Annotated in this window: 52 protein-coding genes and 1 pseudogene (1 of these 53 running past the window's edge); 12 read left to right on the forward strand and 41 right to left on the reverse strand. The window is 37.9% G+C overall.

Features of this window, described 5'->3' with window-relative positions; genetic code table 11:
• Positions 1–210 precede the first annotated feature (210 nt).
• Together AC13EX_RS06125 and AC13EX_RS06130 are read left to right on the forward strand one after the other, a co-directional pair.
• On the forward strand, positions 211–582 hold the full coding sequence (locus AC13EX_RS06125; RefSeq protein ID WP_339715213.1) for a UDP-glucuronosyltransferase: 372 nt from the start codon (positions 211–213) through the stop codon (positions 580–582).
• A 157-nt stretch (positions 583–739) separates the two neighbouring features.
• A complete protein-coding gene (locus AC13EX_RS06130) occupies positions 740–1663 on the forward strand; it encodes an AEC family transporter (protein WP_339715216.1) in 924 nt (307 codons plus the stop codon).
• 215 nt (positions 1664–1878) lie between these two features.
• Here the strand turns inward: AC13EX_RS06130 and AC13EX_RS06135 are convergent, their stop codons facing one another.
• The 13 genes from AC13EX_RS06135 to AC13EX_RS06195 all read right to left on the reverse strand — a co-directional run bounded on the left by AC13EX_RS06135 (position 1879) and on the right by AC13EX_RS06195 (position 16281).
• Positions 1879–4881 carry an AsmA-like C-terminal region-containing protein gene (locus AC13EX_RS06135; RefSeq protein ID WP_482891989.1) on the reverse strand — a complete coding sequence of 1001 codons (3003 nt, stop codon included), beginning with the start codon at positions 4879–4881 and terminating at the stop codon, positions 1879–1881.
• A 295-nt stretch (positions 4882–5176) separates the two neighbouring features.
• Positions 5177–5785: an NADPH-dependent F420 reductase gene (locus tag AC13EX_RS06140; protein ID WP_048640907.1), complete on the reverse strand. Its 609-nt coding sequence runs from the start codon at positions 5783–5785 to the stop codon at positions 5177–5179.
• Between the two features lie 227 nt (positions 5786–6012).
• Complete coding sequence (locus AC13EX_RS06145; protein ID WP_048640908.1) at positions 6013–6807, reverse strand: inositol monophosphatase family protein; 795 nt, start codon at positions 6805–6807, stop codon at positions 6013–6015.
• Between the two features lies 1 nt (position 6808).
• A complete protein-coding gene (gene rsmI, locus AC13EX_RS06150) occupies positions 6809–7495 on the reverse strand; it encodes a 16S rRNA (cytidine(1402)-2'-O)-methyltransferase (RefSeq protein WP_048640909.1) in 687 nt (228 codons plus the stop codon).
• A 1-nt stretch (position 7496) separates the two neighbouring features.
• On the reverse strand, positions 7497–7727 hold the full coding sequence (locus tag AC13EX_RS06155) for a 4a-hydroxytetrahydrobiopterin dehydratase (RefSeq protein WP_048640910.1): 231 nt from the start codon (positions 7725–7727) through the stop codon (positions 7497–7499).
• Between the two features lie 12 nt (positions 7728–7739).
• Positions 7740–8006, reverse strand: coding sequence for a DUF493 family protein (locus AC13EX_RS06160; RefSeq protein WP_339715226.1), 267 nt, complete (start codon positions 8004–8006; stop codon positions 7740–7742).
• 96 nt (positions 8007–8102) lie between these two features.
• Complete coding sequence (locus AC13EX_RS06165; RefSeq protein ID WP_339715229.1) at positions 8103–10217, reverse strand: SurA N-terminal domain-containing protein; 2115 nt, start codon at positions 10215–10217, stop codon at positions 8103–8105.
• Between the two features lie 94 nt (positions 10218–10311).
• Entirely contained in the window at positions 10312–11571 is a 1260-nt protein-coding gene (locus AC13EX_RS06170) for a hemolysin family protein (RefSeq protein WP_048640913.1), read from the reverse strand.
• The gene (locus AC13EX_RS06175) at positions 11571–11783 is read right to left on the reverse strand and encodes a hypothetical protein (protein WP_048640914.1); all 213 of its coding nucleotides are present in this window, start codon (positions 11781–11783) and stop codon (positions 11571–11573) included. The genes AC13EX_RS06170 and AC13EX_RS06175 overlap by 1 nt, the downstream gene beginning before the upstream one ends.
• A gap of 9 nt (positions 11784–11792) precedes the next feature.
• Positions 11793–12332, reverse strand: a complete 540-nt coding sequence (lptC, locus tag AC13EX_RS06180) for an LPS export ABC transporter periplasmic protein LptC (RefSeq protein ID WP_482892051.1) — start codon at positions 12330–12332, stop codon at positions 11793–11795.
• A gap of 625 nt (positions 12333–12957) precedes the next feature.
• Positions 12958–14262, reverse strand: a complete 1305-nt coding sequence (locus AC13EX_RS06185) for a hypothetical protein (protein WP_482891990.1) — start codon at positions 14260–14262, stop codon at positions 12958–12960.
• Between the two features lie 11 nt (positions 14263–14273).
• Positions 14274–15569: a BamG family beta-barrel-assembly machinery protein gene (gene bamG, locus AC13EX_RS06190; RefSeq protein ID WP_482891991.1), complete on the reverse strand. Its 1296-nt coding sequence runs from the start codon at positions 15567–15569 to the stop codon at positions 14274–14276.
• A complete protein-coding gene (locus AC13EX_RS06195) occupies positions 15556–16281 on the reverse strand; it encodes a type III pantothenate kinase (RefSeq protein WP_339715239.1) in 726 nt (241 codons plus the stop codon). The genes bamG and AC13EX_RS06195 overlap by 14 nt, the downstream gene beginning before the upstream one ends.
• A 104-nt stretch (positions 16282–16385) precedes the next feature.
• Here AC13EX_RS06195 and AC13EX_RS06200 point away from each other — a divergent pair, with 104 nt between their 5' ends.
• The 3 genes from AC13EX_RS06200 to AC13EX_RS06210 all read left to right on the forward strand — a co-directional run bounded on the left by AC13EX_RS06200 (position 16386) and on the right by AC13EX_RS06210 (position 20426).
• Positions 16386–17489, forward strand: coding sequence for an anhydro-N-acetylmuramic acid kinase (locus AC13EX_RS06200; protein ID WP_482891992.1), 1104 nt, complete (start codon positions 16386–16388; stop codon positions 17487–17489).
• 7 nt (positions 17490–17496) lie between these two features.
• On the forward strand, positions 17497–18723 hold the full coding sequence (locus AC13EX_RS06205; protein ID WP_048640917.1) for a Glu/Leu/Phe/Val dehydrogenase dimerization domain-containing protein: 1227 nt from the start codon (positions 17497–17499) through the stop codon (positions 18721–18723).
• Positions 18724–18902: 179 nt separating this feature from the next.
• A complete protein-coding gene (locus AC13EX_RS06210) occupies positions 18903–20426 on the forward strand; it encodes a sodium:proton antiporter (protein WP_048640918.1) in 1524 nt (507 codons plus the stop codon).
• Positions 20427–20659: 233 nt separating this feature from the next.
• Here the strand turns inward: AC13EX_RS06210 and AC13EX_RS06215 are convergent, their stop codons facing one another.
• Together AC13EX_RS06215 and gpmI are read right to left on the reverse strand one after the other, a co-directional pair.
• Positions 20660–21226 carry a hypothetical protein gene (locus tag AC13EX_RS06215; protein WP_482891994.1) on the reverse strand — a complete coding sequence of 189 codons (567 nt, stop codon included), beginning with the start codon at positions 21224–21226 and terminating at the stop codon, positions 20660–20662.
• 5 nt (positions 21227–21231) lie between these two features.
• Positions 21232–22761 carry a 2,3-bisphosphoglycerate-independent phosphoglycerate mutase gene (gpmI, locus tag AC13EX_RS06220; RefSeq protein ID WP_048640920.1) on the reverse strand — a complete coding sequence of 510 codons (1530 nt, stop codon included), beginning with the start codon at positions 22759–22761 and terminating at the stop codon, positions 21232–21234.
• A 310-nt stretch (positions 22762–23071) separates the two neighbouring features.
• On the opposite strand from gpmI, the gene AC13EX_RS06225 reads away from it, so the two are divergent.
• Together AC13EX_RS06225 and nadC are read left to right on the forward strand one after the other, a co-directional pair.
• Positions 23072–23413 carry a DUF4783 domain-containing protein gene (locus AC13EX_RS06225; protein WP_482891995.1) on the forward strand — a complete coding sequence of 114 codons (342 nt, stop codon included), beginning with the start codon at positions 23072–23074 and terminating at the stop codon, positions 23411–23413.
• 43 nt (positions 23414–23456) lie between these two features.
• The gene (gene nadC / locus AC13EX_RS06230; RefSeq protein ID WP_048640922.1) at positions 23457–24335 is read left to right on the forward strand and encodes a carboxylating nicotinate-nucleotide diphosphorylase; all 879 of its coding nucleotides are present in this window, start codon (positions 23457–23459) and stop codon (positions 24333–24335) included.
• Here nadC and AC13EX_RS06235 read toward each other — a convergent pair.
• From AC13EX_RS06235 to AC13EX_RS06270, 8 genes and pseudogenes are all read right to left on the reverse strand, one after another.
• Positions 24292–26103 (reverse strand): ABC transporter ATP-binding protein, encoded by a 1812-nt coding sequence (locus AC13EX_RS06235; protein WP_482891996.1) that lies wholly within the window; start codon positions 26101–26103, stop codon positions 24292–24294. The two genes, nadC and AC13EX_RS06235, sit on opposite strands and share 44 nt — an antisense overlap.
• 13 nt (positions 26104–26116) lie before the next feature.
• Positions 26117–26221 (reverse strand): hypothetical protein, encoded by a 105-nt coding sequence (locus AC13EX_RS06240; protein ID WP_394332060.1) that lies wholly within the window; start codon positions 26219–26221, stop codon positions 26117–26119.
• Positions 26172–26477: pseudogene (locus AC13EX_RS06245) on the reverse strand (DUF6787 family protein); the annotation flags it as partial. The gene AC13EX_RS06240 and the pseudogene AC13EX_RS06245, both read right to left, overlap by 50 nt.
• A gap of 2 nt (positions 26478–26479) precedes the next feature.
• A complete protein-coding gene (locus AC13EX_RS06250; RefSeq protein ID WP_482891997.1) occupies positions 26480–27805 on the reverse strand; it encodes an aspartate kinase in 1326 nt (441 codons plus the stop codon).
• A 41-nt stretch (positions 27806–27846) separates the two neighbouring features.
• Positions 27847–28323 (reverse strand): 6,7-dimethyl-8-ribityllumazine synthase, encoded by a 477-nt coding sequence (gene ribH / locus AC13EX_RS06255; protein WP_048640926.1) that lies wholly within the window; start codon positions 28321–28323, stop codon positions 27847–27849.
• A gap of 76 nt (positions 28324–28399) precedes the next feature.
• The gene (locus tag AC13EX_RS06260) at positions 28400–29119 is read right to left on the reverse strand and encodes a tetratricopeptide repeat protein (protein ID WP_482892052.1); all 720 of its coding nucleotides are present in this window, start codon (positions 29117–29119) and stop codon (positions 28400–28402) included.
• A 344-nt stretch (positions 29120–29463) separates the two neighbouring features.
• Positions 29464–30873, reverse strand: coding sequence for an alkaline phosphatase PhoX (locus AC13EX_RS06265; protein WP_482891998.1), 1410 nt, complete (start codon positions 30871–30873; stop codon positions 29464–29466).
• Between the two features lie 346 nt (positions 30874–31219).
• Complete coding sequence (locus tag AC13EX_RS06270; protein ID WP_482891999.1) at positions 31220–32086, reverse strand: endonuclease/exonuclease/phosphatase family protein; 867 nt, start codon at positions 32084–32086, stop codon at positions 31220–31222.
• Between the two features lie 582 nt (positions 32087–32668).
• Here AC13EX_RS06270 and AC13EX_RS06275 point away from each other — a divergent pair.
• Complete coding sequence (locus AC13EX_RS06275; protein ID WP_482892001.1) at positions 32669–33784, forward strand: hypothetical protein; 1116 nt, start codon at positions 32669–32671, stop codon at positions 33782–33784.
• Between the two features lie 50 nt (positions 33785–33834).
• Positions 33835–34767 carry an SGNH/GDSL hydrolase family protein gene (locus AC13EX_RS06280; RefSeq protein WP_482892002.1) on the forward strand — a complete coding sequence of 311 codons (933 nt, stop codon included), beginning with the start codon at positions 33835–33837 and terminating at the stop codon, positions 34765–34767.
• A gap of 115 nt (positions 34768–34882) precedes the next feature.
• Here the strand turns inward: AC13EX_RS06280 and selD are convergent, their stop codons facing one another.
• The 12 genes from selD to AC13EX_RS06340 form a co-directional block, all read right to left on the reverse strand.
• Entirely contained in the window at positions 34883–35932 is a 1050-nt protein-coding gene (selD, locus tag AC13EX_RS06285; protein ID WP_339715273.1) for a selenide, water dikinase SelD, read from the reverse strand.
• Between the two features lie 7 nt (positions 35933–35939).
• Positions 35940–36950, reverse strand: a complete 1011-nt coding sequence (mnmH, locus tag AC13EX_RS06290; protein WP_482892003.1) for a tRNA 2-selenouridine(34) synthase MnmH — start codon at positions 36948–36950, stop codon at positions 35940–35942.
• A 689-nt stretch (positions 36951–37639) separates the two neighbouring features.
• The gene (gene atpG / locus AC13EX_RS06295; protein ID WP_482892005.1) at positions 37640–38509 is read right to left on the reverse strand and encodes an ATP synthase F1 subunit gamma; all 870 of its coding nucleotides are present in this window, start codon (positions 38507–38509) and stop codon (positions 37640–37642) included.
• 49 nt (positions 38510–38558) lie between these two features.
• Positions 38559–40136 (reverse strand): F0F1 ATP synthase subunit alpha, encoded by a 1578-nt coding sequence (gene atpA, locus AC13EX_RS06300; RefSeq protein ID WP_048640933.1) that lies wholly within the window; start codon positions 40134–40136, stop codon positions 38559–38561.
• Positions 40137–40173: 37 nt separating this feature from the next.
• Positions 40174–40731 (reverse strand): ATP synthase F1 subunit delta, encoded by a 558-nt coding sequence (atpH, locus tag AC13EX_RS06305; protein WP_482892006.1) that lies wholly within the window; start codon positions 40729–40731, stop codon positions 40174–40176.
• Positions 40732–40740: 9 nt separating this feature from the next.
• Positions 40741–41235 (reverse strand): F0F1 ATP synthase subunit B, encoded by a 495-nt coding sequence (locus AC13EX_RS06310; RefSeq protein ID WP_048640935.1) that lies wholly within the window; start codon positions 41233–41235, stop codon positions 40741–40743.
• A gap of 82 nt (positions 41236–41317) precedes the next feature.
• The gene (gene atpE / locus AC13EX_RS06315) at positions 41318–41575 is read right to left on the reverse strand and encodes an ATP synthase F0 subunit C (RefSeq protein WP_010854327.1); all 258 of its coding nucleotides are present in this window, start codon (positions 41573–41575) and stop codon (positions 41318–41320) included.
• Positions 41576–41616: 41 nt separating this feature from the next.
• On the reverse strand, positions 41617–42639 hold the full coding sequence (gene atpB, locus AC13EX_RS06320; protein ID WP_339718090.1) for a F0F1 ATP synthase subunit A: 1023 nt from the start codon (positions 42637–42639) through the stop codon (positions 41617–41619).
• Positions 42640–42657: 18 nt separating this feature from the next.
• On the reverse strand, positions 42658–43047 hold the full coding sequence (locus tag AC13EX_RS06325) for a hypothetical protein (RefSeq protein ID WP_048640937.1): 390 nt from the start codon (positions 43045–43047) through the stop codon (positions 42658–42660).
• A gap of 46 nt (positions 43048–43093) precedes the next feature.
• Positions 43094–43327 carry an AtpZ/AtpI family protein gene (locus AC13EX_RS06330; protein WP_084011648.1) on the reverse strand — a complete coding sequence of 78 codons (234 nt, stop codon included), beginning with the start codon at positions 43325–43327 and terminating at the stop codon, positions 43094–43096.
• Positions 43293–43712: a bactofilin family protein gene (locus AC13EX_RS06335; protein ID WP_048640938.1), complete on the reverse strand. Its 420-nt coding sequence runs from the start codon at positions 43710–43712 to the stop codon at positions 43293–43295. The genes AC13EX_RS06330 and AC13EX_RS06335 overlap by 35 nt, the downstream gene beginning before the upstream one ends.
• A 2-nt stretch (positions 43713–43714) precedes the next feature.
• Positions 43715–44584, reverse strand: coding sequence for a M23 family metallopeptidase (locus AC13EX_RS06340; RefSeq protein ID WP_048640939.1), 870 nt, complete (start codon positions 44582–44584; stop codon positions 43715–43717).
• A gap of 110 nt (positions 44585–44694) precedes the next feature.
• Between AC13EX_RS06340 and porW the strand changes: the two genes are divergently transcribed.
• The 3 genes from porW to uvrC all read left to right on the forward strand — a co-directional run bounded on the left by porW (position 44695) and on the right by uvrC (position 51637).
• On the forward strand, positions 44695–47319 hold the full coding sequence (gene porW / locus AC13EX_RS06345; protein ID WP_482892008.1) for a type IX secretion system periplasmic lipoprotein PorW/SprE: 2625 nt from the start codon (positions 44695–44697) through the stop codon (positions 47317–47319).
• An 8-nt stretch (positions 47320–47327) separates the two neighbouring features.
• Positions 47328–49637 carry a penicillin-binding protein 1A gene (locus AC13EX_RS06350; RefSeq protein ID WP_048640940.1) on the forward strand — a complete coding sequence of 770 codons (2310 nt, stop codon included), beginning with the start codon at positions 47328–47330 and terminating at the stop codon, positions 49635–49637.
• 203 nt (positions 49638–49840) lie between these two features.
• Complete coding sequence (gene uvrC, locus AC13EX_RS06355; RefSeq protein WP_048644364.1) at positions 49841–51637, forward strand: excinuclease ABC subunit UvrC; 1797 nt, start codon at positions 49841–49843, stop codon at positions 51635–51637.
• Between the two features lie 56 nt (positions 51638–51693).
• Here uvrC and porN read toward each other — a convergent pair whose 3' ends face one another.
• From porN to AC13EX_RS06385, 6 genes are all read right to left on the reverse strand, one after another.
• Complete coding sequence (gene porN / locus AC13EX_RS06360; protein ID WP_048644365.1) at positions 51694–52518, reverse strand: type IX secretion system ring subunit PorN/GldN; 825 nt, start codon at positions 52516–52518, stop codon at positions 51694–51696.
• Between the two features lie 43 nt (positions 52519–52561).
• On the reverse strand, positions 52562–54163 hold the full coding sequence (gene porM / locus AC13EX_RS06365) for a type IX secretion system motor protein PorM/GldM (RefSeq protein ID WP_339716180.1): 1602 nt from the start codon (positions 54161–54163) through the stop codon (positions 52562–52564).
• Between the two features lie 57 nt (positions 54164–54220).
• Positions 54221–55027 carry a type IX secretion system motor protein PorL/GldL gene (porL, locus tag AC13EX_RS06370; RefSeq protein WP_048640942.1) on the reverse strand — a complete coding sequence of 269 codons (807 nt, stop codon included), beginning with the start codon at positions 55025–55027 and terminating at the stop codon, positions 54221–54223.
• Between the two features lie 63 nt (positions 55028–55090).
• A complete protein-coding gene (gene porK / locus AC13EX_RS06375) occupies positions 55091–56185 on the reverse strand; it encodes a T9SS ring complex lipoprotein PorK/GldK (RefSeq protein ID WP_048640943.1) in 1095 nt (364 codons plus the stop codon).
• Between the two features lie 114 nt (positions 56186–56299).
• Entirely contained in the window at positions 56300–57274 is a 975-nt protein-coding gene (locus AC13EX_RS06380) for a PorP/SprF family type IX secretion system membrane protein (RefSeq protein ID WP_048640944.1), read from the reverse strand.
• 77 nt (positions 57275–57351) lie between these two features.
• Positions 57352–57671, reverse strand: the final stretch of a protein-coding gene (locus AC13EX_RS06385) for a uroporphyrinogen-III synthase (RefSeq protein WP_048640945.1). It continues 454 nt past the right edge of the window; only the last 320 of its 774 coding nucleotides appear in the window; its start codon lies off the right edge, out of view; it ends in the stop codon at positions 57352–57354.

Here is a 57671-nt window from a genome sequence, read left to right on the forward strand (position 1 = left end):
CGTTGCTGTTTTCAATTTCACCATAGCGGTGCTATGCTAAAATCTCCAAACAGCCTGATTTTCTTGCGATTGCAACACTTCCCGTAAACACGGGACAGGCTTCACCCCTGACTATTGTCAGGACGGAGAAATTCTATTACATTATCCGGGTTTAACGGGAAAGGCATATAATTTCAATTTAGGGCTTAAATGACATATATTTGCCTGAATATGAATTTTGACTATCAACCAAAGACGTATTTCAATGGTACGGGTGCCAATGCTCTCCTAGTAAAACTAGCCTATCCTGAAAGTCAATGGGGAGAGGAGATTTGCATTTTCGCCAACTCGCTTGACGGATTTATCTATTATGAAATCGTTGATTTTTATGGAAATGAGTATTCCATAAAACCAAGTGAAAGTAGTCAGCCCCTTAAATTACAGGAATTGATTCTTTTGATAGAATCTATGGAAGTTGATAAGAAAGGTGAAATGGGGGCTATTAACCAAACCCTTTTGGGTATTCCTGTTGCAGAAAGCACGCTTTATCCACAATTGAAAGATTATTTCGATCAAAAGAGAAGTCATTTCGGCTTTGCTTAATATAGGCCAAAAAGTAGGTATGTTCACCTAACCTACCTTTGCCCAGAACTGAAAATAAATGCTTTAGATCGTTTATTGTAGGGATTTTTAAAAATACAGGCAATCAAATGCTTCAGTTCTATTCCTGTATTTAATTTAGTCCAAAGAATTTATCACCATGGCCAATATACTTATAGTAATTACCTCTATTCTAATAGGTATCGTTCTACAAAAAGTAAGGAACTTTCCTATTGAAGCTCCAAAGGCATTAAATGCCTATTTGATTTATGTGGTCTTGCCTGCGGTTTCACTTCTGCATATTTCAAAGTTAGATTTAGGCCCAGCTTTGCTGCTTCCTATTTCTGTAGGATGGATCATATTTACCATCACTTGGCTTCTCTTCGGTTATTTGGGCAAACGTTTTAGTTGGGACAAAAAAACCATTGGCTGTCTGATTATTTGTGGCGGTCTATCCAATACCGGTTTTATTGGCTATCCTGTCATTGAGGCAATTTATGGTGCAGAAGGTTTAAAAATTGCTGTGCTAATAGATCAGACAGGCTCATTCTTGGTAGTTAGCAGTCTTGCTATAATTGTGGCTTCATTGTATGGGTCAGAAAAATTGAGAAAAAGAGACATCTCAAAACAGATGTTGTTCTTTCCCCCGTTTATGTTTTTTATCCTTGCCTTATTACTCAATATTTTCAAAATAGAAATCAGTGGTGTGGCAGAAAAAGTTCTTGAAAGCTTTTCGGGAACCCTTACCCCTATTGCGCTAATAGCCGTAGGCCTGCAGATCAAAATAAAAATCTCAGATATAAAGGACAATTACCTTTGGTATGGGCTGGCACATAAACTCCTGCTTATTCCGCTATTGATCTATGCCATATATCAATGGATTCCAGAAGGGAACCCTGATCAAAACCTTATTTTTAAGGTAAGTGTGATGGAGGCAGCCATGGCACCTATGATTACCTCTTCCATAATTGCAACCAATTACAACCTGAGGCCTAAGCTGGCTTCCTTGCTCGTTGGGGTGGGTATTCCGCTTTCTGTCATTACACTGACAGGTTGGTATTACCTTTTAGAATACTTCCGTTAACATAAAACCCGAAATATGCAATAGACATTCTATTACATAATCCGGGTTAAAGACAGTAAATAAAAAGTTAATTTCAGGCTGCAATCAGTCGACAAAATATAGCGGTATCATTGCAAAGAAAGGCAAGAATACCGCTATTATATTTATCTGGCTTGACTCCAAAATGTTTTATTTATCCATTCCGTTAATTCATGGTAAATATTTGAAATTGAAGATTATTCAGGTTTAGGACTTTCGGTTTCCGTAGATTTTTTCCTATTTGTAAATCCTTTAAGCAGGTTTTTCACTTCTTCTACCGCTTTTTCCTTGGTCTGATCTACCAATTTTGAGGCTTCCTGAACTACACTGTCTTTGGCCACTTCAGATTTCTCTTTAAACGCTTGCTTAAGACTGTCTTCTTTTGCTTTAAAATCAGCCGTAATTTTTTCTTTCACATCCTCTTTCTGTCCAGAAACTTTGCTTTTAAGTGCATTGGAAATATAGGCCTCCAAACTTTCAGATGAAGCCATGGCCACATTAGGTCTTGCATAACTTCCACCAATATTGAATGCCAAAGGCACATTGGTATTGGAAAGATCAGAACCTACCAAACCTGAAACAAGGCCATTGATTTTTGTCCCGAATTTACTGGCAGGCACATCAATATTTACCAGGTAATTAATTCTTCCATCAAAGCCTGTACTTCCTTGAATCTTTGCGGGGTAATCCCACAATTTCAATTCAAAAGGAGGAATATTTAACATACCATCTTCAATTCTCGCTGTAATATTCATAGGTTTCAAGCTGATGGTTGAGGTATCTTCTAATTTAGTAAGACTGGTAATTCCTTTTACAAGGGGACTATCCTTTAGGGCTGTTTCCGCCAATCGAATCAAACCTGAACCATCCAAACTGGACAATACCGGCATCATGTCTTGACCCAATAAACCTGAAAAAGAAAATTTTGTAGAGAATACTCCCGTAACATGCTGTGCAATAGGAGCAAAAGTTTGCACTGTCACGAAGGACTTGAAGGCATCTTGCACTCCAAGCTTACTAATGTCCAATGTCATATCAAATGCAGGTTTGGTAATATCTTTGGCATTGTAGCTACCATCAAATACCAATGAACCTCCCAGCATGTCTGTTTTGAAACCTTCCAGTTTAAGTACAGCATCTTTTACCCACACTTTACCTTCTGCATTATTGAGGGTAAGGTTATCATAAAGAATCTTATCCGCTTTCACTGACATTGTGAAGTCAATATTCTCCGGCAATGCAATTACTTGTAGGGAAGTTGTGTCTTCAGTGACACTTTCTGCTTCTGTCATCCATTCATTGACGTCAAAATTACTTGAATACACGGACAAATTCCCTATAAGATTCGTGTCTTCTTCACTGAGAAGAAAGGCCATGTAATTGGTCAAAGTACCATTTGCTTGCACCGGACTTTTACCAAGTCTGGCATCCATTTTTGTCAGATTGATCGTTTTAGGACTGAAATTAGCCGAAGCTTCATTGATCCGTACACCTTGTGGGTAATCTTTATCAGCATAATAAAAATCATTTACCTGCAAATCTCCCTTGGTATCAAGCTGCCCAAATCGATTGGCTTCAATGGCTTCATAACTACCTTTTGCATCAATATCTGCTTTGATTTTACCCTCCAATATGATGTCTTCCATGGGCATTATCGCTGCTATTTTTCCCAAGTCCACAGCACCATGAACTGAAAAATCATAATTCATTGCCTTAAGATCATTTACTTTAAAAGCTCCAGTGATTTTTTCTCCCTCTAAATCAAACCCAAAATTGGGAACATTAATGGCGAAATCATTCATTTTACCAGTCTTGTTGTCTGCGACTGCCCGAACGTTGATATTGTCTATAGGAGCTGGATAGGCTGCACTTTTAACATGCCCATTTGCCAATTCTACTTTTGCATTGATTACAGGAATAATTTGGGCCACACTATCGTATCTACCTTTTGCTGTAGCATCTATAGAAAGCTGACCTTTCAATTCCATATCTTCGATTGGAAAAATAGAAGTCAATTCCAAAAGGTCAAGTTTACCTTTTAACTGACCATCCATTTCATAACTTACTAAGTCCTTGACCATAAACCTTCCAGAAACTGGTTGACTACCGAATTCAAGAGAAAAGGTTGAAAGATCAATGCTGGTGTAATCCAAATTTCCGGATTCATTGACAACCTTCAATTCTAGATTCACATGCTGTACAGGCCTTGGGAGATCTGGATATTGAAACATACCTTCTTTAATTGCTAGTCCAAACTGGAAAGAAGGAAAAGTATTTTCATTATAAACTCCTTTTAAGGCTCCAGAAAAATCCATTTCCCCTGAAGTTTTCAAATCATCAAAGGAGGCAGAATAAACTCCCGGAACTAAAGAAAGTGCACTTCTGAAATTATTGTCTTCTCCATAAAACTTCGCATCCATTTCTATGTCATCACCTGGCATTGCCAAATAGCCATCAATCCCAAAACCAAAATCATTCAACTTCAATGAGGCTCCATTAACCCCAAACTTCATGTTTTTTAAATCAACATTAATTTCTGAATCTATGGCCAGTGACTTACTTGTAAGGTATTCTATCCCCTCATAAGCGACATTGACAATATTGCCTTCTCCTTTAATTATAAGATCATAAACATCTAGCGTTAAATCACCACTTCCAACAAAATCCATTGCAGACATGACCATTAGAAAGTCAAGTGATCGATCGTCATAGATAAAATCAAGATTTTCAATTTCAATTGATTCTATACCCAATTGAAAATCTGAAGAAGTAGTATCAACAGGTTCTTCTACCTCACTTTCGTAGGCGATATCATAATTGGCCTGACCATCTTCCAGCACTTTCACATAAATCTGACCATCTTTTAAGCGAATCCCCTCTAAACTTGGCTTATCACTAAAAATAACGGACAAAATATTAAGATCAACCTGCAACTCTCCCACATGTACCAAGGTGTCATTTTGGAAAGGAGGATTACCTTTTACTCCAAAATCACCCAATCCTGCTGATAAACTTGGGAAATTACTGAATACACTTAAACTGACTTTATCGCGGTCATAATAGACAGTGGCATTAACAGATTTGGCAAGCTCCTGATCAAGCTTATCAAAGATCTTGTCCTTAAACAAATAGGGCACGGCCACCAATGCCAATAGGATCAATGCAAAAAAAGCAAAAATAATATAAGCGATTTTTTTCATATCGAATTTATTGAAGGAAAAATTTTAAATTTTTAAATAAAAACCTGGGTAAATTTACCAAATGCTGACTACATGGAATTTCAACGTTTTAACGAATCAATAGTTAATCAAATCGTAAATAAACTGTTTGAAAGCACCTAAGCCCTGAAATTAAAAACCATATCAGGACTAAAAAAAGCCAAAACTCAATCCTGATAAATTGAAGTTAGGCCGTCAAGTTAACTTCTTATCTACAAAAACAATACCGATAAAAATAGAATCGTAAAATATTACTGGTTAAAAAAAATAATAAAAATTATACAGACATTAATCTAAAATGGCAGTCCCCTGCCTTGGCTGTGGAGATTTCTTTGCTCAAGTGGTATACCGCTTCTAGCAAAGGTGCATTTTTTATTGTACCTGCATCTATGGCCTTGAATCCTATAAGCTCTATGAGTTTTTTCACCATTAATTTATCCTGATTATTGTCACCACAGAAATAAGTCTCCTTGATAAGCTCTAGTGGATCAGATTTTGGATAATCAAGACCAAGATTATTAAATGCTTTAAAAACACGCTGATGTCCGGTTTCCTGCGCTATTAACGTAGTATTACAGACAACATTTTCATCATTCACACCATTTGTGCTATCGATAAATAACATATCAGGTGAACTGAACTCTTTAAGGTATTTACACACTATAGGTAAAAACTCATTTTCACAACATATAATGATCACATCAGAATTACTTATGGCATCCGCATAATTTAATACATTGTGATTATGCATTTTAAGAATTTTCCACTCGACCTTCCTCGTACTGAACCCTTCTCTGACACCAAATACTACATCCATTCCCCTGGCAATAAATTTATTACCAAGATTAGTTGCCAAATTCGTACCTCCTAAAATTCCTATTTTCATTTTGTTCGAATTGTTAAATAGTAAACAGCCTCTTTCGGTATAATGCGCGATGCTCAACTACTGGTGAACGAGGGGTGATAAATCCGAAAAACAGGTTGTTTTATTAAATGATTGAAAGCTAATCAATTATAGCGAAAATACAAATTATTTTTTTACATATGAAATTAATTTTTTTGAATTATGTTTTTTGTAGTTAGTCACAATATGTAAGGAACAATTCTTTCTACTTAAAACACAAATTTCTCAGCAAGAGCTTTTTCAAATGTGTCGTGCAGCTTTGTATTGGATGCTAAAATCTGCCCTCCAAAAATAAAATTATTTCCTCCGCTAAAATCAGTAACCCTTCCGCCAGCCTGCTTGACTATCAATGTACCTGCAGCTACATCATAAGATTGCAAATTATACTCAATGTAACCTTCTACCCGTCCACAAGCCACATAGCAAAGATCTACAGCTGCGGAGCCAAGTCTTCGAAGCCCATGACTATTTTTAATGAAGTATTTTAAAAGCTGTAAATACTGCTCAAGTTTTCCTCCATCATCATAGGGAAAACCAGCTGCCACAAGACTTTGTGCCAATTCACTTGCGCCACTTACTTTAATAGGCTGCCCATTGCATGTCGAAGGAGCCCCTTCATAGGCTGCGAAACACTCGTCAAGATTAATTTCATAGACAACTCCTACAATGATCTCTTCGCCTCTTGCTAGGGCTATAGACACTGCATACATTGGAATACCATGAACGAAATTCGTTGTCCCATCCAAGGGATCCACGATCCATGTTAAATCCTTATTATTATCTGACCTTGTTCCCTCTTCAGTAATAAACCCAGCCTCAGGAACTATTTCCGCCAGTTCCTTGACAATTATCTCCTCAGCTCCCTTGTCAACATAAGATACGAGGTCATTAAATCCTTTTTGCTCTACTTTGGCAAGGTTAAAATTTTTGCTTTCCTCCCGAATAAATTGGCCAGCCTTTTTCGCAAGTTTTTCCACTTTACGGGTAATTTCCTGAAGTTCCATATTAATTTTTTCCTGCAACTGTTAGTACGATTTCACCTTTGAGGGTGTTTTCTGTATAATAATTTAAAAGCTCCAATAAGCTTCCTCTCACATTCTCCTCATGGAGCTTAGTCAATTCCCTGCTTACACAAGCAGTTCTTTCGGGACCAAAGACTTCAATAAACTGATTAAGTGTTTTAAGTAGCCTGTAAGGAGACTCGTAGAAGACCATGGTTCTCTTTTCCTCAGCCAAAGCCTCTATCCTCGTTTTCCTACCTTTTTTGTGAGGCAAAAACCCTTCGAACACAAATCTGTCATTCGGAAGTCCAGAGTTAACGAGCCCAGGAATGATAGCCGTAGCTCCAGGTAAACTGCAAATTTCAATATTTGCTGCTATGGCCTCTCTAACCAAAAGGAAACCGGGATCAGAGATCCCTGGAGTACCTGCATCAGTAATGAGAGCAAATACGGTTCCCTGTTCCATTCTCTCAACAAGCCTGATAATGCTTTTATGCTCATTATGGATATGGTAACTCTCTAGAGGGCGCTTGATTTCATAGTGCTTCAGAAGCTTTCCTGAAGTTCTGGTATCTTCTGCCAAAATCACATCTACTGCCTGCAAGGTTTCAAGGGCTCTTAGAGTAATGTCCTTAAGGTTACCAATGGGTGTAGGAATTAAATATAAGCTAATGCTTGTTGGGGTGGACATATTAAATTAAACGGTCTATGGCTGAAGCTAAATCACGGTCTTTCTCCGTCACGGTGTTTCCCTCGTCATGTGTGGTAAGGTCAATATGGACTTTGTTGTATTCATTGCTCCAGTTGGGGTGATGCTGCCGGGACTCCGCGAGTAAGGCTACCCGGGTCATAAAGGCAAAAGCTTCACTGAAATCTTTGAATTCAAAGGTTCTTGATAATTTATTGTCTGCTTCTTTCCACATATTTGGGGTATTTTAAAGTGCTATGACTCCTTTAATTTTTGATGCCTTATCATAAATATCGATGATGGACTGGCTGTCTGGCATCATCGCCTTGATGGTGGCACTAACGTACTTTCCTTGGGAGGAAGATTTTAGTGTCATCTCATTTTTCGGCAACAAGGCTCCAATCTCGTTTTCCTTGCCATTGGGAACGATAAATTTGAACATGTACAAAGCTGGGAAACTGGTCTCCAATTCCAGCTTTTCTTTGAAAGATGAATTACTATTTAATTTTTCCATTACCTAATTAACCATTTTTTTAAAAAATTAAATCCCTAGAAACCAAAAAAATCCCATTCCGAATAGGAATGGGATTTAATTTTTCTTCAAGTAATATTAAAAGAATTTATACCTGTAGTCTTTTACTCCAGCTAATTCTTCCATCGCCATCATGATCATATAGGCGGTTCTTTGTGAAGCGTTAGCTACAATTTCATTTTGATAACGTGTATAATCAGCAATTTCTGTTGCCGGGATAAGGCCGTTAAGCTTGGCAACAATTACTCCTATATCTTCTGTAATTGGAGCAGTCATATCTCCTGAATTTTGAAGTCCGAATATGGCTCCTATTGCCTTAGGCGCAAAACCTATTCCTGGCAATACACTCGCATTCATTTTCAAATCAGGTGTTGAACCGATTGAAGCATCAGGATAAATCTCTTTGATGGCTTCTAAGCTCTCAACTCCTTTAATTTTTTCTTTGATGATTTCTGCTTTCTTCTCGTTTCTTAAAGCGATGGTTGCCTGCGCCCTTACTTCAGGGTTTTCAATAGTGCCAACCCCTTCCTCCGTTTTGCTGGTCATTAGAGCCACCACATAAGCATCGTCCAATTCAAACACAGTAGAAACGTCTCCTACAGAAGCATCATTAAAGGCCCATCTTATCACTTCCCTAGCAGAAGTCATATTGTTTATCGTTCTAGCATTGGCACCCACATTGGCGGCTACAGTAACTTGGTAGTTCTCTGTTTTTGCATTTTCCTCAAAAGAGCTTGCGTTGTCTGAATTAGCGGCAAAGAAATCTGCATTTCTAAAAATGTCATTTCTAGTAGCATCACTTGCGATAAGTTCCAATTCCAGAACAGCTACTTTTTGAGTAGTAGTCTGAGCCAATTCCGTCACTTTAATGATATGGTAACCATATTCAGTTTCCACCAATTTATTGATTACACCAAGGGATTTAGCTGCAAATACAGCGTCAGCAAATTCAGTTACGAAATTCTCTTTGAAAAACCATCCTAGATCTCCACCACGCTGAGCTGTTCCGTCCTGACCATATTGAGCAGCGGCAACCTCGAAGTTTCCGGTTTCATTGACTTCGTCTAAAACTTCCTGCGCTCTGGCTTTTACCTGTGCTTTCCCAGCATCATCCATTCCTTCAGTACTCAAAAGGATATGACTAGCTCTCATCCTGGCATCACCTTCAAAGCTGTCTGTTATTTTATAAGTAACATAACTTGAGTTATTGCTTAAGAAAGGACCATAAACTACACCTACTTCAGGGTTTTCCACATTGTTTGTAAAATTCACTGGAAGTGGATCACCTGGATTAATGGTAATGAAAGGATTAGCAGCCTCTGAATTTCTGATAACAAAAGCAGAGTCTGCTTCTGTCTCTTTAAGTTCAATAGTTAAGTTTTTGATATTCTCCAAGGTATTGGCAGAATCTTCAGCGCTTGGTAGAAGTGGAAAGCGAACATATTTTAAACCTCTGCTTTCTTCTACTTTGTATTTGCCCTGGTTTTTACTGATGTAAGACTTTATTTCACCTTCAGTAAGTGAAACAGCTGAATCAGAAACGGCATAATAAGGCACTTGGACATGACTAACATCAGCAATTGTGTTCGCCATTTTATGCTGCATTTTTGCTTCAGCAGAATTGGCATACTCAGAAGTTGCCAACATATTGTCATACTTGATTCTTAATCTAGAATCAGCAAACAGTTTTTCTTGCTGCGCCCAAAACATTTGTTGTTGAGGATCTGCATTTTCCAAAGATTGAAGGAAAGTGATTAATTGAGACCGATCAAACTCGCCAGTCTCTGGATTGGTAAGTTGTCTTCTTAGTTCTCCAATGATATTTTTTCCTTGAACCATGTCGACAAGTTCATCATCAGAAACCTCTAATCCGAGTTCCTCATATTGTTGTGAAAATATTTTCTCCACGATTAAGGCCTGCCATGCTTGGTCCCTTATACTAGAAAGTTCATTTTCTGAAGGATTCCTACCAGTGTTTTGTTGAAAACTGAGCTTAGTTTGTTCGATTTTTTGAACATACTCTTCATAGGAAACATCTTCCCCTGCAATTTCGCCAACAGTCGTTCTGCTGGATCCCAATAACATGGAGTTTGGTCCTAAAAGGTCTCCTCCTACTAAAAAGAATATAAGTCCTACTGCGATAACTCCTATCGCAAGACCTGTTCTTTGTCTTATTTGTTTAATTAATGCCATTCTCCTATTTTTTGAAGTGTCGCAAAATAATTACATATAGTGGTAAATTCAAAATATTACCGCATCTATAAATCAAGTATTTCTGCAACGTCGGTTATTCAATCTTAATTTTCACTGTATCTATTCGGTGATCTTGCTTGGAAACTATGGTAAATGTAAAGGGTCCATAGCTTACAAACTCTCCTTTTTGAGGAATACTTTCCGTTAGGGAGAGGATAAATCCTGCCAGAGTTTCAAACTCTCCTTCAGGTAGGTTCCATTCATATTTTTCATTCAGGTAATCAATTTCATGTCTAGCACTGAGCAGATACTCTCCATCAGCTACTTTTTGGTCAATTAAATCATCATTGTCATATTCATCTTCAATCTCCCCAAAAATCTCCTCTATGATGTCTTCCATACTTACAATACCACTTGTTCCTCCAAACTCATCTACCACCAATGCCAAACTTTTGCGCTCTTTGATAAACTGCACCAAGAGCTCATTGGCAAGAGCTGATTCAGGTACAATGATGATTGGCGTTAAAATATCTTCAATCTCCTTTGGCTTTTTGAAAAGCTCAAGGTGATGACAATATCCAATAACATCATCTATGGTCTCTTTGTAAATAATGATCTTTGAATGTCCACTTTCCACGAACAGCTCTCTTAGATCAGAAATAGCGTCCTCAACTTCCATCGCAACGATGTCGGTCCGAGGCACCATGCATTCCCTGACTTTTACTTTCTTAAAGTCTACTGCATTGTCAAAAATTTTAGCATCTATATCTATGTCTTCCCCTTTGGTATCCATATAGTTTTGAATAAAACTATTGAGGTCTGTAATGGTATAGGCAGGTTTATCGTCATTGTATTCCAAGTTAAGTACTTTTACAATCACAAATTTCGAAAGCCCCACAACCACCCAAACAACTGGATACATTAGGTAATAGATCACGGCAAAAGGCAGCGCAAAAAAGGTGAGTAACCTGTTTGGGTTAAGTATAAAAATACTTTTAGGGATAAATTCTGCTGTTACCAATACAATAATCGTAGAAACCAAGGTTTGGACAACCATTACACCTGCTTGAGTATTGAGTGCTTCAGGCAATAGGTAGCTTACCGGTGGCTCTAATAAATAAGCCATAAATATCCCATACAACACCAAGCTAATGGTATTTCCCATAAGGGAAGTGCCAATAAACTGCCCTGGGTTTTGTATAAAATTTGCCAAGACTTTACCAGAAACCTTGCCTTGCTTACCTTGAAGCTCTATCTGCAAACGGTTAGCAGAAACAAAGGCAATCTCCATTCCGGAAAACAATGCCGAAAAAAACAGACTAATAAGCACTAAGAGTAAGTAATGACTATCCATTAATTCTTCTTACGTTTACTTTTATTCGATTTTTTTTCGTTCATTTCTTTTTCTTCCAATTTATTTTTACGGTACATGTGATAAAACAACAACACTACCGAGAACATAAACAGTGGATATGAAGCCACTATTCCTGCTTTTATCGTAATATGAGCTCCTATTACCACCAATGCTGCTGCAAGGGACAATAAGATTGCACTGCTTATTTTCATTGTACAATTTTAGAGAACATTATCTATTTCACCTGTTACCTTAGTGAATTTATATTCATTGAAACCTTCGTCCGCTTCCATTCCAGTACCCTTTATAATTCGGTCAGGTTCTTCCACAGTGACAAATTTTTCAGTGTAGATTTTCTTTTTGGTCTTGTCCCAAAACAACTCCTCCGAATTCAGCTTTTGCTCTTTAACGAGATTATGAACCTGAACGTCTCCTTCTCCTCTATAGATATTGCTTTTCCTATCGAAATAGCCTCTATCTGCACGAATCGTGGTACTCAATTCACCTTCTTTATCAAAGAAATGAATAACAATCCCTTCTGGAAATTCTGCATCACCATTCTTGAATTCAAGTTGCTTATCCGCCATTAATTTAGTTCTTACAATTGCCGAGTCACTGTGCAATAGTTCTATTTCAAAACTCGTACGGTAAGGACCTTCATAATAGGCTAACTGACTTTTGTCCACATCTTCCCTACAGCCAATACTTCCTACCAATAAAATAAGAAGCAATAATTGCTTGGTTGCCCTATAAGGAACAATCCTTGCACTATGCCCAAAGATTTGACTATAAAATTGTCGAACGCTCAAACTATTAATAAACTTTATCTACCTACAAAGGTAAGGACATTTTGGGAGGAATTTTATTTTTTTAAGCCCGATTATACAATTGGCTTGCTATCAATCATTATTATCCGTCATTCTTATCTGTAAAAATTACAATAAACCCATAAGATGAAAGCTTAAGACAATAAGAAGATCATCCGACAACTGCTCCTGCTAGAAAAAATTTAAGAAAAATGAAATAACAAACACCTGTATGACTTGGCTTGGTTAGCCCAGGATTTACGGAAAATTTTCTTTTACCCTATAAGCAAGGTCCCCCTTAAACGTTACTTCTATAAGAATTAGATATAAAAGAAGCGTAAGCATCATGGCTGTAGGTCAATTCCATACTAAAAATAAACCCATAGCAGAGTAAATAAAATACAACCTGAGTACTAGCCTAAGTAGGCTTAGGTTGTATACGGTCTTCGGACAGGGGTTAAACCAGATATTTAGTCGTGTTTATTACTAATCTTGCTTTGTTGCCAAGTATATCAAAAAAAAAAAGGCGGTATTGCTACCGCCTTTTAAAATATTATTTTATTTCTCCCTATGTTTCTTCTTAATCTCTTGTTGCTAGGGTCACAGTCTGACCTACCCAGCATCCAGTGTTGATAGTTTGTCCAACTTGGAAACCTTCAGTAAACAATTCTTCTTTAGAAGGGAACCTTGCTTTTGCATTGGCCATCCCCTTGCTGTCTCCAGCTACCGCATAAGCATTATAAGCTGCGATAAAGATAGAATAATCTTTCACTCTACTTTGACCACCTTTACAAGCGTTAGAAGAAGCCATGATCAAGCCACCGACAAATGAGTAGGCATCACTTTTTAATTCTTCATTTAGTTCAGCTGCTTTTAAAGCGGAGGATCTTGCTTGTCCTCTGCTTCCAAGATTGGCATGAACTTTAGCCAAATCCCAGTGAATTTCAGCTCTTTCTTCGTCTGTACTTGCTAGGCTCAAGGCTTTTTCGAAAAGCTCTCCTGCTTTAGCATAATCTTGGTTTTGCATGTAACGCATACCCCTTACCTGAGAGGTAGTGAATGTAGGGTTGTCGTTATCAATTGTTTCAAGAGCCTTAAGGAAAATCTCACTACTAGTACATTTTTCTTTTATGGCATATTGAAATATTTGTTTAGCCAGTTTGAGGTTAGTAGGATCTTCAGCCAATTTTGGCCCCATGTTATTTTCAATAAATTCACAATTAATGATATCCATTGCATTTAGCAATTGATCCAATGTGTTTCTAGAGGAAGCAACCTCTCCGCCTTTAGCTTCTTCTTCATCCAATTTCCCCATGATAAACTCATATTTGCTAATTACTTCATCAGGAGTATAAGCTTTATTATAGGCAAAGTTTCTATAAATGGCATCAAAGTAAGCCCTATACAATGTGAATGGAGCCAAAGTACCATCTATTTCTATTGTTTTCTCAAACAAGTCTGTAGCGATGCTAACTTTATCTTTATCACCTTTATAAAATTTATAAGCGTAATAAGCTTTATTGGCTATCCATTTTGGCTCATTGTCATAAAGTTTTTTCCTTAAATCATAAATTGTTAAAACAGAATCTTGATAGACACTAATTTCTGCTTTATCAGTAGCCTGATCAGCGGCTCCTTCATAAACCTTTACTCCGTTTATATAAAGTGCTTCATTTAAATCTGGCGCATTGTTTAACAACCAATTTAGAGGACCTTTAGCCTTAAGGAAATCTTCTGAATTTAGATAATCATTATAGGCAGCATTAAGCTCTCTCGCTTTTGCTTCCATTTCCTTATCTTCTGGCCAATTCCAGCCATCTTGCGCTTGAACCAGTCCAACCATGAGGAAGGACAAACATCCGATAATTGCAATTTTAATTTTCATGTTTGTCAACATCATTCAAATACTTTTTTGTAAAACCAACTGTTATCATTTATTGATAATCCTAGAGAAACTTTAATATAATTTTCTCTAACTAATCCATCATTTACTGTTCCTCTCGTTCCTGCCTTAACAGCCAAATTCAACAAGGATAGACTGTATATCGGAATTGAGGTACCAAAATTAATGCCAATGTCATCAACGTTATTTTGATTTACCATAAAAGGTAATCGCTCATATTCGATTCCTGCCCTTATTGTAGATCTGCTCAACAAGCTTTCAAGAGAGAAGGCATTGGGTATATATTGCCCTCCAAGGGAAAATTTAAAGGATTTTCCCATATTTTCGCTTGGTAAAGAAACGTTAAATGCTCTATAAGAAGAAAAATCTTGAAACTGCGCTTCTATACCTACGGCAAATTTATTAATTTTTTCATAAGTTACACCATACCCAAGCTTTGCTGGGATGAAAACATTTCCTGATACATTATCAGATATTACATCACCTGGGCTATTCGGGATGCTAGCTTGACCAGATTCTGCCACTTTAGCAAATTCTCTTCCATTAACATTCCCAAAAACCTGATAAATGGCGCCTATATTCAAGTATTGCTGATTGCCTAGAGACTGCGCATAATAAGCACCACCTTTCAATACCACATCACTAAAAGTAAGTCTCTCATAATATTCCGTAGAAATACCTACTGGTGCAAGATCCGCATCCAAAAGATTCAACTGGTTGTTTCTGATAGTAGAACCAAAAGTGTAAGCCCCTTCGATTCCCAAGCTAAAGTTTTTGTAGACTTGAAATCCACTTTGCAAATACACCTGGCTTAGGCCTCCTGTTCCAACGATTGTGTTTTTAGACACAAGGTCTGTATTGACTACAGGTGAATTAACGGTGATATTGTAATCCACACCTGTCAATTGATTTAAACCAAGCCCTACAGTGAATCTTCTTGGAATTACTGGAAAAGACATGGCGACATAACTCAATCCTCCGCCATCCAAATCCTCTGATGACAATTCCGTTGCTGCTGTTAATTTATTGTAATTAAAAGCAGATTGAAAAGCATAGGCTCCATTTTTTACCGAAATGGCTGGATTGACATGATTGACACTATAACTGTTGCCAAAACTAATCCCCATTCCACCCATGCCTTGGTTATGAGTAAGACCGGAATTATTGAATACACCAACTCCTAAGGAACTATAGGTAGATGATGAAAACTGACCGTAACTGATATTATGGATAGCAAAACATCCCACGAAAATAATCAGGGCTGCTACGTGTATTTTATTTTTCAACATTGTATATTAAGATTCTGTCCAATCCGTACAGGACCAAATTGGGGATTACAAATATGTGGTCTTTTATTAAGCTTTCAAAGATTTCAGCATCTCCACCACAAATAAAGACCTCAACTAGGCCAAAATCCTGCTGATATTTTCGAATAAACCCTTTGATTTCTTCAGCTATTCCGTGGTAGACGCCAGACTGCATGCATGTCTCTGTACTCGTCCCTAAGTAAGAAACTCCAGTTTTCCGCACATTTACCAAGGGTAATCTGGCAGTAAATTCATGCATTGCTTTTGCCCGCATGCTAAGCCCAGGAGAAATCGCTCCACCCAAATAATTATTTTTATTATCTAGAAAATCGTAAGTTATGCAGGTTCCCAGATCAACAACTAAAACCGCCCCATTCATCTTGTATGCCCTGGCACCAATCACTGCTGCTACCCTATCTAAACCCAATGTTTCAGGAGTACCATAGGAATTTGTGATTTCTAATGGGGTCTGATGATCAAAATACAAAAAAGGGAAAGAGAAAATTTCCCTTAACTCGTTTAAAGACAATCTAACAGAAGTAATCAACACCCTGTCTCCATCTTGCGGTTTTAAATAATCCGCACATTCTTTAAGTCCCGAAAAGGACATATCCTCTACCAGCCGGCCATTTTCAAAGGCGCCGGTTTTAATGCGAGTATTCCCAATATCGACAACCCAGTGCCTTTGTTTCATAATCTATTGATAAACTACTTCAAAATTAGTCATTTTACTTTGGAGGCTGGTCGGTGATATATTATTTTTAGGTCAGGATTTTCCTTTTTAACAAACTTTAACCCATGACAGTCTCAAGCAGATACATGATTTTAGGCCTAATGTCCGGCACTTCAGGTGATGGGCTGGACATTGCCTGCTGTGAATTTTCTAAGAATAATGCTTGGAACTTCAAGATCATTAGGGCCCAAACAGTACCTTTCCCCAATGAATTAGGGTATTCATTACAAAATGCTCATTTGAATGATGCTCAATCCTTGGAATGCCTTGATCTGGAATTCGGCAAGTGGATGGGTGAAGTTTCGCGAAAATTCTGTCTGGATCACCAACTTCAGCCAATGGCCATTGCTTCTCACGGTCATACTGTCTTTCATCGACCAGAACTCAATATGACCAAGCAAATAGGCAATGGATTTACCCTAAGTCATTATTCAGGTTTTCCGGTTATCAATGATTTCAGAAAATTAGATGTTATCCTAGGTGGTCAAGGGGCGCCGTTGGTTCCTATAGGAGATGCATTGCTATTTAATGATTTTGATTTTGCCTTGAACTTAGGAGGTATCGCTAATATTTCAATGGACAATAATGGACAAAGGCTGGCTTTTGACACTTGTCCTTTCAATTTACTATTCAATCACTTTGCCTTGCTATCAGGTAAAAGCTATGATGATAGCGGAAACCTGGCAAAATCCGGAACTGTAATCCCAGCTCTTTTGTCGGATTTAGAGGCTTTGCCCTTTTATCAGCAGAAAGGCGCTAAATCCCTCGGAAGAGAAAACATAAGCGAAGATTTCTTACCTGTTGTAAATAAAGCATCAAATTCATCAAATGACATTCTGGCTACACTATCTGAACATTTTTCAGATTGCATTGCTAAAACTATTCTAGACCATGTCGGCCCCAAGCTAACCAAATCCCAACTTTTGATAACTGGCGGTGGTGCCTACAATACCTTTTTTATTAATAAACTATCTAATAAAATTAGTCATAAAGTAAATGTAGTTCTTCCAGAAAAGCAGATCATTGATTTTAAAGAAGCTTTGGTATTTGCATTTCTTGCTGTCTTGCGCCTCCGTGAGGAGAACAATTGCTTAGCCTCAGTCACAGGGGCATCAAGAGACAACTGTGGCGGTACTATTTTTGGACTTTTTAATAAAAATAAAATTTAAAAAATAAATGAGAGAATTACTGAAAAAATTTGAAAACCAGCAGCCAGAGATTGTATTTGAGTGGAGCGATAGTGAAACAGAGGCCGAAGGTTGGTTGGTGATCGATAGCCTAAAAGGAGGAGCAGCAATTGGCGATACCAGGATGAAATTAGGGCTATCCAAAAATGAAGTGATTCAATTGGCTAAAAACACGGCTATAAAAAACACGGTTTCAGGGCCAGCAATCGGTGGTGCCAAGTCAGGGATCAATTTTGACCCGGCAGATCCTAGAAAGGCAGGTGTTCTCGAACGATGGTTTAAGGTAGTTTCTCCAATTTTAAAAAGCTACTACGGCACTAGTGCTGGAATTAATATAGATGAAAACACCGAATTAATCCCTATTACAGAGGATTTTGGACTTTGGCATCCTCAAGAAGGCGTGGTCAATGCCCACTATAAGGCCGGAGACACAAAGAAAATTAGAAAAATAGGTCAATTAAGGCAGGGCCTTTCTAAAATAGTTGAAAACCCAAAGTACCTTCCAAATTCCACAACCAAATACCAAATCAGTGACGTGATCACAGGTTATGGTCTTTCCGAATCCGTACAACATTTTTATAAGATTTGGGGAGGAAATGCTGCTGGAAAAAAAGCCATTATTCAAGGCTGGGGAAATGTAGGTGCTGCCGCTACCTATTTTTTGGCTAAAGAAGGTGTGCAAATCGTAGGTATTATATCCCTGGAGGGAGCCATTATCGATAAAAACGGAATAAACCCGGACGAGATTACTTCCCTATTTCTAAACAAAGAAAACAATCAACTTGTTAGTGACAAGTTAATCCCATTTGATATTGCCAAAGAACAACTCTGGGATATCCCTACAGACCTATTAATCCCAGCGGCAAAGGCTCGGTTAATCCAAAAAAATCATTTGAATAGGTTGATTAATGGTGGTTTGGAATTAATCGTTTGTGGGGCAAATTTCCCTTTTGTTGAAAATGATATTTTCCTTGGTCCTGTAACCAAATTGGCCGATGATAAAATTTCTCTTATCCCTGATTTCATATCCAATGCTGGTCTTGCAAGTATCACTGCTTACCTTATGTCTGACAAAACCCAAATCACAGATGAGGCCATGTTTCATCATGTGAGCAGGACCGTTTACAAAGCATTAAAAAAATGCCATACTTTCAACCCACAAAAGACAACAATTGCACAAACAGCATTAGAAATCGCCCTTCAAAAGATCCGTTAAAATTAAACATAAGCCTTCTGCGATCAAAAAATGAAGAATTTTCAACCGCTGCAAAAAAATTATTTGGTTACTAATAGACAAATTAGCTAGCTTAGTGAATTAAATTGCAACTAATCGTTCTTTCAACAAAGTTCGAAAATCCTAACTTTAAACTTTCTTTACACAATAAATACAAGTGAATGAAGAAATATTTAGCTTCATGGCTCCTATTCATTGGATTAATAAGCGTAAGTGTTCCCCAACACTTACAAGCCGAAAACTTAACTACTACTCAATATATCGCTCAGGCGGATAATCATGAAATAAATACTAATACTCAAGAACCAGTCGTGCAAGTTGATTCCTCCGTGGATCATGAGCCCGAACATCATCATCCACCGGGATGGCTGGTTATTCCTTTTGTAGCATTACTGCTTATGATTGCTACCGGGCCATTGTTTTACGAGAATTTTTGGCACCACAATTACCCAAAAATTGCTGTTGGTCTAGCTACCATGGTTGTCCTGTACTACCTTTTCGTACTAGGCAATGTCCATAATCCTGTCCATGCACTGGCCGAGTACATCCAATTTATTTCTTTATTGGCTTCCTTGTTCATTGCCTCAGGAGGGATATTAATAGAAGTGGATAAGAAGTCAACACCTATGGCAAATGTATTGCTTTTGATAATAGGTGCATTGATCTCCAATCTAATAGGTACTACAGGTGCTTCTATGTTATTGATTCGTCCTTTTATTCGACTGAATAAAAACAACATCCAAGCTTACCATATCATATTCTTCATATTTATGGTAAGTAATATTGGAGGTTCTTTAACACCTATAGGAGATCCACCATTGTTTCTTGGTTTCCTTAAAGGTGTACCCTTCTTCTGGACATTGGAACACAATTGGCCAGCTTGGATTATGGCTTTGACCATTTTGTCCATCCTGTTTTATTTTGTTGATCGAAAATATGGTACAAAAGGTGAAGGTGTTGTACTTAATGAACAAACCCAATACAGCAATAAAATATCATTAAAAGGAACGAAAAATTTCTTTTGGCTTTTGGTAATCATTATTTCTGTATTTCTCGACCCGAATGTACTTGATTGGGTTCCTGCGATTCATTACGATGGACAGAAATTCAGTTTTATAAGAGAGGCAATCATGCTCTCCGTGGCCTATTTCTCTTTTAAATTTGCCGATAAAAAAGCCCTAGCTGGAAATGAGTTTAATTTCGAGCCTATCCGGGAAGTTGCCTTTATCTTTATTGGTATTTTTGGAACCATGATGCCTGCCCTCGAATTGGTAGGTGGATTTGCCAAGTCAGCGGAAGGTGCTGCAATGATCACTCACAATACCTTGTATTGGGGCACGGGAATTCTTTCTGGATTCTTAGACAATGCACCAACCTACCTCAACTTTCTGGCTGCAGCCATGGCCTCTCAAGGAGCTGACATCAATACCATTCAACATGTAAAGGATTTTGCAATGGACAATTACTTTGATTCTGCCTTTGAACTAATGGCCATTTCCATTGCATCTGTGTTTTTTGGAGCCATGACCTATGTAGGTAATGGACCTAATTTTATGGTGAAATCTATAGCAGAGCAAAGTGGAATTAAAATGCCTTCCTTCTTTGGATACATTTTAAGGTTTTCCATTCCAATTTTACTTCCAATACTGTTTATTACTTGGTTGGTATTCTTTGCCTTTGTCTAATTAAAAATGGAATACCAAAAACTGGGCTATTGAGAAAATTCAGCACTCCACTTTGGGATCATGGAACAGGCCATGAAATCATTGGATTCAAAACCTACAGTAGATTTTAGGTCTAGGATCTAACCCCTAAACTAATCCACTCACAATCACGGTATCAATACAATTCATCAAATAGAAAAAACCAGTTAAGAAATCTTAACTGGCTTTTTTATGCGTTTTAATAAATGTAATTATTATTTCACTTTACCCTCAACAAAAAGCTTGGTGTTTGACAAAAACCAAACTTTCTGGTTTCCTGATAGTCGATAAGAACTTATTTCTTCATTGTCATTCATTTTAATCAGGCCTTCCACAGTTGAATTGTAAAACAGATTGTCAATCACAGAAAGAATCGAGATGGATGCAATCTTTCCGGATTGTTTACTGACCTTTATCTCTTTAATCGTCCCTTTTTCAGCAGGTTTTAGCCTATGTATTAAAAGTCCAGACTCTTCAATGCTTTCATAGGAAGAGGCCAGTGAGGCTTTGTTTATGTCTGCCTGAAAGAAAAAGTCAAGCTCCTGTCTCCAAACCAAACTATCCATCCTGAAATCAACAATTTCAGATTCCTCATTGAAACGAACTTCCTTCACCACTTCAGCATCTCCTACCTTATCAATACTTTTTTGCAAGAATTGAGTTAGCGGAAAATATTTATCAATCTGAGTTGGGTTTGCAAATGGTCCTTTTTCTTCCTTTTTACAAGAAGTCAGAATCCCCACCAACATTAGCAGGTAAATAAAATTATGGCACCTGCCCATCTATTCTATGCTTTTAAAAGGACGTTTCCCGTCATTTCAACGGGGCTTTCTATACCAATTAGTTTTAATATAGTTGGTGCAAGATCTCCTAATTTCCCATCGTTGACTTCAAGTCTATCATGCTTGTCCACCATGATGCACGGCACCAGATTCGTGGTGTGGGCCGTATTAGGTGATCCGTCAGGATTCATCATTACATCACTATTGCCGTGGTCTGCAATTACGATAATTGTATAATCATTATCCAAGGCTGTTTCGATTACGGAAGAAGCACATTCATCTACTGCTTCACAAGCTTTTACTGCAGCATCAAAAACCCCAGTATGTCCTACCATGTCTGCATTAGCGAAATTTAAGCAAATAAAATCAGCCTCCTTTTTGGGAAGTTCTTGGTTGATTTTTTTCGCAATCTCAAAAGCAGACATTTCAGGTTGCAAGTCATAGGTGGCCACTTTAGGGCTATTGCACAATATCCTATTCTCTCCTTCAAAAATCTTTTCTCTTCCTCCAGAAAAGAAAAATGTCACGTGTGGATATTTTTCAGTTTCAGCGATTCTGATCTGCTTCTTATGATTATGCTCCAACACTTCACCTAAAGTGTTTTTAAGATTGTCTTTTTCAAACACTACAGCAATGTCCTTGTACTTTTCATCATACCTACTAAAAGTAACGTAGTCAAGGTCAAGTTTTTTCATGTTGTAATCAGGAAAATCTTTCTGAGTCAACACTTCTGTAATTTCTCTTCCCCTATCCGTTCTAAAGTTAAAACAGATTACTGTATCTCCTTCTTCTATGGTTGCCAAAGGTTTCCCTTTTTCGTCCACCTGAATTATAGGGCGAATGAATTCGTCGGTAACCCCATTGGTATAAGATTTTCTAATGGACGAAAGCATGTCTTTTGACTTTTCACCTTCTCCATTGACCATCGCATCATAAGCTAGCTTAACTCTCTCCCAGCGATTGTCTCTATCCATTGCGTAGTATCTACCTACTATTGACGCTACCTTACCAGTTGAGCCTTCACAATGACTCTTAAGGTCTTCTAAAAATCTTAGCCCTCCTTTAGGATCAGTATCTCTTCCATCTGTAAAAGCGTGAATAAAAACATTATCATCCAACCCATTGGCTTTTGCTGCATCACAAAGACCTTTCAGGTGATAAATATGCGCGTGTACACCACCATCAGAAACCAAGCCAAGGAAATGCACTTTCTTACCATTTAATTTGGCATTAGAAAAAGCTTTCTTCAACACAGGGTGGTCATTAAGATCTCCCTCTTTTACCGCCTTATTAATTTTAACCAAATCCTGATAAACAACCCTACCGGCCCCTATATTCATATGACCTACTTCAGAATTACCCATTTGTCCTTCAGGTAGACCAACTGCCAAACCTGAGGCTTCTAATTTAGAGTGTGGATATTTCTCAAATAAACTGTCGATAAAAGGCGTTTTGGCTTTATCAATAGCAGAAACTTCAGGATTTGGGGCAATTCCCCATCCGTCTAGTATCATCAATAAAACTTTTTTATTCATGTCTTTTTCTATTGGTTTCTATCAATTAAAAATTTTCAGGAAAATGCTGTTTTAATCCCTAAAACTTTCGCGGGAAAAACATCCCAATTCATTATTCATTACCACGCAAATATAAGACAATAAAAGATAGAGGTCAGCAAATTGGAAAATATTCTACTCTACCAATTGCCAAATAGGAAACTCATATAATTTCATTTAATAAAAATTATTTTTTTTAATATATTGGTCTGGAATTTGATAGAGAGTAAAAATGTTTCGCTTAATTACTAAATTTCTTTTGGTTGCCACTTTTTTGTTAACGCATTCCTTAATGGGAAAAGGTCAGGACAAAGAATACCCCATTATTTTCGCATTACAACAAGGCTCAAGTAAGGCAATTTCATCCTACCTAGGAGAGATGGTAGAGATCCGTTTCGATAACGAAAGAAGAGATTTTTCTAAAAGTCAGGCAGAAATTGTCTTGGCAAATTTCTTTAAAGAAAACCCTATAAGCAGCTTTGAACTTAAGAAGGAACGAAAAATTGACAATGAAAACAGTTATCTCCTAGGCACATATACCTCCATAGACAATACCTTTAGTGTATTGATTAGAGGAAAAGAATTAAAAGATGGAAATTGGTTGGTCTACAGCCTGGATTTCGTCAAACAATAATTATACCTGCCGGAAAAAATTATTTTCTTACTTTTGGTTTATCATGAAAGACTATATAACAGAAGAGCGGTTAAACCAATTTATGAAATCAGCCTTCAATGAAGATATTGGTGAAGGCGACCATTCGACATTGGCATCCGTTCCTACCGATCAACAAGGAAAGGCAACTTTATTAATAAAAGAGGAAGGCATAATTGCTGGGCTTGAATTGGCTGAACGGATCTTCAACTTTTACGATCCTGACCTTAAAGTAGATTTATTAATAAATGATGGAGATACGGTGAAGTATGGAGATATAGGTCTCACGGTTGCAGGAAGTGCACAATCAATATTAAGTACTGAAAGACTGGTATTGAATTGCATGCAAAGAATGAGTGGAATAGCTACCAAAACCCACCATTTCAACTCCCTAATAAAACACACTTCAGCCAAATTACTGGACACTAGAAAGACAACTCCAAATTTCCGAATGATGGAAAAATGGGCTGTTGCAATAGGGGGAGGTCAAAACCATAGGTACGCTTTGTATGACATGGTTATGCTTAAAGACAACCATATCGATTTTGCCGGTGGAATAGCCGAAGCTATTAGCGCCACACACACCTACCTGAAAGAAAAAAAGCTGAATCTAAAAGTTGAAATCGAGACCAGAAATTTAAAAGAGGTACAAAAAGTCCTTGAAATTGGTGGAGTAGACATCATTATGCTAGACAATATGTCACCAGCCGATATGAAAGAAGCTGTAGCATTAATCAATAAACGATTTGTTACAGAAGCTTCCGGAGGTATTGACGAAACATCTATCGTAGCAGTAGCCGAATCGGGTGTAGATTTTATTTCCGTAGGTGCCTTAACTCATCAGGTTCAAAGCTTAGACATTAGTCTAAAGGCCGTAAAATATCATCAGCAAATTGCAGATTAACAAGGTGGGCATAATGGCCCCCTTCTTTACTTGACAAAGATTCATGGTTTCCTTCTTCAATGACTTGACCATCTTTTATCACATAGATTCTATCCACTTTTCTGATGGTAGACAACCTATGAGCAATAATAATGGTAGTTCTCCCTTTCATTAACTTATCCAAAGCTTCCTGAACCAAGGATTCCGTTTCAGCATCTAATGAGGAAGTCGCCTCATCAAGAATCAGGATTGCTGGATCCTTTAATATTGCCCTGGCAATGGCAATCCGCTGTCTTTGTCCACCAGATAGTTTAATTCCTCTTTCCCCTACTAAAGTATCAAGGCCTTCCGGGAATTTATCAATAAACTCTAAGGCATTGGCCTGTTTAGCAGCTTGCAAAAGTTCTTCATCACTAGCATCAGGCTTGGCATAACGAATATTTTCTCGAATAGACCCTCCAAATAGAAGCACCTCCTGAGGCACCATACCAATATTTTTCCTTAAACCCTGAGGATTCCAATCTGTAATGGATTTGTCATCCAACAAAATTGACCCACTTCCTACTTCATAAAACTTAAGCAGCAACTGAATTATGGTAGACTTACCGGCACCGCTGTGACCAGCTAGTGCTATTTTCTCTCCAGGCTCGGCATGCAATGACAATTCATTTAACACCCTGTATTCTGGTCTAGTAGGGTAATGGAACGAAACCTTGTCAAAACGTATTGATCCTTTCATACGACCTAAGAAGGCGGTACCTGTTTGCTTCTCTGTCGCTTCATTCAAAATTTCCAACACCCGTTCTGAAGAACCTATGGCTTTTTGTACCTGACCATAAATATCTCCTAAACCAGCAATAGATCCGCCAATAAAAGTAGTGTACAAAACAAAAGAAACAAGATCACCAACACTCATATCGCCAGCACTAACCAAAGTAGCACCATACCAGATAACGGCAACAATTCCTCCGAACAACGCGAAAATAATAAAGGAAATAAATGCCCCTCTGAATCCGGCTGCTTTTAAGGCTACCGCTACTACACTATTGAGTTTGTTTCGATAGCGATTAATCTCATAAGCCTCTCCAGTAAAAGATTTGACTGTTACTATAGATTGTAAAGTCTCTTCTACGACAACGTTGGCAGAAGCAAGATGGTCTTGGGTTTTCTTTGATAGTTTTCTTATAAATTTCCCGAAGATCATGGCAATCACCACAAGCACAGGAATAGTAATCAACATAAAAAGCGTGAGCCTCGGAGTGGTATAGAATAAGAAGATTATACCTGCAAACAAGGTAATGATCTGACGAAGTAACTCTGCAAGAGTAATGGAAAAGGTATCCTGAAGCATGGTCACATCAGAAGTAATTCTACTGATCAATTCACCTGTTCTTCGCTGATCAAAAAAAGTCATGGGCAATCGAACCAATCGCTCATACAAAGCCACTCTAATGTCTCGCATAGAGTTTTCACTCACCTTTGCAAATAACCAAACTCTAAAGAAGGAAAAGATACTTTGTATAAACAGAATTCCAATCAATACGAAAGCTATTCCATTGATATCATTAATAATCCAATCTTTTCCTGAGGCCGCGTCAATTAACTTCCCTGCAACATAGGGGAAAGTCAAGAGCATTAGACTCGAAAAAAACAGAAAAACCATCCCTATGATAAAAGGAACTTTGTAGGGCATGGCAAACTCGAAAATCCCAAAAAGCTTTTCAAAGTTCTTTTTATTCAATTTTCTTTTGTCACTTTCTTCTAAAGGTAAACCTCTTTGCTTCGCCATTTATAACTATTTTTTACCTGTCAATAATTTTAGTTTTACTTTTTATTACGGGAGAAAAATCCTGCCATCCGACGGAAAAATTGCTTTTCTTTTTCCCAAAAAAAAGCAAACTGCCCAAAAATAAAACCATATACCAAAAGAATCACCTGATATAAAGGCAATACCAGCAATAGGTAAAGTAACGTTTTAAAGAAACTACCTTTACTGGTATCCAAGCCCAAAAAATCGAAAATTGGTTGCTTAATAAATAGAATGGTAAAACCCGTACAAGCAAATACAACCAGAACCAATACAACCTGCCAGAGACTTTTCAGTTTCCATTTGGTTTGCAGTTTTTCCAAAAAGTTGGATTTATTTGTATCAGGTCCAGACATTATTAATTAAATTCAAACAATCCATTGTTCAAGCTTTTCAAGGCTTGATTTTTATGTTTGCCATCAATTAATAGAGACACATTGTGTTTGCTTCCACCATAAGAGACCATTCTAAGTGGAAAACCTTCCAAACTTGTGATAATTTTATTCAACACTTTTGGTTCTTCCATAATGGAATTACCAACGATGCAGATAATAGACAAGTAATGATCAACTTCTACTTTTCCTAGTTTCTCTAGTTCAGCAGTGATCTCTTTCAAATGACTGGTATCGTCTAAGGTCAAGGATATGGCTACCTCGGAGGTTGTGATCATATCAATCGAGGTTTTGTATTTTTCAAAAATCTCAAAAACCTTTCTCAAAAATCCATGTGCTAAAAGCATGCGGCTAGACTTGATTTTTACAGCAGTAATTCCATCTTTAGCTGCAATTGCTTTGACTCCGACGGTACCTTCTCCAGCACCTGTGATGGTCGTACCTGCGGCACTAGGCTCCATGGTATTAAGGAGCTTTACTGGAACATTATGTAACTGGGCAGGCCAGATAGAAGCAGGATGCAATATTTTAGCACCAAAATAAGCCAACTCAGCCGCCTCATCAAAAGACAATTGGGCTATAGGTCTGGTTTGGTCAACTATGCGTGGGTCATTGTTATGCATCCCATCAATATCCGTCCAAATTTCAACAACTGAAGCAGAGATAACAGATCCGATTAAAGACGCTGTATAATCACTTCCTCCCCTTTTAAGGTTATCCACTTCATTCAAGTGGTTTTTGCAAATATATCCTTGAGTTATAAATATGCTTTCTTCAGGATATCCAGACAATATGGATCCCAATTTTTCACCTATTTTCCCAAGGTTAGGCTCATTGTTTTCATCAATACACATGAATTCCAAGGCCGGCAAAAACACGGCTGGAATTCCCTGCTCTTGGAGCAAAGTATAAAAAAGCTTGGTAGACAACAATTCACCTTGAGCAAGAATATCTTTATTAATCGCTTCGTTGAAGGATATTTTAAGAATAATGGTCAAGAACTCAAAATGCTCATTGATAATCTGAAATGCTTTTGCTTTTCCTGCTTCTGAGCTCAGCAAATCCTGATAAAACTCAAGATAATGCGCATGCAAACTATCTATTTTATCCTTGGCTTCCTCTTTTTTACCAGCAGATAAGGCATCACCTATACCTACTAATGCATTGGTAGTCCCTGACAAAGCAGACAATACCACAATTTTCTTTTCATTATCTAATGTGATCAGATCCTTAACCTGATGCATTCTTTCCGGTCTTCCTACTGAAGTACCGCCAAATTTCATAATTTTCATTAGAATAACAGATTTATAATAATAAGTTGATTCGAATTGGTTTAAAAGCCCAACATTTTAATTGCCGTGATGGCTGCTTCATCTCCTTTGTTGCCATGTTTCCCACCCGCTCTATCCAGCGCTTGCTGCTGATTGTCTGGTGTTAACACACCAAAGATCACAGGTTTATCATATTTTAAACCTACCTGAGTAATACCATTGGCAACAGCATCACAGATAAAATCAAAATGACGTGTTTCTCCCTGGATAACACAACCTAAACAAATCACTGCATCGATCTCATCAAGTTTTGCCAACCATTGTGCACCTAGCGTGAGCTCGAAGGATCCAGGTACGTTTTTTCTGTAAATATTTTCCTTTTTCGCCCCGTAGCGCAAAAGCGTTTCGATAGCACCACTGTAAAGAGAAGAGGTGATTTCATCATTCCATTCAGCAACTACCAAAGCGAATTTTTTATCACTTATATCAGTAACATTTTCTTGGGTATGCTGACTTAGATTTTTTAATGATGTAGCCATAAGTTTAATATTAATTCACAAAAAAAGAGTAAAACCTTACAGGTCTTACTCTTTTGTATCAATGATTTAATTCATATCAATTAGAAGCCAGACCTTCAAGGCGGGCTTTTTGCTTTCGCGCCTCACTGTATTCGTAGGCATCCGAATATTTCGTTTCTATCTCCTCGTAAGTAGCTATAGCATTCTTCAAATCCCCTGCCTCTTCATAGGCTATGGCTAATTTAGTCAAATATTTAGGGGTGAAAAATTCATTGGATTTGTAAGCAGCAGCATCTTTATAGAAACTGATGGCTTCATCCAACTCACCTAACTCCAAGTATGCATCTCCTGTTAAGGCATAAGCATGCGCTTGTACCAAGAAATCAGAAGAAGAAAACTTTTTCAAATGATCAACAGCAGATTGAAATTCACCTTTTGATAGGTAGATAGATCCTGCGTAGAAATGAGCCAAATTGGCGGCATCAGTACCTCCATATTCATCGATAATACTTAGGAATCCTGGTTCTACACCATCTCCATTTAAAGCAAAATTTACACTATCCTGTTCGAAATAGTATACTGCTTGAAACATTTCAGCCTGTCCCTGCTTGTTCTGGTTGGCTTTATGTATCTGAAATCCAACAATTCCTGCAATAACCAATATTGCTAATCCAATTATCCCACCAACCAACTTGGTGTTTTCCTTCAAGAAAGTCTCACCTCTGCCTAAGCGGTCAGCGATTGCTTCAGGATTCTCGAGAAGCTCATTGGATGTATCAGGAGCTGCTTTCCCTTTTTTGGTCTTTTGAGTGGCCATCATTTTTAATTTTGAGTGGCAAATATAGATGATGTTTTAATGAATAACAAAACTATTCTGACCTGAGCTGTAAAATATGGAAAAAGTAACCGTTTGAGCGCTATTTTTATTAAAATTTAAGCTCTGATTCCTTATAATTCCAAAGTAATCAATCGCCCATTATATTTACCTTATCCATTTCTTATACAATCAGACCAAAAGTCACTCAATCATTGTTCATCCTTCTATTTTGCAATTTCACAAGGTCAAGGCACATTTGCCGAACCTTAAGTGTTTTTGTATTTAATAATTATACCCCATCTTCAATTCGCAGGAAGGTGGGGGGATTTTATCTGATTAATAACTTAAGTTTTCCAAGGTCCAGTTATGGCCAATGTGATTCCAGGTCCCTGGATATTCACAAAATAGGTTTTTCCAGAAGGTGAAAACACCCCTCCGGCCATCTCTGACTCATAACCTACATTCTCAGCCAAATGATACAACTCTCCTTTTGGATTGACACCAACAAGGAATGGATGTTTGTGGTCTTCAACCAATATCACATCTCCCCAAGGGGCAACAGCCAAGTTATCACAGTTTTTCAAAATTTCTCTGTCTACTGATTCTACAAATAGGGTCAACTTTCCAGGGTTATTTTTTTCTGCTGCTGTTCCTTCATCTACACTTGGTGTGTATCGAAAAACCTGTCCCGCACCTATTTTACCACCGTTGGTACATGCAAAATAAACTTCCTTATCACCATACCAAATACCTTCTCCTCTAGCAAATACTGCAGCGCCTTTATCAAAACCTTGGAACCGAAGGTCATCTTCAGGACTTTCTACATTTTCAATGTCTATCCAAGTCACGTCATGACTTTTCATCAATGGAAATTCAGGTCCTTCACTGTCTTCCCAGTTTCTGGTATCTCTGCTTTTTTCACCCAGAATGGCAAGTGCCTGAAGTTTCCCGCCTTTAAGAAGCTTTCCAGGGCTGTTAGGTATGTAACGGTAGAAGATACCATCTCCCCGATCTTCTGTAAGATAAACCACCCCTGATGCTGGATCAACGGCTACAGCTTCATGGTTAAACCTACCCATAGCTTTGATTGGTAAAGGCTTTGCCCTTTGAATTTTCTCTGAGGCAGGCACTTCAAAAACAAAACCATGGTCTTTCTCTAAACGTCCTTCATAACCTCCCTTTTTGAGCGTACTTTCTTCACAAGTCAACCAACTTCCCCAAGGAGTAATGCCTCCTGCACAATTCCTTACAGTTCCTGCCAAGCTGATATACTGCTTCTCTAATTCTCCTGTATTTTCATTATAAACAAAGGTAGAAGTACCACCAAGTCCTGGCAATAATCCTTTTCCAAAATCATAAAAATCTTTAGAAGGAAGCTTATCTAACAATTCATTGTTCTTTCCAAAACCAGAATTCTCTAAAGAATCTGGACTAAGTTCGTGGTTCCGAACAACAATTGTTCTACCATTTTTTCCTTGGAAGGCTCCCATTCCATCTGAGGCTCCCGGCAAATAAAAACCATCGTCCATCTTGTCGCCTTTCTTTGTCAGAATCTTATAGGAAAAACCTTCAGGCAGATTTAAAATCCCCGCGGGATCCTTTTTTAATGGCCCATAGCCCAATGCCGCAGGAGCTGCTGTGCTCCCCATAACGCTACCTGGATTTATAAATTGGTAAAGTCCCATAAAGCCTAGTGTGGCCATTCCGGAAGTCTTAATAAATTTTCTTCGGGTGTCTTTGTTGGTTGAATCCATATCAGGTTTACAATTGATTACTTCAAACTATACTCATAAATTTTAAATCATACCAAGCTTTTTTAGAAGGATTAGTATTTTCCTCATAAACAATAAGCAGTATATTAAAAATCAAAACTAAAACCTATACCTAATCCTTAAACGGTTATAAACTTAGATTGTACCTTAGGGTTTGTTTGCAAACTGCTTTATAAATCGAAGGAAAAGTGCTCTCCCGGGTTCAAACCGAAATTAGGCTAAAGTAAACCTGTACCGTGCTAAAATCACTTCAAAATCAACCACTTCATTGCTTTTATCAAGCCTTCATGTCGGCAGACAGGTTCAACATAGCGGTGCTACCCTAAAATTACCAGGCAATTACTGCCATCACTGGAAAGTGATCCGAAGGAAAACGGTTCTGATAGGTATCAGTAAGTATACCATATTTCTTGACCTTTAAACCTTTACTGACAAATATATGGTCAATGATCCTGTCATGACTTTTAGTAAGGTCAAAAGCGTTGGTGCTTCCGTTGTTTGCATATACAAAATCGGCTGAGTCGAAGGTATCTTTCATTCCCTCAGCATTTTTTAATAAACGGTAAGCATCTGTGCTTTGGTCGACATTAAAATCTCCCATTAAAAATACCGGAAGATTTTGCGAATTAATGGTTTTAATTTTATCAAGAATCAATGCCGCACTTTGATTCCTCGCTTCAACACCGCGATGATCAAAATGAGTATTGAAAACATAAAAACTTCTCCCCGTAGCTATTTCAACCATTCTGGCCCAGGTACAAACCCTAGGCAGTGCAGCATCCCAGCCCTTGTTTGGATGATCAGTCTCCGGTGCCAACCAAAAGGTAGCGCTTTCTTCTACTTTGTATTTTTCTTTTTGATAGAATATAGCAGAATATTCTCCTTTTTCTTTACCATCATCCCTACCCTTGCCTACAAAGGCAAAATTTGGTAAAAGACTTTCAAGGTCTTTTACTTGATGGTGCAAGCCCTCTTGAATTCCAAAAATATCAAATGAATGAAAACGAATTAATTGACTGACAGGTAGCTTGCGGTTTTCCCACGTATTGGGTGCGTCATTGGGGTTATCATAACGAATATTAAAAGTAGCGATTACAAGGTCTTGCGCTTGGGCAATTGCCGAACTGACATTTAGCAATAGGAATAAGGTGAGCACCACTTTCCGATAAGTTTTTGCGGATTTTGTGTAGGTCATTTGCGACTGGGTTTAATTCAAACAATGCCCAAGAGAAATCTCCGGGCATTGTTATCTAAATTCATGGTTAAAGCTATCCGTTGCGTTTCTTGTCCAACTCTTTGGCTTTCTTATCCGCCCTTTTTTCCATCAGGGTTTTCCCTGCTTTCTTTTTGGGATCTTTTTTTTCTCCTTTGTCTTTGCTCATTTCTGTAGTCTTTGTTGAAAATTTAGTGAGTATTTATGACAAAAACAATGTAAAGTCAAATTCTAAAATATTATTCTTTCGCTTTCAAAACCCTATTTATAGAAATCCAATCATTCTTATATAACTTAAACAATTTCAAACACTTACCCAATTACCTGCATTCATCAAACCTAAAACTGGAAAACATCTTTCACAAGCTTGGTATTCTTCCTATTGTAGTCTCCCAGTATTCCTATCAAACTCTTTCTGGTCCCACATCTACACTCCATTCTATGATTAAACGTAGCATCTAAAAAGGTAAAATAAACATTCCTGACTCCTTCCAAATACAATGAGTAAACCAGGTTTTTGGAGTACAGCCTTTAGCCCTTACCTTTGTTCTTTAACCAACTGTTATGGACCAAAAAACTGTCGATAAAAAAGCAGCCTTAATTTCAGCCATTGACCGATGTCAAAATCCCTTCATCATAGCTCAGATGGAAGCTATTTTGCAAAGAGAGCAGGTCCTTTCTCCTATTGGCAAACTTTCTAAAGACTATCCGCTCCTATTGCAAGTTCAATCGAATAGGGACAACTCCTTACAAACAGGGCTTCGGATAAAGGCGGTAAATAAACTTACCAAATACCAGGAAATAATTGTTTGGCCAAAATTCATTATCGCTTTGATCATGCTAGTAATAGCAGCGGCTATTATAAATAATTTCTCAGTAAACGAAGGTGAATTGCAGTACTCTTCCTTCATATCTAGTTTAGCTGTAATCTACGGTCTGTTATGGGGCTTATTTGTGTTGGATGCCTTGATGGTGATTTTTTTGGCCTATACCAATAAAATCAAAATAGCCCAAAGTTCATTTATTAGAAAGTTACTCTGTTTAATTTTCCCTCCTATAGCCATTGGCCAACGCCACTTACTTGAACCGGAAAAAATCTGGCTACCATTTTATGCTTGGTCAAAGTGCAATGAGGGCTTATTCAATCACCTGAAAAAGCAATTTTCAATTCCTATGATTGTTATTGCACTTTTGATAATCCCCGTGTTGTTAATAGAATGGCAGTTTTATGAAGAGGTAGAAACGTTCTTAAATACAGATCTATCCCTAATACTAGGCTTGGTTCAGGGGTTTATCTGGCTGGCCTTTACTTTTGAATTTCTACTATTGATAGCCATAGCTAATGACAAATTCAATTATATCAAGAAAAACTGGATCGATTTATTGATTATACTATTGCCTTTTGTCTCATTCGTCAGGTCATTAAGGCTGGTTAAAGTAGCCAAAATAACGCAATTGTCTCGTGGATATAAACTTCGGGCTTTATTAATGAAAGCAAGGGAAGGGTTTATATTTGCTAGTTTCTTTTACAGGTTATTGGCTGTAAAGCCTGATTACCAAATAAAAAAGATGATGAAAAAACTTAATGAGAATCAAAAAGAACGAGAAATTATAGAGGAAGATCTTGCTAAATTATCCAGTTGGCTCAACAAAAGGAATACAGATCAACAAGACCTTTAAAACAAATTTAAGTATATTGAAGGCCAAATTTGATCACATAACTTTAACCAATGTTACTTAAATCAATACTAGGATTTTTCCTTTGGGCGCTTCTTATCCCAAACCTTACAGCACCGGAAACCTATTCCATCCCCAGCACTGCAAAAAAAGTTCTTTTTCTCGGCAATAGCATCACCTATTCCGGCCAGTATGTTGATTATGTAGAAACCTATCTCAGGCTTTCTCATCCAGAAAGGGACTGGGATTTCATCAATGTTGGCTTGCCTAGTGAAACTGTTTCAGGACTTTCTGAAGAGGGCCATGCAGGAGGAGAATTTCCTCGACCTGACTTACATGAAAGACTGGATAGGGTATTGGATGAAATAAAACCAGATCTAATTTTTTCCAATTACGGGATGAATGACGGCATTTACCTTCCCTTTGACGAGCAACGTTTTGAGGCCTACAAACAAGGGCAGAAGAAATTACATCTAAAGGCCCTGGCAATAGGAGCTCAGATCATACACAGTACACCTCCAATATACGATGAAAACAAAGGCGCCGCTTATGCCAATGTTCTGGATATATATGCTTCTTGGTTAGTAAGCCAGCGATATACTGAAAATTGGAAGGTAATTGACTTGCATTGGCCAATGCGAAAATTTCAGGATGACCAACGTCAGCATAATCCCTCTTTTGAATTGGCAAAAGATGGTGTTCACCCTGCCGATCAAGGCCATTGGATAATGGCTAGAAGCCTACTTCAGGGATTAGGAGAAAGCGAGTACCTAATGGAAGACAATCCAGAGTTAGTCTTTAGCAAAATAGATCATGGACCGGAAGTCTTGGCCCTAGTCAAAGAAAAACAATCCATTACCAAGGATGCGTTGCTCAATCATACAGGTCATAAACGGCCTGGAATGAAAAAAGGCCTTCCCTTGAATGAGGCAGAAATAAAAAGGGTTGCTCTTCTTAACCAAATCAATAAATTGATTGGGAATTAAAGAAATACAGGCAATACCTATTGTTAAGTAAAGTCAGAAAAGTATTATAGTCAGTTCTGCAATTGAAGAACTGACTATAACTGGCTAAGCCAAAAACCTTATTCTCTAACTCGAATCAAACTAAATTATTTATATAAATTATTTTCTCATGCTTTGAGATGATTTCTCCAAAAGAAGACAAATTACAGCCTTTTTCTTTCATTTTCCTTTCAAACAGATCTGATTTATCAGGATCTACAGCCATCAATAACCCACCACTTGTCTGTGGGTCGGCCAATATCAATTTATCCCTTTCGCTGCTTACTGCGATTCCCTGTCCATAACTATCCCAATTCCTGTATGTACCACCCGGAATGCAATCCAGGTCTATGTACTTTTGGACAAAGTCAAAACAAGGGATGTCATCCAATCTTAGTTGCGCCGAGACAGCAGCACCTTTACACATTTCCGTTAGGTGCCCACCTAAACCGAAACCTGTTACATCGGTCATTGCATGTACTTCTGTCCAGGCTGCTGCTTCTGCCCCAATGTCATTGAGCTTCAACATGGAGGTTTTTGCCTGAAGCACATCATTCTTATCGGCCAACTCTTTCTTTTCAGCAGTTGTCACCATCCCCACTCCAATTGGTTTGGTCAAGTACAAGCGATCACCAACTTTTGCAGTACTGTTTCTTTTTACATGATTAACGGCAATTTTGCCCGTTACTGCCAAACCAAAAATAGGCTCTGGCGCATCTATACTATGCCCTCCCGCGAGAGGAATACCAGCTTTGTGACAGACAGACCTACCGCCTTCCAAGACCTTAGCAGCTACAGCAGCCGGCAATTTTGAGATGGGCCAACCAAGAATCGCAATAGCCATTAAAGGCGTGGCTCCCATTGCATAAATGTCACTCAAAGCATTAGTAGCAGCAATGGCACCAAAATCAAAAGGGTCATCAACAATAGGCATAAAAAAATCTGTGGTACTAACAATGGCCGTTTCTCCATCTAAGCTGACAACCGCTGCATCATCACTCTCCTCGTTACCTACAAGTAGGTTGGGAAAATTAATTTTAGCAGTATTCTCACTATTTAGGATTTCACTTAGTACTGCCGGAGAGATTTTACATCCACAACCAGCTCCATGACTGTATTTTGTAAGCTTAAATGTATGGTTTTCCATGTTTCTATTAATCAACTTTCATAAGAGAGTGAGCGACGCGTTCGAGGTTATCTATACTTAGTTGAAATTTCTTTTCGATAGTAGCTGCTTTTTTATTTATTCCTTTTGAATAGGCTTTATCATAATAGGTCAATATTATCCTGGCCGCTTCCTTCATTTCTCCATTTTCAATATGAGCAACAGCGCGTTGAGTATTTTCTTTTCCCAACTTTTTGGCGATGTTAAGAGTAGATTGAATAAGTTTTTCCTTGGGTAGATTGCCATACCCTTTTACTAGAACCTCAAGTCGTTGTTCTATTGGTAATACAATGAGGTAACGAGGAGATTTTTGCATTAATTGGTACAAGCCCGATATCAAATGGGTCTTCCCAATTATAAAAGATTCATCTTCCAACCAAATGGCCTTTTCAAGGGAGAATTTTAAAAAATTCTCAAGAATATCATTTTGAAATTGTTCGGAAGTAGGTTGCTCTCCTTCATTATGACTTCCAAAGGAAGAACCTTGATGGTGGGCCAATTTCTCAAGATCTACAACTTGAGCACCCATTCTTTGCATTTCTTCTAGAAGAAAGGTTTTCATGGATCCTGTAGACCCTGATAAAATTTTAAGCTTAAGCGGTTGTTCAAAGAAAGACAACAAATAATTTCTGTAGGATTTATACCCTCCTTTCAACACCTGAATTTCAAAACCATAGAGTTCAAGTAACCAAGCCAGGCTTGAAGAACGCATTCCCCCTCTCCAGCAATGTATAAGCAATTTTTTAGAACCAAAAGATTCAGCAATCTCGATAAAACGCACCAACTTTGACCCTACCAACCTAAGTCCAACCTTAATGGCTTTTTCGCGACCTTCTTCCTTGTAAATGCTGCCTATTGTAGCTCTTTGTACATTGTCAAATAAAGGAAGGTTTATGGCCCTAGGAATATGCCCCGCAGCGTATTCGCCCGGAGACCGGGTATCTAGTACCGGGTAATCATTTTTTTGCTTTAAAAATTGGTCAATTTCTACAATTTCCATAAGAACGGGAATATTCAATACAGGGCAAAACAATGACTAACATAGACAAACTCGTAGAGAAATTACTCAGCTATATACTATAACCTTTCCCCAATCAACCAATTCATGATTCATTTAGGTTTCTCCGTAGAGGTACACCGCCTCAACATTGTTAAGATAAGAATAAAAGCGCAAAGGAAACAATCCGCACCAAGTAACTAAGCATCATAAGGCCAACAGCCTACTTATAAAGCGAAGAAATTATTCAATATCAGTACTAACCAATCCGGATACAGGGAGCTGGGTAAAATATAAAAGAGGGAAAATTTTAATAATCCTAAAGTATACTTCAACCCGAAATAGGCAATAGACATTCTATTACGTGCTGAAATCGCTTCAAAATCAGCCACTTCGTTGCTGTTTTCAATTTCACCATAGCGGTGCTATGTTAAAATCTCCAAACAGTCTGATTTTCTTGCGATTGCAACACTTCCCGTAAACACGGGACAGGCTTCACCCCTGACAATGTCAGGGCGGAGAAATCCTATTACATAATCCGGGTTAAAAAATTGGAAGTGGTATTGTGTAAAATAAGATGGACAAGCAAAGTATGAGCATCCATTATTTCTGGCAGCTAAGCAGACCTTCTAAAAACTAGAAAAGCCGGTTGCTTACACAACCGGCTTCAATTATCTTAAAGTGATAACTTATTACTTACCTTCCAATGCATTTGCACCAGCAACGATTTCAAGAATTTCGTTGGTAATGGCAGCTTGTCTGGTTCTATTGTAAACAAGTTTCAAATCTTTCAAGAGATCAGCCGCATTGTCAGTGGCTTTACTCATGGCAGTCATCCTTGCACCATGCTCAGAGGCGTTGCTATCCAAAATGGCCTTATAAAACTGGATCTTCAAGGAATTAGGAACTAATTCTTCGATGATGTAATCTCTAGAAGGCTCTACAATATAATCCTGTTGGGATTTATCATCACCTTCTGACTCAATTTTAGAAATTGGCAGAAATTGCTCTTTAACAACAAGCTGAGTGGCTACATTTTTAAATTGGTTGTACACCAAAACCACATGATCATATTCTCCATTAACAAAAGCATCCATTACAAATTCTGCGGCAGCTTTAATTGGATCGAATGTGATATTTTCAAACAATCCAGCATATTCAGAAATCAAAGGATACTCCTGCTTTTTAAAGAAATCCATGGCCTTCTTTCCAATAGGCATGACAGTAATAGCTTTACCTTCATGCTCCTGGATAACCACATTAGAAGCCTTGATAACATTGGAATTAAAAGCACCACATAGTCCCTTATCGGATGTAATTGGCACTATCAGCACATTCGCAACACTACGTTCTTGGGCATACGCTATGTCTGCCACTCCTTCTGCTCCAGAAGAAATATTATTTAGGATGGAAGTCAATTTTTGAGAATAGGGTCTCATCTGCACAATTTTTTCCTGTGCCCTTCTCAATTTAGCAGCCGCTACCATTTTCATGGCTTTGGTAATCTGCTGGGTAGAGCTTACCGAATTGATCCTTTCTTTTACTTCCTTTAGATTCGCCATAATTATTCTATATCCTTCTTACTTGTATACTGTTTAAGACCAGTGCTAATTAAGCTTTGTATTTAGGAGCTAACTCCTCTACAGCTTTTTTCAGCAAGTCACCAGCAGTATTTAGGTCTCCTTTATTGATAGCAGTAAGTGCTTCAGGGTATTGAGCGATGATAAGATTGTAAAAATCCTTCTCGAATTCTCTTACTTTTCCTACTGGTACATTATCCAATAAACCTTTAGAAGAAGCATAGATAATGGCTACCTGAAGGTCAACTCTTACTGGAGAATATTGTCCTTGCTTCAAGATTTCCTGATTCCTTCTACCTCTTTCGATTGTTCGCTTAGTAGTAGGGTCAAGATCTGATCCAAACTTAGAGAAAGCTTCCAATTCACGGAAGGCAGCCTGATCAAGTTTCAAGGTACCTGCAACTTTTTTCATGGCTTTGATCTGCGCATTACCACCAACACGAGATACTGAAATACCTACGTTAATGGCAGGGCGAATACCTGCGTTGAAAAGGTTTGTTTCCAAGAATATTTGTCCATCAGTAATGGAAATAACATTGGTAGGAATATAGGCAGAAACGTCACCAGCTTGAGTTTCAATTATAGGCAAAGCAGTAAGAGATCCTCCTCCTTTTACCAAAGGAACTAAAGAAGGTGGTAAATCATTCATTTGCCTTGCAATCTCGTCCGAAGAGTTGATTTTTGCTGCTCTTTCCAATAATCTGGAATGAAGATAAAATACATCACCAGGATAGGCTTCACGTCCTGGAGGTCTTCTCAACAACAAAGAAACCTCACGGTAAGCTACAGCTTGTTTAGAAAGATCATCATAAACTACCAAGGCAGGCTTTCCTGTATCACGGAAAAACTCTCCAATGGTTGCACCAGTAAATGGAGCAAAGAATTGCATAGGTGCAGGATCTGCAGCAGATGCACTTACGATAACAGTATAAGGCAAAGCGCCTCCTTTTTCAAGGGCTGCAACCACGTTGGCAACTGTAGATGCTTTCTGACCTATGGCAACATAAATACAGAAAACTGGCTCCCCTTTGTCATAAAATTCTTTTTGGTTAAGAATTGTATCGATAGCAACAGCAGTTTTACCTGTTTGTCTGTCACCGATAATCAATTCACGCTGACCTCTACCGATTGGAATCATAGCATCAATAGATTTGATACCAGTTTGCAATGGTTCAGTTACCGGCTGACGGTAAATTACACCAGGAGCTTTCCTTTCAAGAGGCATTTCATAAAGATCTCCTTCCAAAGCACCTTTACCATCAATAGGAATACCTAAGGTGTCTACCACCCTACCCAGCATACCATTACCTACTTTAATGGAGGCAATCCTTTTAGTTCTTTTAACGGTATCGCCTTCTCTTACGGATTTAGCTTCTCCAAAGAGCACAGCACCTACATTGTCTTCTTCCAAATTGAGGACCATGGCTCTCAAACCATTCTCAAATTCGATCAACTCCCCTGCTTGCGCTTTAGAGAGTCCGTATATACGGGCTACACCGTCACCAACTTGGAGTACAGTACCCACTTCTTCCAATTCTGCTTGAGTCTTGGCTTCCGAGAGTTGCTCTTTCAATATTGCCGAAACTTCATCAGGTCTTACATCTGCCATTATTGTATAGTATTATTGATTACAGCTTAATTTCTTCTTAATATTTTTTCTCGTAAAGGTTCTGGGTAAAGTCCAGACGCAATTGTTGTAACTTACTCTTGATAGATTCATCAAGTTGTTTGTCACCAATTCTAAGAACAAAACCACCTATAAGGTTTGGATTGATCTTCTCTACAAGTGTTACTTTGTTTTTGCCGGAAACCTCCTTAACGATATCCTTGAAGGAATTTCGAAGTTCATCATCCAGCTGAATGGTACTAACCACTTCTGCAGTTTGTATCCCAAGGTGCTCATTGTATAGTCGGATAAAAGCAGTGGCCATTTCTGGAAGAAATGCTGTTCTGCCTTTTTCACCAACTAATTCAAAAAACTTTATCGTCAATGCAGTGGTTTTTTCTCCCACTAGCAACTTTAAAATTTCTGTCTTTTTTTCAGAACTTATGACAGGACTTTTAACCATATCCAAAAAAGATGAATCTCCGCTTAAGGACAAAACAGTGGACATGTCTGAATGCACCTGTTCCAATTCACTTTTTTCTACTGCGAGTTCCAGCAGTGATTTTGCGTAACGAGAAGCTACTCTGTATGCTGACATTCCTGTAGGTTAGTTTAATTTAATATCCTTAACAAATTCTTCTACTAATTCTTTTTGAGAAGCTTCACTTGAGAGATTTTGTCTCATAAGTTTCTCAGCCACCTGAAGCGAAAGTTCTGCTACCTGAATTTTAACATCAGTTAAAGCAGCTTGTTTTTCAGTTTCAATAACAGCTTTGGCTTCTTCAATCATTTTAGCACCTACTTTAGCAGCTTCTTCTTTTGCAATTTCCATGGTTTGGGAAGCAAACTCATTTGCAGACTTTAAAATCTCATCCCTTTCCACTCTTGCCTCTTGAAGTAAACGCTCATTGTCAGCAACCAGATTTTGCATTTCTAGCCTTGCTTTCTCAGCCTCATTCAATGATGCCTCAATAGTGCTGTCACGCTCATCAAGCGCAGAAAGAATTGGCTTCCAAGCAAATTTGGCTAAAATGAAAAATAAGATGGCAAAACCTATCAGTTGCCAAATAATCAAACCTAAACCAGGAGTAATCAGATCCATTTCGTGTATTTTTTTAAGCTAAATATCAGTTTTGTTCAATAATTAAGAAAGGACCGGCCTAATGCCGGTCCAATTTCTGTTTCTAGAAAGTAAGATTTCCGTTAAGTGCGATAAGTAGACAAACTACTACAGCAAACAAGGAAACTACTTCAATAAGGGCAGCGATGATCAACATTGCAGTCTGGATTTTACCAGCAGCCTCAGGCTGACGTGCAATACCTTCCATGGCTTGTCCACCGATTCTACCAATACCCAGACCTGCGCCTATCGCAACAATTCCAGCACCGATACCAGCACCCATAAGTGCAAAACCGGCAGTCAATAATAATGAAGTTAACATACTCGTTTTTTATTTAATTTAATTGAACAAAGAATTCATAATTAATGCTCATGTCCATGCTCAGCTACAGCTGAACCTATGTACATGGCAGAGAATAAAGTAAATACGTAAGCCTGAATAGTGGCTACTAATAATTCGATCACATTAATGAACACTACCATCAATGTGGAAGCTACGCCCACTGCATAGGATTCGAAAACAAATATCAACCCTATAAAACTTAGGATTACAATATGACCTGCTGTGATCGCTACAAATAGTCGAACAGTAAGTGCGAAAGGCTTGGTAAACAAACCAATAATCTCAACTGGAACAATAATAAGCAATAGTGGTAATGGAACACCTGGAGTAGCTACTACATGTTTCCAATAATCTTTATTACCATTAAAATTGGTAATGAAGAAAGTTATCATCGCCAAAGTAATCGTAACAGCAATGTTGCCTGTAAGGTTAGCCGCACCTGGCAATAAGCCCAATAGATTCCCTATCCAAATAAAGAAGAATAAGGTCAAAAGGTATGGCGTGAATTTTTTGTATTTCGGACCAATGTTCGGACGAGCTATCTCATCTCTTACAAAAATAACAATTGGTTCCACAAATGAGGCGACTCCCCTTGGGGCTTTATTGGGATGCTTCTTATAGTACCTAGAAGTTGACAGCATAAGATAAAGCGTTACCGCCAATATCAAAAAAAGCATTGCAACATTCTTAGTAATGCTCAAATCAGTGAAAGACCTGCTTTCATCCACTGCTTGAAGCTTGTCATGCTCGTCTATGTAGTACCCGTTGTGCTCAACACCAAAGTGATGGGTTTCGGGATCTACAAAGGACGATGAGGAATAAAACTCAACACCTCTATCAGCAGAATAGATAATCACTGGTAGAGCGAGTGTTACATGAGTATGTCCCATGGTGGCAAAATGCCATTCATGAGAATCCTTAATATGGTGCATAATGAAGCTTGTTTTATCTTCATCACCACCTGAGGCAGCCATAACTGCTGCAGAAAATGTCAGTAAAATTACTGACATTAAGATACTTAACCTGATAAATTTGCGGACCATCAAAACAATTTTTATCCCCTATTTCGAATGAAGGCGCAAATTAGTTATTAAGCCGTACATATCAAACAATAAGTACAACAAATAAATGATAAAGAAATCCACAACAAACCAAAGTAAATTTTCATGCCCCTGCCATAAAATCAAAAAAACGAAGACAATACAGCAAATAAGTCTAATTATAGTGGTGCCCAAAATGACAGAAACACTAGTAAATGTTTCTAATTTCATTAATTTACCAGCCAAAAAACCTGTGACTCCGGTAAGCACAGCAAAGAAAAATAGTATTGAATAAACCAAGGTATGCAACCAAGGACCTGGAAGAAATTGTTCAATAAGCCATACTATTACTGCCAGAAACACCGTAAAATAAAGTAGACCCAATAATGGATTTTTAAATAAAGCCTTCATTTTAATTATTTTATCTTAAGCTTGAATTGAAAGGCAAAGTCTGACTTTATTTTTTCTTATTGGGAGAAATTGACTTAAAAAGTTGGTAAAAGGCTATGGCTGTCGAAATAAAACAGCCAAGTAATAAATAGAGTGGAAACTCCATGTTACTTCTTAAATGTAACCTATACCCCAGATAGCTACCTAATCCTATAATGGTACACATCTGAAAAGCCAACCCAAAATATTTCACATAAACAGGTGAATCAGTTTGAGGAGGCTTGCTTTTTGGTTTCTCCATCCTTTCTTTCCACTTTTAACTGATGATTGGTGCCCATGTTGCATTTGCCATTAAACTCAGCTCCATTTTCTATGATTAACTTTTTGGTGTAAATATCACCATAGATCAAAGCTGATTTTTTGAGATAAAGAGATTCTGTGCAATAGATATCTCCTTTTATATGACCAGAAATTTCTACATCTCCAGCTCTTACGTCTCCATTTACTTTGGCCGATTCACCAATTATAATCTTTTTTTGAGAATCCAGAGATCCATCCACTGTACCTTCTACACGGATATTTCCCTGAGAACCAATATTTCCTACTATTACTGTTCCTAATGCCACTAGATTACTGGAAGTAACCAGTTCAGTAGTGTTTTTTCTGTCATCAGTATTTTTTGCCATATCTAATCAAATGTAATAAATTCTTGGGGATCGAGTGGATTTCCTCTATACCATAGCTCAAGGTGCAAGTGCTGCCCTGTAGTTTGCTCACCGGTATTTCCGATAATAGATAATATCTCCCCACCACGGATAGGGTCTCCAATGGATTTCAATATTACAGAATTATGTTTGTAAATCGAAATCAATTCATTCGAATGCTGTACTGCTACTACATAGCCGGTCTCTAGAGTCCAGCTAGAGAATATTACCGTTCCATCTGCTATTGCTTTTACCGGTTCATTTTCTGCCGCCACCACGTCTACACCGAAATGATTTTGTCCAGCAGAGAAGCTACTCGTCACAACTCCTTTTACAGGAGGGAAAAAATAATTATCTGTAAACGACCCGCTACTTATCCTTCCAAAACTTGTTTCTTCAAGGGGTAGCGATTCAAACTCTCCAATAATCTGTTGGGTAGCATCACTACTTTTATACAAATCAATTTCCCCTCTATTTACCACCGGTTTACTTGAGGTATCAGAACTGGCTGGCGTCTCGTTTTCAAATTGTCCTGAGATAACATTTTGTATGTTCTTAACATATTGGTCTTTGGCATCGACCTCCATAATCAGGGAATCAATCGTTTCAGATAGGGCATGAATCTTAACCATGTTTTCTGTCTCTATATAAACCGGATCAAACCATCTGGCCAATAAAGTTTTGGACAAAAACAGTGAAATCAAAAAACAGGTCATAAATACAAACACTAACAATAATCCAACCCTGATTTTCGTAATATTAAAAGAGGTAATGACCGAAAAGTCCTCTTCCTTTCTAATTACTATAAGGAACTTGGTTTCTATCCAGTCGTTTATTTTCTGTTTAAGGCTCAATGGACGCTTGTTTTAGATATTTATTTTTTACAAAAATAGAATTTAATTCCTTTCGTTTAAATATTTATTCCAAAAGAACTAATTTGGTCAAGAATTCAAACTTAAAAACATTGCAAAGGAACATTATATTTTTCTTTTTGGCTATTGCCTTGAATCTGATGCCTTCTTGTTCTTCACAAAAAGACACTTTCACCAACCGGTTATACCATAACACAACGGCCAGATTTAACGCGTATTACTATGCGAAAGAAAAAATCCTGGAATTAGAAAAAGAAATACAAAATGAATACCAAGAAGATTTCTCCCAGGTGTTGCCTGTATTTTATCCTATAGATAGTGCTACTGTCGAAGCCAAAGAAGAATTATTAAAGGAAGCCCGAGAAATGGCGTCTAAAGCTGTGGATTGGCATAAAATCAGTGACTGGGTCGATCCATCCTACTTTCTTATAGGAAAGGTTGACTACTACAAAGGCAAATATGAAGAAGCACAAAACACATTTAAATTCCTAAACGTCAATAGCAAACAGGACGATGTGAGACATATTGCACTGATACTGCTTTTAAGGTCTTTCATTGATCATCAGCAATTTGAAGATGCCAGCTTTGTGATCGATTTTCTTTCTAAAGAAGAAAATATTAATGACGAAAACAAACAGTACCTCTACAAAACCTTGGCTTACTATTACGAAGCCAGGGGAGAAATGGAGCTAATGGCCCCCTCACTGTTCAAATCGCTAGAATATACCAAAGACAAATCCGAAGCCTCGAGGATTAATTTTATTTTAGCTCAGCTTTATCAACAATCAGGATTGGATGCATTTGCCTACGAATATTACCAAAAGTCAGTCTCTGGAAGTCCTAACTACGAACGTACCTTTTTTGCCCAGTTGTATTCACAGCAGGTAGCAGAACTTGAACGAAGTAAGGACCTGAAACGAGTCCGAGAATATTATGATGACCTCTACAAAGACAATAAAAACGTCGATTTTCGGGATGTTATATTATTCGAAAAAGGCAGGTTTGAAAAAAAACAGGGGAATCTGGATGAGGCCATTCGACTTTACTCCCTGGCGGCCAAGGAAGTGACAGAAAATGACAGGCAAAAGGGGTATATCTACGAAGCACTTTCTGAAGTTTATCTGAACGAAAAAGAAGACTTCCTCAAAACAAAATACTATCTCGATAGTGCGCTGTCTAAATTTAAAGAAACAGATAAAAATTATGGGTTGCTTTCAGCAAAAAAAATAATTTTTGACCAATACGCATTAAATTATGAATTATTGACGACCAACGACAGTCTTATTCAGCTCAGCAAGCTAAGTCCTGAAGACCAAGAGAAATTTGTTGATGATTTTTTGGCCAAGGAGGAAGAAAGGTTAATTAAAGAAGCTGAATTGGCCAAGGATAAAAAAAGCCCGGGAAGGTTTGAAAATCTTTTGGCTTTCGGTGGCAATTCAGGGGCTACTTTTTATTGGGATAATCCTGTGGCCATTCAAAAGGGAGCTTTAGAGTTTGCTCAAATTTGGGGAAACAGAGAGCTGTCGGATAACTGGAGGACTAGCGACAGGGGTTTTCAGGAGGCTGTCAATGTAGGAAACAATAACAACAGCAGTGAAGCAAATAATTCTGATAACAACAATGAAAGCAATACTATCACCACAAACCTTCCTGATAAAGCTGCCTTATTAAATCAAATCCCCAATTCTCCTGAACTTCTTGAGCAAATGGTGGATCAGATGGAGGAGGCCTACTTCAATTTAGGGAAATTACTTTATTTCGACCTCAAGCAACCAGATAAGGCAATTGAGTATTTGGAAGCTTTAATCGAAAAATACCCACAAACATTAAAAAAACCAGAGGCTTTTTACACCTTGTACTTAGCCACAAAGGATTTAGAAAAAGATTCAGATAGGTATGCCCAATTGTTGAATCAAGAATTCCCCAATTCTCAATATACCAAATCTATCAATAACCCAGATAAGGTGTCCGGATCCAAAGCGAATTTAGCGTCTGGCGAAAACTATAAAACTGCCTACCAATACTTCAAGGACAGGTCTTATGAAGAAGCTAGGACAATTGTTCGGCAAACTTTAAACGAATATCCACTAACAAAAAATACGGATCGATTATTGTTATTGGACATTATGATCACTGGCCAGTTAGAACCATTGGAGACCTATAAAGAAAGACTTAAAACCTATTTACAGCAAACAAAGGAAGAAGAGTTATTGGACTTTGCTGAAAAATTATTGAAAGCGGTAAGTGAAGATGATACTGCTTCAATGGGAGCAGCTACCGCAGAAACAAATAAAGAAGAGGAACCTTCTGCTGTTTCAGAAAACCTGCCAGATGTCCCCAATGTTGAATCCCCATACAAAGAGAATTTTAACCAAACCCATATATTTATCCTGCCAATGAATACTGATGTGGCTGAAAAAGCAAGCGACCTGACGGCTGCCCTCGAAAGTTTTCATAATTCAAATTTTTCCAGTGCACGTTTAAGAACTGGTACAATTTCTCTGGGACAAAAAACAACCATACTAATAATTAGCCCATTTTCCGATGCTGAAAAATCAATAGCCTATAAAGAGGCCTTTTTAAATAGTTTTAATAATGATTCCTTAACTGAGGAAATAAAAAATAGTAGTTTTGTAATTTCAATTGAGAATTTCCAACAGCTCAATAAACGGAAAGACATTAAGGAATACAGGTCTTTCTATAAGAAAGCTTATTGATATCCAATATGAGTAAAATTAAAAATAAAAACACCAAGCCTCTTTATGTGAAGATAATCAGATACATGTGGCTTGCATTCATTTTAGGTCTGGTCGGTTTCGTGCTATTTGTAGTATCAGTGAATGCCAATTTTCTGGGTCTATTCGGAGAAATGCCCGAATTTGAATCATTAGAAAACCCTGATAGCGAACTGGCTTCCGAGCTTTACTCTGCTGATGGGGTCTTACTAGGTAAATACTTTAGGGAAAACAGAACACCTGTCACCTATAATGAACTCTCTCCAAATATAATCAATGCCTTGATTGCAACTGAAGATGAGAGGTTTGAAGACCATTCGGGAATTGACCCGCGTGCATTGGCCAGGGTTTTCGTTAAATCCATACTGCTCAGGCAAAAAAATGCTGGTGGTGGTAGTACCTTAAGTCAGCAGACTGCAAAGAATCTTTTCAAAACCCGATCAGGCGATTCACAGGGATTATTAAGTAATGTCCCTGTATTAAGAATGATCATCATTAAAACCAAAGAGTGGATTGTTGCCACTAAACTGGAAAGTGCATATACCAAAGATGAGATATTGACCATGTACCTCAACACCTCTGACTTTGGAAGCAATGCATTTGGAGTTAAGACAGCCGCTAAAACTTTCTTTAATAAAGACACCAGAGATCTTAGTATACAAGAGTCCGCCACCTTGGTAGGTCTACTAAAGGCTCCTTCCTACTATAGCCCAGTATACAATGCTGAAAACTCTACCCGTAGGAGAAATACCGTTTTGGCTCAAATGAAAAATGGGGAATACATATCCCAAACTCAATTTGATTCAATAGCTGCTATACCATTAGAGTTGGAGTACCAGGTAGAAAGTCACAACGAAGGTTTGGCTACCTATTTCAGAGAGGCGGTTAAGGCTGACCTAATTAAATGGACTAAAGAAAACCTACAGCCTGATGGAACCAATTACGACCTTTTTGGAGATGGACTGAAGATATACACAACCATAGACAGTCGACTGCAAAAATATGCTGAGGAATCAGTACAGGAACACATGTCGGAGTTGCAAAAGAATTTTGAGAAAGAAATAGGGGATCGAGAGCCATGGATTGACGAACACCGTAGACCCATACCTGGTTTCATCGAAAAAGCTGTAAAAAGGACTGAAGCTTATCGAAATCTTAGGTCTCGCTATGGCGACAATACGGACAGCATTGAATACAAGCTCAATGAAAAGAAAAAAATGAAGGTTTTTTCTTATGAGGGAAATATAGACACATTGATGAGCACCATGGACTCCATGAGGTACTATAAAAAGTTCCTTCAAACTGGCTTTGTATCCATGGATCCACATTCTGGACATATCAAGGCTTGGGTAGGTGGTGTTAACCATACCCACTTTAAGTACGATCACGTTAAGCAAGGAAAAAGGCAACCTGGATCAACCTTTAAACCCTTCGTATATGCTGCTGCAATAGAAAATGGCTATGGTCCATGTTATACAGTAATTGACCAGCCTGTGGAGATTAACATCCCAAACCAACCCACTTGGAGACCTCAAAATGCTGATTCAAAATTCACTTATGAGCGCATGACCATCCGGTCTGCCATGTCCCAATCTGTCAATTCAATCACGGCCTACATGATGAAAAAACTTAGTCCGGGTGTGGTAGTAGAAACAGCAAAAAGAATAGGAATTACCAGCGAGTTAGAAGCTGTACCAGCCTTGGCCCTTGGCACAGTGGATGTCTCAATAATGGAAATGGTGGGTGCTTTTAGCACATTTGTCAACAAAGGCGAACACATTACCCCTATTTATATTGATAGAATAGAAGATAAAAATGGCAATGTTCTCCACCAATTCATCCCAAGGAAAAGACCTGCAATGAGCGAAGAGGATGCCTATATAATGGTGTACATGCTTCGAGGTGGTACTGAAGAAGAAGGGGGAACAAGTCAGGGCTTACCATGGAGTATTAGGGATGAAGGCAATGAAATTGGAGGTAAGACGGGAACTACCCAAAATGCTTCCGATGGTTGGTACATGGGCATTACCAAAGATTTGGTAAGTGGAGTTTGGGTAGGTGGTGATGACCGTGCCATACACTTCAGAAGCTGGATAAATGGTCAAGGATCAAGAACAGCTAGGCCAATTTGGTCAAAATTCATGAGCAAGGTATATGAAGACAGCTCTTTAGGTATCACCAAAGGTCCATTCCCAAAACCAGAAAGACCCATCAGCATAGAGATAGATTGTTCCAAATATGATCTGGAAACAGAGGAATACCAGGAATTTGACTATGATGCTACGACAACTGATTTTTAAGCTGCTAATTGTCAGGATTCAAAAGAAGCCTGACAATTAGCACTAAATCTAGGTTAAGCAAGCGATGGCTTAAGCGCAAAACTATAAGCCAGATTAATTTGATGTACTTGAATTTACTACAAGAATGCTTTTTCCCGATTAAACCAATCGCCAACAAATTCGATTAGTAAAAATAAAAACCGATTACAACTGTCTATATGGACATGCAATCTCCTTCCTATCTACCTGCAAACCACAATCAGTTACCTGATTTGCCAGGGGTTTACAGGTATTACAATGCAGAAGATGTACTTATCTATGTAGGTAAAGCAAAAAATCTTAAAAAAAGGGTAAGTAGTTATTTTAACAAGAATACAGGCATAAACCAAAAAACAAAAAAAATGGTAAGGGAGATCAAAAAGATCGAAATTACCATAGTCAATTCTGAGTTTGACGCACTGTTACTTGAGAATAACTTAATAAAAAAATCCCAACCCAAATACAATATCCTTCTTAAGGATGATAAAACTTATCCTTACCTCCTACTTACAAATGAACATTTCCCAAGGATCTACAGCACTCGGAGAGTAATCCCTTCTTTGGGCACGTATTTCGGGCCATTCGCAAGCGTTAAGGCCATGAACAATGTGTTGGAGCTCATTCATTCATTATTTACACTAAGGACGTGTAGACTGGATCTATCACCAGAAAAAATCTCATCTTCAAAATACAAAGTATGTTTGGAATATCACCTGGGCAATTGTAAAGGGCCTTGTGAAGGACTTCAGGATGAAAAGAGTTATTTGGCGGACATTGAACAGGCTAAAAACATTCTCAAAGGAAACCTCGGGATCGCAAAGAGCTATTTTAAAGAAAAAATGAATGAAAGTGCCGCACAATTGGACTTCGAAAGTGCGCAAAGTTTCAAAGAAAAGTTAGATTCACTATTAAACTATCATGCTAAATCTCTAGTCATAAACCCTACCACAGAAAGTCTAGATGTCTTTACCATAGTAAGTGAGGAAAAATTTGCTTTCGTTAATTATCTAAGGATAAAAAATGGTGCCATTACCCTTAGTAAAACAGTAGAATTAAAAAAGAAGTTAGACGAACCTGATCAAGAATTACTATTAACGGCAATTATTAGACTTAGAGATCAGTTTCTAAGTGACGCAAAAGAGGTGCTTGTAAACCTGGATTTTGAAGATAGTCCTGAAGGATTGTCCTTGGTACAACCAAAAATAGGAGACAAAAGAAAATTAATAGAGCTCAGTCTCAAAAATGCGCTCTACTATAAAAAAGAAAAGCTATCCTTCGCAGATGAGGGGAAAGACAAAAAAAACAGGGTATTACTTCAATTAAAGAAAGACCTTTCTTTAAACGAATTACCCAATCATATCGAGTGTTTTGACAACTCCAATATCCAGGGGACAAACCCAGTTGCCAGTATGGTTTGTTTTCTAAATGGTAAACCCGCAAAAAAGGAATACCGACATTATCACATTAAAACAGTGGTAGGGCCTGATGATTTTGCAAGTATGGAAGAGGTTGTTTACAGAAGGTATAAGCGGCTTGTATCGGAGGAGAAGCCACTTCCAAAACTAATTGTTATAGATGGAGGTAAAGGTCAACTTTCATCAGCAGTGAGTGCTTTAAGAGACCTTGATCTATATGGAAAGATTCCAATAATAGGTATCGCCAAGCGATTGGAGGAGATTTATTTCCCACTAGATCAATACCCTATTTATATTGATAAAAAATCTGAGTCCTTGCGATTAATTCAAAGGATTAGGGATGAAGCACACCGTTTTGCTATCACTTTCCACCGTGATCTCAGAAGTAAAGGTGCACTCAATAGCAAACTATTATTTATTGAAGGAATAGGGGAACTCACTGCTCAAAAACTATTGAAGCACTTTAGATCCTACAAAAAAATCGAAGCAGCTTCACAAGATGAGATTATCAATGTCATTGGAAATGACAAGGGGTTGAAGGTTTGGGAAGCCATACATAAAAAATAAATGCAGGTACTGATAAAGTACCTGCATTTATTTTATTGTTTATAAAGGTAACCCTGTTACCATTCCCAAAGGTTATTTTCCCATTCAAGAAGTTCATATTCAAACTCAATGGATTTCAAATAAGCTTGCAATTGTTGATTTGGATCTCCTGGATCTATCATATCGACAATAAGTGCATTTTCTGGATTGGTGTATTTCCTTACCACAGAACGGAATAACCTTAAATCGAATGCTTGACTATAGGGTAGATTTTTTGAAATATTTTCGAAGTTCATCCACTCACCATGATCCGTTGTATTAAAGTAATTGTAGAAATCCCTGAATCTAATGAAAGCAATGGTTTTCTGTCCAACCCCATAATTGGTTTCTGAGGGCATAACCAATTCAATGTATTTCACATCAAACCTTACTTCAGAACGGTGCTTATCAAAAACAAAATCTTCTCTAAAATCTAAGTAATACAAATCTTTAACAAAGATAGAATCACCGTTTTCAGCCGTTAAGAAATTGGTTTGAAAATCTGTAATAGACAATCTTTCATTAAATTCTTCATCAGCGAAGACCTCAATGGAATTTTCCATTACAGCATCATAGATGTTCATCATGATTCCATCTAACTTTAATCCTCCGGTACCATAAAATGGCAAATTGTACTTTTCTCTAAGGTCAATTCTTCTCCAAACACCTATTTGGTACATTTTATCAGACTCCCTTATAGGCAAAACAGAATAAATGGTATCTACATCAAATCCTCCATCACCTAAATCTACTCCGGGGTTTCCAGAATTGGCATTGTTTTGGGAAAAAGCAGGTGTAGCAAAAAAACAACATGTTAAGACACCAACCGCCAGCAGCCCAATCCCTTTCCTTAATTCTTTCATGATTTCTTTCATTTAAATATAGAACGATGCAGATCCCTTAATATTATTTAATGGAGATAGGATAAACTTCGGTCACAGAACTTTTGATTTTATTACCCTTGAAGTTGGTTCTTGTAACTTCCCTCACGATAACAACTAATTTATCCCCTGATTGGGCTTGAGCTAAAAGGTTTCTAACAGCTACATTCTTTCCTGAAATGGCTACACTCTCCCGAGGTACATCATTTCGAACAAGCCTTACCTCACCTGCTGTCACTTCAAAGTTCGCATCTCTGGACATTGTTCTACCAAAAGTAGGTTCAGGGATGGCTCTAATTTGAAGGTTAGTCAATCCATTTGCAGGGATTGGATTTTGAAGATCAATCTGCGTATCACCGTTGAATGGACGAATAGTCGGTGCTGGCACAGGCTTAATGTCATAACCTACGGTACCAATTTTATTACCTCCACTTGAAACTGTAATATTAACTTTTCCTGAAGCTACAGGTATTACGGTCACTTCAGAAGGTTTAGACCCTTTTATGGCTTGGCCACCTGCAACGTCAAAAGAAGGTGCATATGAATTACCTAAAGCAGGAACTTCAATAACCAAATCATTGGCACACTCAGCATACAACTGATTGACTACCTCAGAACTCACCTTGATAACAGGCTGAGCAACGAAATAGTCATAATTTATGGTAAATACACTGTCTTGACCGCCTATTGGAACAGTAATCTCTCCTTTAAGGGACCTGGCAGCTAAACCTCTATCGTCATAATTTGAAGCCGGTGCAACTGGAAATTTTATTTGACCAAACCCATCTTCAACAGGTACACTTCTTCCATCAGCCGTCATTTTTAAATCGGTTGATGAAGAGGAGGAAGCCAAAAACATTTCTGCTTCGAAAGTAGTACCTGCAGCCACTACATTAGAATTGGCTGCGATTCTTGCTTTCAATTTATCCGCCTCAAATATAAAAGACCCTAATGAGTTGGTGATTTCAGTCAAAGCTTCACTCTCAATATTCAACACTTCATTTTGATGCTGACTAATGATAGCTAAAACTGCACCAATTGGTGATTTGACATAATTGAGGTTGACATAATCTTTGAAATTTACATCAACATCATTTTTAAAAAGATCAATTTCACTGGCATCCTTAGCGATTTTTTCAAATGACTTATTGATCTTCAATTCGGAAAGGATTTGCTCAATTTCAGCAGGGAAACTATTCAACTTTTCCTGCATTTCATAACCCAAACGATTGTTGTTAAAGATATTACCAGGAATATCTACATTTTTCAATGCAGAAGTTCTAAAGTTACCTTGCTCATCAATTGCATTGGATTCTTCTATCAATCTAGTTTTAGCCTCTTCCAGATAGCTAACGAGTTCCGCACTCTTTTTCCTAATTTCCTTAGCTGCTTCAACTTTGGGAATATCTACTATATTATTGCCTTGCTGCTCTACCGTTGTAGAAATTATGTTCACAGAAAAAAGGTTTTTCTGGACATAATTTTTCGCAGTTCTTTCCAAGCCATCGTTGATCAATACAAATTTTTGTAGGATTTGGTTACTTACTTGTAAAGCCAGCAGAGCGGTCAATACTAAGTACATCATCCCGATCATCCGCTGTCTTGGTGTTTCTTTACCACCCGCCATAAGCTATTTAACTTTATTATATTATAAAAATAAAAATTTGATTGGAATCATGAGTTATTAACCCTTCATGGCTGATAGCATGCCACCATACACATTATTTAATGATTGAACGTTCTTATTAAGTTTAGCCAACTCAGTTTTGAACGTTTCAGTTTCTTTTCCAGCTTCTTGAATGCCTTCCATTGCCACTGAAATATTGGAATAGAATTTACTTATTGTTTTAGCATGCATATTGGAGTCTTTCAATTCTTCTTCATAAACATTATTTAAAGCAGAAAGGCTTCTCGTAACATTTACCAATTGATCTTTATATGCTTTTGCTCCTTCGGATGCTGTCGCCATCTCAGCTAGTGCACTAGCTGTTTTTGTGTAAGAGTCATTGATCTCAAGCATTGATTTCGATGCCTTCTTCACATTTTGTGCGTAATCATTGGTTGCTACAGCTGCATCTGATATACTGCCCAACTTCTCCGTAGTGCTTGCTAAGTTTTGCATTCCTTTGCCTAAGCTTTCTATTAGTTCTGGCCCAATTTTGGCTTTAGACAACATTTCATCCATTTTTTGAGCTGTTTGATCTGTATTTTGCACCGTAGCTCTTCTAGTAGGGGCAACGCCTGAATTTGAATCTTCTAGTTCAGGATAAACCTTTGTCCAATCAACTTCTTCATTTTTTGGCTCAAATGCAGATAGAAAAAATATTAGCGCTTCTGTAGATAGACCAACACCAATCATTATTGATGAAAAACGCCAGTCTAGAATTTTGAACATTGCACCAAGAATAACAATTGAGGCCCCTATTCCGTAAATCTTAGGCATTATCGAGCCGTAAAATTTATAAGCGAAAGTGTTGTTTTTTGTAGACATATTGTGTAAAAATAAAAATTTTAAAACGGTTTGCTAGTTTGGTTTAACATTAATAACGGCAAATTATCGCCTGCTTCGTTTGTTGGAATTACTACTCATAGATCCTGATCTTCCAATATAAGTCATGGTAGTTCTGAAACCTATATGTGCTGTTTGTACAAATTGATATTCAAAATTCCTTGAACTTGTTTCTAAAAAATAACCTACATCCTTCCAGGATCCACCCCTCACTACTTTTCGACTTTCTGTAGAATCTATATAAGTTGGGTTCATGTCCCAAATCAATGAATTGGCAGCTGGATTGTATGCATCCTCCACCCATTCTGAAACATTTCCCGCCATATTATAAAGCCCATAGCCATTAGGTGCAAAAGCATCTACCGGAGCTGTATAAGCAAAACCATCATCAATATAATTTCCTCTTCCTGGTTTAAAATTAGCCATCAGACAGCCTCTTCGGTTCTTTAAGTAAGGGCCACCCCAAGGATATTTGGCGATGTCTTTACCTCCTTTGGATGCATATTCCCATTCTGCTTCAAGTGGCAAACGAAATTTAGGCATGTCAAATTCCGAATCGTCATTGGCATTCATGTGATAGGATTTCCATTCACAAAATTTCTTCGCCTGATCCCAACTTACCCCTACTACAGGATAGTCATCAAATGCAGGGTGATCAAAATAGTATTCCATCAATGGATCTCCATAATGGTGAGTAAAACTTTGTGACCAAATGGTGGTATCCGGAAGAAGTTCTTCCAAAACAAAATCAGGTGGATCTGCTTGAGTAGTTGGTGTACCTAAAGCCAAATCCCCCATTCTAACTGCATCAAGAAATTGTCTGTACTTGTTATTGGACACTTCATACTTGTCCATAAAAAACTCAGAAATAGTCACTTGCTTATTAGTTGAAGCTCTGCTTACGCCTATATCTTCATCTGCCTGTCCCATCCAGAAAGTCCCAGCTTTAACTGGTACCATTTCAAAGGGTAACGATTGCTGCCATCCTGACCTTTTAGGCACGCCAGTTACCTCTCCTCTTCTATTGAGCTTTTCACTAGCTGTGCCTTTATTTCCAAAAAGCCCACAACCTTGAAGTAGTGTCATTATTAATAACCCTGAAACCAGAGTCAAAAAGCTATGATTCATTTTTCTTAACATAAATGACAATAAAGTAACTACATTCATTTTCAACCATTTAAACAATCAACTAATTCGAAATTTAACAGATTTTATTAGAAAATCGCAAGGTTTTCTTTAATAAAATTCTTATTACTAGAACCTGAATCGTGGGGTCCTTTGAATAATTCTGTCAATTTGTTTCGAAACCTCTGGTAAATTATAGGTAAGCATAAACTCATGTGAAGACGGCCTTTTCGCTTGAACGCCACCTACTACCAAGTCAAATGCATACCCTAATCTAAGTGAGTTATCTTTCAATAAACTATACCCCACCAAAACTGATGCCGATTCTTCTAACCTATAAGCCATACCTAGGCTAATTCTTTTATTATATGTGCCTATAACGCTAAAGTCATAAGAAAAAGTATTTAATGATACTGATTTCACCAATATACTAGGTTCAACACTAAATTGTGCAAAAGTGTTTATTTTATACCCAACTAGTAAATAATTGTGGTTTTCTAATTGGTTTGCCAAACTACCACTTCCGAAATCAAAAGCAGGCTCATTAAGACTTCTGCTACTTAACCCCATATAAAAATTACCTCTATCGTACAATATCCCTACCGAAGCCTTTGGCCTCAACTGGTTTTCATCTCCCGCTGAAGGGATGTTAGGATCTGGGTTGACTGGGGAAAATTCTCCAAACTTTATGGTACTAGAGAAAAATCCACCCGAAGCCCCTACTCTCAAGTTCCCTCTTCCTAAACGAAGATGATAAGCAAGCGAAAGGTCTACTTCTTGGTTATTGAATGGGCCGATCTGGTCATTTACTGCTACCAAACCAAATCCCAAAGGTATTTTTTTCATTCTACCAGAAAAGGAAAGCAACTGAGTCGTAGGTGCGCCACCTGCTCCTGAACTGGTACTGTAATTTAACCACTGACTCCTATGTAGTGCTGTAATAGAATATCCTTCCTCTTTACCTGCAAAAGCAGCATTATAAAAAATGCCGTTGTACATATACTGAGTGAACTGGGCATCCTGTTGAGCAATGGCCTTCGGAGAATCCAGAAAATAAGCCATCCCAAACAACACATAGGTTAACAGGTAAATTCTTTTGTTCATGCGTACAAGAAATTTTGCATTTGGAAATCTATTCTACACATTTAAACTGAAAATACCAGTAAAAAGATTAAAAGAAATCAGATTTTATTTGCTTTTTTTATATACAACTCCAAAGCACCGGTCATACTAGGGGCATTGGGAAGCGGTGCTTCAATGTCCATAATAAGGTTCATCTCCTTTACAGCTTGGGCTGTAGTAGGTCCAAATGCAGCGATTCTAGTCTTTCCTTGTTCAAAATCCGGAAAATTATGAAACAAAGATTTAATTCCAGAAGGGCTGTAAAATGCCAAAATATCATATTTAATATCCTTCAAGTCTGACAAGTCTGCTGCTACTGTATGATAAATGATGGCTTCAGTAAAATCAATATTGTTTTTACTCAAGAATTCAGGTATAT

The organism is Cyclobacterium sp. L-R (genome assembly GCF_056859355.1).

Bases quoted from the DNA above. Each gene is read 5' to 3' on its own strand.
- bamG (WP_482891991.1), bottom strand. From the start codon at position 15,569: ATGTTGAAAAATAAAATACACGTAGCAGCCCTGATTATTTTCGTGGGA.
- AC13EX_RS06330 (WP_084011648.1), bottom strand. From the start codon at position 43,327: ATGGAGAAACCAAAAAGCAAGCCTCCTCAAACTGATTCACCTGTTTAT.
- uvrC (WP_048644364.1), top strand. From the start codon at position 49,841: ATGCAATCTCCTTCCTATCTACCTGCAAACCACAATCAGTTACCTGAT.
- AC13EX_RS06225 (WP_482891995.1), top strand. From the start codon at position 23,072: ATGGGAAAAGGTCAGGACAAAGAATACCCCATTATTTTCGCATTACAA.
- AC13EX_RS06215 (WP_482891994.1), bottom strand. From the start codon at position 21,226: ATGGGCAGGTGCCATAATTTTATTTACCTGCTAATGTTGGTGGGGATT.
- atpE (WP_010854327.1), bottom strand. From the start codon at position 41,575: ATGTTAACTTCATTATTATTGACTGCCGGTTTTGCACTTATGGGTGCT.
- porM (WP_339716180.1), bottom strand. From the start codon at position 54,163: ATGGCGGGTGGTAAAGAAACACCAAGACAGCGGATGATCGGGATGATG.
- porL (WP_048640942.1), bottom strand. From the start codon at position 55,027: ATGTCTACAAAAAACAACACTTTCGCTTATAAATTTTACGGCTCGATA.
- AC13EX_RS06140 (WP_048640907.1), bottom strand. From the start codon at position 5,785: ATGAAAATAGGAATTTTAGGAGGTACGAATTTGGCAACTAATCTTGGT.
- nadC (WP_048640922.1), top strand. From the start codon at position 23,457: ATGAAAGACTATATAACAGAAGAGCGGTTAAACCAATTTATGAAATCA.
- AC13EX_RS06270 (WP_482891999.1), bottom strand. From the start codon at position 32,086: ATGACCTACACAAAATCCGCAAAAACTTATCGGAAAGTGGTGCTCACC.
- AC13EX_RS06280 (WP_482892002.1), top strand. From the start codon at position 33,835: ATGTTACTTAAATCAATACTAGGATTTTTCCTTTGGGCGCTTCTTATC.
- AC13EX_RS06165 (WP_339715229.1), bottom strand. From the start codon at position 10,217: ATGGCATTAATTAAACAAATAAGACAAAGAACAGGTCTTGCGATAGGA.
- AC13EX_RS06145 (WP_048640908.1), bottom strand. From the start codon at position 6,807: ATGGAACTTCAGGAAATTACCCGTAAAGTGGAAAAACTTGCGAAAAAG.
- AC13EX_RS06205 (WP_048640917.1), top strand. From the start codon at position 17,497: ATGAGAGAATTACTGAAAAAATTTGAAAACCAGCAGCCAGAGATTGTA.
- AC13EX_RS06335 (WP_048640938.1), bottom strand. From the start codon at position 43,712: ATGGCAAAAAATACTGATGACAGAAAAAACACTACTGAACTGGTTACT.
- AC13EX_RS06195 (WP_339715239.1), bottom strand. From the start codon at position 16,281: ATGAAACAAAGGCACTGGGTTGTCGATATTGGGAATACTCGCATTAAA.
- selD (WP_339715273.1), bottom strand. From the start codon at position 35,932: ATGGAAAACCATACATTTAAGCTTACAAAATACAGTCATGGAGCTGGT.
- AC13EX_RS06350 (WP_048640940.1), top strand. From the start codon at position 47,328: ATGAGTAAAATTAAAAATAAAAACACCAAGCCTCTTTATGTGAAGATA.
- AC13EX_RS06130 (WP_339715216.1), top strand. From the start codon at position 740: ATGGCCAATATACTTATAGTAATTACCTCTATTCTAATAGGTATCGTT.
- rsmI (WP_048640909.1), bottom strand. From the start codon at position 7,495: ATGTCCACCCCAACAAGCATTAGCTTATATTTAATTCCTACACCCATT.
- porK (WP_048640943.1), bottom strand. From the start codon at position 56,185: ATGTTAAGAAAAATGAATCATAGCTTTTTGACTCTGGTTTCAGGGTTA.
- AC13EX_RS06250 (WP_482891997.1), bottom strand. From the start codon at position 27,805: ATGAAAATTATGAAATTTGGCGGTACTTCAGTAGGAAGACCGGAAAGA.
- AC13EX_RS06185 (WP_482891990.1), bottom strand. From the start codon at position 14,262: ATGAAAATTAAAATTGCAATTATCGGATGTTTGTCCTTCCTCATGGTT.
- ribH (WP_048640926.1), bottom strand. From the start codon at position 28,323: ATGGCTACATCATTAAAAAATCTAAGTCAGCATACCCAAGAAAATGTT.
- AC13EX_RS06155 (WP_048640910.1), bottom strand. From the start codon at position 7,727: ATGTGGAAAGAAGCAGACAATAAATTATCAAGAACCTTTGAATTCAAA.
- AC13EX_RS06260 (WP_482892052.1), bottom strand. From the start codon at position 29,119: ATGGCCACTCAAAAGACCAAAAAAGGGAAAGCAGCTCCTGATACATCC.
- AC13EX_RS06135 (WP_482891989.1), bottom strand. From the start codon at position 4,881: ATGAAAAAAATCGCTTATATTATTTTTGCTTTTTTTGCATTGATCCTA.
- atpG (WP_482892005.1), bottom strand. From the start codon at position 38,509: ATGGCGAATCTAAAGGAAGTAAAAGAAAGGATCAATTCGGTAAGCTCT.
- AC13EX_RS06160 (WP_339715226.1), bottom strand. From the start codon at position 8,006: ATGGAAAAATTAAATAGTAATTCATCTTTCAAAGAAAAGCTGGAATTG.
- atpH (WP_482892006.1), bottom strand. From the start codon at position 40,731: ATGTCAGCATACAGAGTAGCTTCTCGTTACGCAAAATCACTGCTGGAA.
- AC13EX_RS06275 (WP_482892001.1), top strand. From the start codon at position 32,669: ATGGACCAAAAAACTGTCGATAAAAAAGCAGCCTTAATTTCAGCCATT.
- AC13EX_RS06380 (WP_048640944.1), bottom strand. From the start codon at position 57,274: ATGAACAAAAGAATTTACCTGTTAACCTATGTGTTGTTTGGGATGGCT.
- AC13EX_RS06175 (WP_048640914.1), bottom strand. From the start codon at position 11,783: ATGAAAATAAGCAGTGCAATCTTATTGTCCCTTGCAGCAGCATTGGTG.
- atpA (WP_048640933.1), bottom strand. From the start codon at position 40,136: ATGGCAGATGTAAGACCTGATGAAGTTTCGGCAATATTGAAAGAGCAA.
- AC13EX_RS06310 (WP_048640935.1), bottom strand. From the start codon at position 41,235: ATGGATCTGATTACTCCTGGTTTAGGTTTGATTATTTGGCAACTGATA.
- AC13EX_RS06170 (WP_048640913.1), bottom strand. From the start codon at position 11,571: ATGGATAGTCATTACTTACTCTTAGTGCTTATTAGTCTGTTTTTTTCG.
- atpB (WP_339718090.1), bottom strand. From the start codon at position 42,639: ATGGTCCGCAAATTTATCAGGTTAAGTATCTTAATGTCAGTAATTTTA.
- AC13EX_RS06210 (WP_048640918.1), top strand. From the start codon at position 18,903: ATGAAGAAATATTTAGCTTCATGGCTCCTATTCATTGGATTAATAAGC.
- AC13EX_RS06325 (WP_048640937.1), bottom strand. From the start codon at position 43,047: ATGAAGGCTTTATTTAAAAATCCATTATTGGGTCTACTTTATTTTACG.
- AC13EX_RS06200 (WP_482891992.1), top strand. From the start codon at position 16,386: ATGACAGTCTCAAGCAGATACATGATTTTAGGCCTAATGTCCGGCACT.
- AC13EX_RS06125 (WP_339715213.1), top strand. From the start codon at position 211: ATGAATTTTGACTATCAACCAAAGACGTATTTCAATGGTACGGGTGCC.
- AC13EX_RS06235 (WP_482891996.1), bottom strand. From the start codon at position 26,103: ATGGCGAAGCAAAGAGGTTTACCTTTAGAAGAAAGTGACAAAAGAAAA.
- mnmH (WP_482892003.1), bottom strand. From the start codon at position 36,950: ATGGAAATTGTAGAAATTGACCAATTTTTAAAGCAAAAAAATGATTAC.
- AC13EX_RS06265 (WP_482891998.1), bottom strand. From the start codon at position 30,873: ATGGATTCAACCAACAAAGACACCCGAAGAAAATTTATTAAGACTTCC.
- gpmI (WP_048640920.1), bottom strand. From the start codon at position 22,761: ATGAATAAAAAAGTTTTATTGATGATACTAGACGGATGGGGAATTGCC.
- porN (WP_048644365.1), bottom strand. From the start codon at position 52,518: ATGAAAGAATTAAGGAAAGGGATTGGGCTGCTGGCGGTTGGTGTCTTA.